Annotated in this window: 49 protein-coding genes, 1 tRNA gene and 3 pseudogenes (2 of these 53 running past the window's edge); 17 read left to right on the forward strand and 36 right to left on the reverse strand. The window is 63.6% G+C overall.

Features of this window, described 5'->3' with window-relative positions; all coding sequences use genetic code 11:
- The 4 genes from IVA98_RS23095 to IVA98_RS23110 all read right to left on the reverse strand — a co-directional run.
- Positions 1–251, reverse strand: partial view of a DUF5131 family protein gene (locus IVA98_RS23095; protein WP_247306364.1) — the 5' portion only. Its footprint begins 574 nt before the window's first position; the window shows 251 of its 825 coding nt (coding positions 1–251); the start codon lies at positions 249–251; its stop codon lies off the left edge, out of view.
- Positions 252–1,284: 1,033 nt separating this feature from the next.
- Positions 1,285–1,785, reverse strand: coding sequence for a hypothetical protein (locus IVA98_RS23100; RefSeq protein WP_247306366.1), 501 nt, complete (start codon positions 1,783–1,785; stop codon positions 1,285–1,287).
- Between the two features lie 486 nt (positions 1,786–2,271).
- Positions 2,272–3,078, reverse strand: a complete 807-nt coding sequence (locus tag IVA98_RS23105; RefSeq protein WP_247306368.1) for a hypothetical protein — start codon at positions 3,076–3,078, stop codon at positions 2,272–2,274.
- 107 nt (positions 3,079–3,185) lie between these two features.
- Positions 3,186–3,884 (reverse strand): hypothetical protein, encoded by a 699-nt coding sequence (locus IVA98_RS23110; RefSeq protein WP_247355605.1) that lies wholly within the window; start codon positions 3,882–3,884, stop codon positions 3,186–3,188.
- Between the two features lie 491 nt (positions 3,885–4,375).
- Between IVA98_RS23110 and IVA98_RS23115 the strand changes: the two genes are divergently transcribed.
- Positions 4,376–4,609: a hypothetical protein gene (locus IVA98_RS23115; protein WP_210321724.1), complete on the forward strand. Its 234-nt coding sequence runs from the start codon at positions 4,376–4,378 to the stop codon at positions 4,607–4,609.
- A gap of 547 nt (positions 4,610–5,156) precedes the next feature.
- Positions 5,157–6,179, forward strand: a complete 1,023-nt coding sequence (locus tag IVA98_RS23120) for a tyrosine-type recombinase/integrase (protein WP_247306374.1) — start codon at positions 5,157–5,159, stop codon at positions 6,177–6,179.
- Between the two features lie 62 nt (positions 6,180–6,241).
- Here the strand turns inward: IVA98_RS23120 and IVA98_RS23125 are convergent.
- The 5 genes from IVA98_RS23125 to IVA98_RS23145 all read right to left on the reverse strand — a co-directional run bounded on the left by IVA98_RS23125 (position 6,242) and on the right by IVA98_RS23145 (position 10,790).
- Positions 6,242–6,317, reverse strand: a tRNA-Lys gene (locus IVA98_RS23125).
- Positions 6,318–6,484: 167 nt separating this feature from the next.
- The gene (locus IVA98_RS23130; RefSeq protein WP_247306376.1) at positions 6,485–7,081 is read right to left on the reverse strand and encodes a Spy/CpxP family protein refolding chaperone; all 597 of its coding nucleotides are present in this window, start codon (positions 7,079–7,081) and stop codon (positions 6,485–6,487) included.
- Between the two features lie 193 nt (positions 7,082–7,274).
- On the reverse strand, positions 7,275–8,276 hold the full coding sequence (locus tag IVA98_RS23135) for a TRAP transporter substrate-binding protein (protein WP_247278589.1): 1,002 nt from the start codon (positions 8,274–8,276) through the stop codon (positions 7,275–7,277).
- A gap of 216 nt (positions 8,277–8,492) precedes the next feature.
- Positions 8,493–10,055 carry a 2-isopropylmalate synthase gene (locus IVA98_RS23140; RefSeq protein ID WP_247306379.1) on the reverse strand — a complete coding sequence of 521 codons (1,563 nt, stop codon included), beginning with the start codon at positions 10,053–10,055 and terminating at the stop codon, positions 8,493–8,495.
- A 468-nt stretch (positions 10,056–10,523) separates the two neighbouring features.
- Positions 10,524–10,790, reverse strand: a complete 267-nt coding sequence (locus IVA98_RS23145; protein ID WP_247306807.1) for a hypothetical protein — start codon at positions 10,788–10,790, stop codon at positions 10,524–10,526.
- A 178-nt stretch (positions 10,791–10,968) separates the two neighbouring features.
- Here IVA98_RS23145 and IVA98_RS23150 point away from each other — a divergent pair.
- The 7 genes and pseudogenes from IVA98_RS23150 to IVA98_RS23180 all read left to right on the forward strand — a co-directional run bounded on the left by IVA98_RS23150 (position 10,969) and on the right by IVA98_RS23180 (position 19,899).
- Positions 10,969–12,219 (forward strand): annotated as a pseudogene (locus tag IVA98_RS23150) (SMP-30/gluconolactonase/LRE family protein).
- A gap of 91 nt (positions 12,220–12,310) precedes the next feature.
- A complete protein-coding gene (locus tag IVA98_RS23155) occupies positions 12,311–13,411 on the forward strand; it encodes an NAD(P)/FAD-dependent oxidoreductase (protein ID WP_247306382.1) in 1,101 nt (366 codons plus the stop codon).
- Positions 13,412–13,845: 434 nt separating this feature from the next.
- Complete coding sequence (locus tag IVA98_RS23160) at positions 13,846–14,721, forward strand: branched-chain amino acid ABC transporter permease (protein WP_247306385.1); 876 nt, start codon at positions 13,846–13,848, stop codon at positions 14,719–14,721.
- Between the two features lies 1 nt (position 14,722).
- The gene (locus IVA98_RS23165; protein ID WP_247278584.1) at positions 14,723–15,649 is read left to right on the forward strand and encodes a branched-chain amino acid ABC transporter permease; all 927 of its coding nucleotides are present in this window, start codon (positions 14,723–14,725) and stop codon (positions 15,647–15,649) included.
- A complete protein-coding gene (locus IVA98_RS23170) occupies positions 15,649–17,130 on the forward strand; it encodes an ATP-binding cassette domain-containing protein (RefSeq protein WP_247306388.1) in 1,482 nt (493 codons plus the stop codon). Before IVA98_RS23165 ends, IVA98_RS23170 begins: the two co-directional genes overlap by 1 nt.
- A gap of 40 nt (positions 17,131–17,170) precedes the next feature.
- Positions 17,171–18,406: an ABC transporter substrate-binding protein gene (locus tag IVA98_RS23175; RefSeq protein WP_247335363.1), complete on the forward strand. Its 1,236-nt coding sequence runs from the start codon at positions 17,171–17,173 to the stop codon at positions 18,404–18,406.
- A 182-nt stretch (positions 18,407–18,588) separates the two neighbouring features.
- The gene (locus tag IVA98_RS23180) at positions 18,589–19,899 is read left to right on the forward strand and encodes an ABC transporter substrate-binding protein (protein ID WP_247306393.1); all 1,311 of its coding nucleotides are present in this window, start codon (positions 18,589–18,591) and stop codon (positions 19,897–19,899) included.
- Positions 19,900–20,173: 274 nt separating this feature from the next.
- On the opposite strand, the gene IVA98_RS23185 is transcribed toward IVA98_RS23180, so the two are convergent.
- The 8 genes and pseudogenes from IVA98_RS23185 to IVA98_RS23220 form a co-directional block, all read right to left on the reverse strand.
- Complete coding sequence (locus tag IVA98_RS23185; protein ID WP_247306397.1) at positions 20,174–21,343, reverse strand: Gfo/Idh/MocA family protein; 1,170 nt, start codon at positions 21,341–21,343, stop codon at positions 20,174–20,176.
- 48 nt (positions 21,344–21,391) lie between these two features.
- Positions 21,392–21,705 (reverse strand): annotated as a pseudogene (locus IVA98_RS23190) (septal ring lytic transglycosylase RlpA family protein).
- 102 nt (positions 21,706–21,807) lie between these two features.
- A complete protein-coding gene (locus tag IVA98_RS23195) occupies positions 21,808–22,653 on the reverse strand; it encodes a CmcJ/NvfI family oxidoreductase (RefSeq protein WP_247306401.1) in 846 nt (281 codons plus the stop codon).
- Between the two features lie 260 nt (positions 22,654–22,913).
- On the reverse strand, positions 22,914–24,014 hold the full coding sequence (locus tag IVA98_RS23200; protein ID WP_247355607.1) for an LLM class flavin-dependent oxidoreductase: 1,101 nt from the start codon (positions 24,012–24,014) through the stop codon (positions 22,914–22,916).
- 27 nt (positions 24,015–24,041) lie between these two features.
- On the reverse strand, positions 24,042–25,214 hold the full coding sequence (locus IVA98_RS23205) for an acyl-CoA dehydrogenase family protein (protein WP_247355608.1): 1,173 nt from the start codon (positions 25,212–25,214) through the stop codon (positions 24,042–24,044).
- Complete coding sequence (locus IVA98_RS23210; protein WP_247306407.1) at positions 25,208–25,999, reverse strand: ABC transporter ATP-binding protein; 792 nt, start codon at positions 25,997–25,999, stop codon at positions 25,208–25,210. Before IVA98_RS23210 ends, IVA98_RS23205 begins: the two co-directional genes overlap by 7 nt.
- A complete protein-coding gene (locus IVA98_RS23215; protein WP_247355609.1) occupies positions 25,993–27,015 on the reverse strand; it encodes an ABC transporter permease in 1,023 nt (340 codons plus the stop codon). Before IVA98_RS23215 ends, IVA98_RS23210 begins: the two co-directional genes overlap by 7 nt.
- Positions 26,993–28,096 (reverse strand): ABC transporter substrate-binding protein, encoded by a 1,104-nt coding sequence (locus tag IVA98_RS23220; RefSeq protein ID WP_247306410.1) that lies wholly within the window; start codon positions 28,094–28,096, stop codon positions 26,993–26,995. Before IVA98_RS23220 ends, IVA98_RS23215 begins: the two co-directional genes overlap by 23 nt.
- 475 nt (positions 28,097–28,571) lie before the next feature.
- On the opposite strand from IVA98_RS23220, the gene IVA98_RS23225 reads away from it, so the two are divergent.
- Complete coding sequence (locus IVA98_RS23225; RefSeq protein ID WP_247306412.1) at positions 28,572–29,552, forward strand: ABC transporter substrate-binding protein; 981 nt, start codon at positions 28,572–28,574, stop codon at positions 29,550–29,552.
- Positions 29,553–29,677: 125 nt separating this feature from the next.
- Here IVA98_RS23225 and IVA98_RS23230 read toward each other — a convergent pair whose 3' ends face one another.
- Positions 29,678–30,118, reverse strand: coding sequence for a hypothetical protein (locus tag IVA98_RS23230; protein WP_247355610.1), 441 nt, complete (start codon positions 30,116–30,118; stop codon positions 29,678–29,680).
- Between the two features lie 362 nt (positions 30,119–30,480).
- Here IVA98_RS23230 and glgC point away from each other — a divergent pair, with 362 nt between their 5' ends.
- Genes glgC through IVA98_RS23245 form a run of 3 tightly spaced genes read left to right on the forward strand, consistent with a single transcriptional unit; the run spans position 30,481 to position 33,486 of the window.
- Positions 30,481–31,743 (forward strand): glucose-1-phosphate adenylyltransferase, encoded by a 1,263-nt coding sequence (gene glgC / locus IVA98_RS23235; RefSeq protein WP_247306418.1) that lies wholly within the window; start codon positions 30,481–30,483, stop codon positions 31,741–31,743.
- Complete coding sequence (glgA, locus tag IVA98_RS23240; protein WP_247355611.1) at positions 31,740–33,194, forward strand: glycogen synthase GlgA; 1,455 nt, start codon at positions 31,740–31,742, stop codon at positions 33,192–33,194. The genes glgC and glgA overlap by 4 nt, the downstream gene beginning before the upstream one ends.
- Before the next feature lie 31 nt (positions 33,195–33,225).
- Positions 33,226–33,486: a SemiSWEET transporter gene (locus IVA98_RS23245; protein WP_247306424.1), complete on the forward strand. Its 261-nt coding sequence runs from the start codon at positions 33,226–33,228 to the stop codon at positions 33,484–33,486.
- Positions 33,487–33,518: 32 nt separating this feature from the next.
- Here the strand turns inward: IVA98_RS23245 and IVA98_RS23250 are convergent, their stop codons facing one another.
- Positions 33,519–34,316, reverse strand: a complete 798-nt coding sequence (locus tag IVA98_RS23250) for a DODA-type extradiol aromatic ring-opening family dioxygenase (RefSeq protein WP_247355612.1) — start codon at positions 34,314–34,316, stop codon at positions 33,519–33,521.
- A gap of 155 nt (positions 34,317–34,471) precedes the next feature.
- On the opposite strand from IVA98_RS23250, the gene IVA98_RS23255 reads away from it, so the two are divergent.
- Positions 34,472–34,651 (forward strand): hypothetical protein, encoded by a 180-nt coding sequence (locus IVA98_RS23255; RefSeq protein WP_247306430.1) that lies wholly within the window; start codon positions 34,472–34,474, stop codon positions 34,649–34,651.
- 7 nt (positions 34,652–34,658) lie between these two features.
- Here the strand turns inward: IVA98_RS23255 and IVA98_RS23260 are convergent, their stop codons facing one another.
- A complete protein-coding gene (locus IVA98_RS23260) occupies positions 34,659–36,131 on the reverse strand; it encodes a carboxylesterase/lipase family protein (protein WP_247355613.1) in 1,473 nt (490 codons plus the stop codon).
- Between the two features lie 80 nt (positions 36,132–36,211).
- Positions 36,212–36,421 carry a hypothetical protein gene (locus IVA98_RS23265; protein ID WP_247355614.1) on the reverse strand — a complete coding sequence of 70 codons (210 nt, stop codon included), beginning with the start codon at positions 36,419–36,421 and terminating at the stop codon, positions 36,212–36,214.
- Positions 36,422–36,648: 227 nt separating this feature from the next.
- Here IVA98_RS23265 and IVA98_RS23270 point away from each other — a divergent pair, with 227 nt between their 5' ends.
- From IVA98_RS23270 to IVA98_RS23280, 3 genes are all read left to right on the forward strand, one after another.
- Positions 36,649–39,339, forward strand: a complete 2,691-nt coding sequence (locus IVA98_RS23270; protein WP_247355615.1) for a flavin-containing monooxygenase — start codon at positions 36,649–36,651, stop codon at positions 39,337–39,339.
- Positions 39,340–39,474: 135 nt separating this feature from the next.
- Positions 39,475–39,747 (forward strand): hypothetical protein, encoded by a 273-nt coding sequence (locus IVA98_RS23275; RefSeq protein WP_247306439.1) that lies wholly within the window; start codon positions 39,475–39,477, stop codon positions 39,745–39,747.
- 85 nt (positions 39,748–39,832) lie between these two features.
- A complete protein-coding gene (locus IVA98_RS23280) occupies positions 39,833–40,138 on the forward strand; it encodes a hypothetical protein (RefSeq protein WP_247306442.1) in 306 nt (101 codons plus the stop codon).
- 48 nt (positions 40,139–40,186) lie between these two features.
- Here IVA98_RS23280 and IVA98_RS23285 read toward each other — a convergent pair whose 3' ends face one another.
- From IVA98_RS23285 to IVA98_RS23355, 15 genes and pseudogenes are all read right to left on the reverse strand, one after another.
- On the reverse strand, positions 40,187–40,363 hold the full coding sequence (locus IVA98_RS23285) for a hypothetical protein (RefSeq protein ID WP_247306445.1): 177 nt from the start codon (positions 40,361–40,363) through the stop codon (positions 40,187–40,189).
- Between the two features lie 91 nt (positions 40,364–40,454).
- Entirely contained in the window at positions 40,455–40,973 is a 519-nt protein-coding gene (locus tag IVA98_RS23290; RefSeq protein ID WP_247306447.1) for a septal ring lytic transglycosylase RlpA family protein, read from the reverse strand.
- Positions 40,974–41,122: 149 nt separating this feature from the next.
- Positions 41,123–41,290 carry a hypothetical protein gene (locus tag IVA98_RS23295; protein ID WP_247306450.1) on the reverse strand — a complete coding sequence of 56 codons (168 nt, stop codon included), beginning with the start codon at positions 41,288–41,290 and terminating at the stop codon, positions 41,123–41,125.
- Between the two features lie 27 nt (positions 41,291–41,317).
- Entirely contained in the window at positions 41,318–42,568 is a 1,251-nt protein-coding gene (locus IVA98_RS23300; RefSeq protein WP_247306452.1) for a DUF1501 domain-containing protein, read from the reverse strand.
- Positions 42,569–42,570: 2 nt separating this feature from the next.
- Positions 42,571–44,031 (reverse strand): DUF1800 domain-containing protein, encoded by a 1,461-nt coding sequence (locus tag IVA98_RS23305; RefSeq protein WP_247306453.1) that lies wholly within the window; start codon positions 44,029–44,031, stop codon positions 42,571–42,573.
- A gap of 120 nt (positions 44,032–44,151) precedes the next feature.
- Positions 44,152–46,527, reverse strand: a complete 2,376-nt coding sequence (locus tag IVA98_RS23310) for a M56 family metallopeptidase (RefSeq protein WP_247355616.1) — start codon at positions 46,525–46,527, stop codon at positions 44,152–44,154.
- A gap of 121 nt (positions 46,528–46,648) precedes the next feature.
- Positions 46,649–47,056 carry a BlaI/MecI/CopY family transcriptional regulator gene (locus tag IVA98_RS23315; RefSeq protein WP_247306457.1) on the reverse strand — a complete coding sequence of 136 codons (408 nt, stop codon included), beginning with the start codon at positions 47,054–47,056 and terminating at the stop codon, positions 46,649–46,651.
- Positions 47,057–47,275: 219 nt separating this feature from the next.
- Positions 47,276–48,928, reverse strand: a complete 1,653-nt coding sequence (locus IVA98_RS23320; protein WP_346657734.1) for an NAD-dependent malic enzyme — start codon at positions 48,926–48,928, stop codon at positions 47,276–47,278.
- A 148-nt stretch (positions 48,929–49,076) separates the two neighbouring features.
- Entirely contained in the window at positions 49,077–51,407 is a 2,331-nt protein-coding gene (locus IVA98_RS23325; protein WP_247306459.1) for a mechanosensitive ion channel domain-containing protein, read from the reverse strand.
- 1,002 nt (positions 51,408–52,409) lie between these two features.
- The gene (locus tag IVA98_RS23330; RefSeq protein ID WP_247306461.1) at positions 52,410–53,447 is read right to left on the reverse strand and encodes a patatin-like phospholipase family protein; all 1,038 of its coding nucleotides are present in this window, start codon (positions 53,445–53,447) and stop codon (positions 52,410–52,412) included.
- The gene (locus IVA98_RS23335) at positions 53,444–54,373 is read right to left on the reverse strand and encodes a polyphosphate kinase 2 family protein (RefSeq protein WP_247306464.1); all 930 of its coding nucleotides are present in this window, start codon (positions 54,371–54,373) and stop codon (positions 53,444–53,446) included. Before IVA98_RS23335 ends, IVA98_RS23330 begins: the two co-directional genes overlap by 4 nt.
- Positions 54,306–55,353: pseudogene (locus IVA98_RS23340) on the reverse strand (branched-chain amino acid ABC transporter permease). Before IVA98_RS23340 ends, IVA98_RS23335 begins: the two are co-directional and overlap by 68 nt.
- Positions 55,350–56,231, reverse strand: coding sequence for a branched-chain amino acid ABC transporter permease (locus IVA98_RS23345; RefSeq protein WP_247278555.1), 882 nt, complete (start codon positions 56,229–56,231; stop codon positions 55,350–55,352). The pseudogene IVA98_RS23340 and the gene IVA98_RS23345 overlap by 4 nt, the downstream one beginning before the upstream one ends.
- A gap of 6 nt (positions 56,232–56,237) precedes the next feature.
- Positions 56,238–56,942: an ABC transporter ATP-binding protein gene (locus IVA98_RS23350; RefSeq protein ID WP_247355617.1), complete on the reverse strand. Its 705-nt coding sequence runs from the start codon at positions 56,940–56,942 to the stop codon at positions 56,238–56,240.
- Positions 56,942–57,671, reverse strand: partial view of an ABC transporter ATP-binding protein gene (locus IVA98_RS23355; protein ID WP_247306471.1) — the 3' portion only. It continues 41 nt past the right edge of the window; the window shows 730 of its 771 coding nt (coding positions 42–771); its start codon lies off the right edge, out of view; it ends in the stop codon at positions 56,942–56,944. The genes IVA98_RS23350 and IVA98_RS23355 overlap by 1 nt, the downstream gene beginning before the upstream one ends.

Raw genomic sequence — 57,671 nt, forward strand, 5'->3', positions numbered from 1 at the left:
CAAAATACCCGAGGTCGGTGGCCATTTTCCTTTCTAGATGTTCTGGCTTGCGCGTTCCACTGGACAGGCTTTCTCCAATTTTGTTCTGACGTTCGTTTGCGCTCGCCGTGTGCGCCCCATTGCACCTTTTTGTATCGGTGATCCATCATTGCTTCGGCATAGCAATTGTCACAGCCCGGCGACACTTTTTGGCAGCCGATCCACGGATTGAACGTATGGTCGCACCATTCAATTTTAGAGTTTTCACCCATCACGAATCTCCAAAGGGTTCAGAGCATCGCTCTGCCCGAAACAGCGGTTTCGGTGGAATCCTTTACAAGTTCGGTCCAGCGCCGTTGGAGATTCCAAACCTAATCGGACGACGTTTCCTCGGAAGGCCTTCCCCACTCCGAGCCGCTAACTAGCTCCGTAGTGCGGCCAAGCGCTCGGTGCTCGTGGCATCGTGCCAAAAAACGAAAACGGGCCCCACTGAAATGTGGAGCCCGCGCCTTCCCATTCTAGACATTCTTTAGCAACGGCCCAACCGACGAGCCCGGTGCACGCCATATCGTCTCCGCTGCCATATCCTGAACGTGCGCGGTCAGGTTTGAGAGCCCCTTGTCGAATTCAGTGACGAGCCGAAGAACCACCCGCAGGTCTTCTCGCAGGTCCGCCAGCTTTCGGGCGAGGCCGGCGCATTCTCATAGCCTTGCCGTTAACTCGGCTAACCCTTCTGCCGAGCTCGTCCGCAAAATGAATGGCAAGTCGTCCTTTATCTTTCGCGCCTCAAACCTCAAACTCCCACCCTCTGCAATTACATCGAACAATTCCTCGACCTCAGCGGGCAGCAACGGACTTCTCTCGCAAGCTGCGACAGCGTGGGTAAGCTCCTGGAGCAAATGCGGGCTACATTCCGGGGCATTTTCTCGCAGCTCGGTGTCGGCACGCGTGTTTAGTCCGGCGAGGATACCGTCGTAACTCATGATCATTTCTCCGTTGGTTTGCCGCAGCATCGAGGCTGCATTCACAACGGGCATTTACAAGATCGCGAATGCCGTCCAGCGGTGGCGGGTTTCGACCCCCGACACCTCACATCTGTGGGTGCGCGACGCCGGTGCGACTAGGTTGGCTGAACGCACAAGCCTGCTGTGGAGGATACCAGGGAAAAGACTTGGGCACCCCGCGGCAGCCTAGAGAGCGCTTCTGGACCGTCAACCGCACGCACGCCACCGAGGACAATGCCGGTGCGGAGGTTCGAACCTCCGCACCGGCAATGACAAACCGTCGGCCGAACTTAGCCAGCCCCTAGGCCAGATACTTGTCGACAAAGTCCATGGTGTTCCCTGCCTCATCAACCACGTCGATGCGCTTCTCTGACCTATCGAACTGACAGAATCCATCATCTTTCCCGCGGTACTGAAGTAATCCTAGCGCATGCAGCCCGAAGAGACGAAGAACGTAATCGGTCACCTGATTGATCGGCTCATGGTTCGTCTGCAGGAGGTCAGAAAACCCATCGACAAGTGTCGACATGGCTACTGGCGCTTCGATATGCTCTACTTCGTCCGGAATTCCGTGATCCTTCACGCCGAAACTGCTTCCCAGCTGACTCGATGGTCGCCACTTTCGAACCTTGCGCCCACCGTACTTTTCGCCTCTGGCGATACCGCGGGCTGCTAGGCACCTCGTTATGAGGTGCATCCTTTGAGATCTCGGCAAATTCGCGAACTCGGGATCGTGCATTAGTAGGCTGGCATCAAGAGTTCGGGCGATTTCAGCAATTATAGCGTCAAGCCTAACGTCCATTGAATTTCTCCTTGTTGGCCGCAATGCGCGGCTGGACAAGGTTGCTTTACAAGTTCGCCTGATACTTCTGCCGCTGCTCTCCAATCGCCTCCGCAGAAGACTCACCGTACCGACACCGGCGCTCAACACCTAAGAAGTTTCACAAAACTCAGGATGCCGCAGGAACGATCACGGACCCTGTGCTGACGGTTGGCAATTTGCTCGAATAGATCAATGATCCTCGGTTTGCTGCTCACAAGCTTATGACAGTTTACATTATACACTGCAGCTCAACGAAGCCCCGGCCTTCGCTTCTGAGAAAAGTTCAATAGGCGAGACCACCGATTTCAGTCGCGGACAAATCCGTCACTCCCACCTCGTCCGCGACTGGGTATTGCTCGCAACCACGCTCTGGTAGTAGGGCTGGTCGGTGTCCACGACCTGAATTTACTCAGGTCGTAGACCGGTCCGTCAGACCCTCTATGCCGGCTTAGCAGGGGCGCTCTTTCAGCGCACTTTCAGTGCGCGAAAGGCTGAATCGTTGCCGTGGCGGATCATCCGACCGAGGAAGCCTTGTTTATGCAGAAGGATCGCGAGTTCTGCCTGATGGTGCAATGACAACTCGTCGTTTTCCGTATCAGCGTTACCGCGGTCATCCGTAGATGGCCTTCGCTTCTTGAAGCGTGCCTTGATGGTATAGGTAGCGGTTGACACCAAATCTTCGCGAAGTGTCTTCTGAGACTTTACGACCACCGGTCTTTTCACGTCGTCACTCTTTGGGTAGTGACGGCGGAAAGTGCTTTCGATTGGAGCTATCCCTCCTCCGCTGAAAAGTAAGTATAGATGAGGGCACCACCTCGGAGGGCGGCCATCATCAAAGTGCTTGAGGTCGTAGTCGATACCACCCAGAACTATAGGCTCGCTAATTGGAGCCCGCGCAATCTGGTTTCGCAAGCGATCTTTGAGCCGATCCCACCGGAAGCTGTCGAGGTGCCCGACATCGAACAAGTCCGCGGGCACAATGCTCGCCGTAAACCAGAACTCTGGGTCACGGGCCATGTATTCGGCCAGCGTTGAGCCCCACCAGCGACGAAAGGCGCGAAGGCAAACTGGACATCCTGCTGAACGACATCTGAAGAAACCACACCCGTTAAGACGCTCGGCGAGGGCGCGGCCGGGCTCACCAAATTCGGGAAGAGCGCTCATAAGACGGCGGCGCCGATCGTGAGCTTCACTCAGCGTCTCGAACTTTTTCAGATGTTTTGCAGGATCGTAGTCTTCGTTGATATCGGCGGAGCAGAAGTTGAATTTCATGAAGATCTCAGGGGTGTTCAAGAATAAGATCGCTGGAATCGATCCATCCGAGCGGCGCTAAATCGGGCGCAGCCAAGGTTCGCTTAAGCGAACCTTGGCACGAGACCTCAGTCCCCCCAATCGTCTTCGTTCTCCTCCTGCACACTCGAGACGCTCAAGGCGGTGATGTCTTGAAACTCGATGGTCGGTCGCTCTCCAGCTGGGACACGAACGAAGCCGATGATCTTGATCGCGGTGCTATCGGCGAGATCATCCAATTTTGCTCTGAGTTTTGGTGGCAGGGCAATCTGAACCTGCCTGTCGAACACGCGTTTTCTCTCTTTCCGGTGCCTTACGTCAGAATGATCCGCTTCGCCCCGCTCTGCAGTATTGGCTCCGGGAGCGATAGGCGGTGATTTCCTGCGTGGATCGTTGAGAGCCGCCAGCTGAGCAAGTTTCTGGATGCCGCCATGCTTCTGTAGGGCTTCAGGGATATTGTCGACCGAAACTCCAATTCGCTCGACTAGGTACCGAAGCGCGCGGGCCGCTTTTGAGGCCTTCTTGCGAGCCTCCTCCGACTTGGCGTCCGTGATGAAGATCATTGCGGCGTAAACGACGTCCGATTTTTGTCCAACGCTCTTCAGAAACTGATCCTTGCGCTCGCGGTCAGCCTCGATCGCCGTCGCAATGCTCATTGCGTCCGCGAACATCTGGTACAGAGCTAGCCGGTAGCGCTGATCAACGCGCCGGTATTCCTCCTTGATGTGGTCAAGGCGGTCCAGCAGTTCATCGTATGAGTGCGGTGTAGCAACTAGTTCTCGGGACATAGGCTCACGTCTCCTTACTTTGTGTAAGCAAAACGCCAGCCGGCACTTCGTCATTCGCGCAGCTTAGATGCTACTCGATTGATTGAATCCCAGATCGGAATCGCTTTTTGACGCGCCTCGCGCATGACTGCGCTGCCACGAATTCCGCAACAGGCGCATCAAAGGTCTAACATGGAGCCCGGTATTGGACCGGCACACCCTGCTTCGTCCGCTTTCCGACCATTGAGCAATTTCGATGCTGGGACGAGCCCGGCATCGGCTTTTTTGGTTCTACAGGCCTCCTAATATGCTGTCAATCGCATTTTTGTGTGTTATGGTCGGACATGAGAGCCCCCTTAACTCCTCGTCTTCTGACTGCACAGGAATGTGCAATCCTGCTGCTGCGTCTGATTGAGCTTCGAAATCAGGAAGGTACGCCGACTAGCCGCGTACGTCTCTCTGATCTCACGTTGCGCCGTTTATGGGGGCGACATCGTCTGGATAGAGAATTCGTGGAGGAAGTTCAGGAGTGGTTGTTTCGAGGTGGATGGACAATTTTCTTTGCGGGCTCGACGTATGCCGCCATCAAGACATCCGCAGTGCTCAATTGGTCCCGCCTATCGTCGAAGCGATTGTTTGAGGAAGTCGGCACTGACGACTTGAGGTTCATTCAAAATGACGACTTTGATTTCGCCCGGCATGCGCGCTTGCTTGCAAGCGAAGCTGACATTTACGATAGCGACTGAGCGCGTGTGAGCTTCGTGACTGCCGAGCTTTTCATCTATTGATCCACGTTCGAAGCTAGCATATCTTACAAGTACACACGGTTTTATCCGGTGTTACGCTAGTTCTCCTCCACTCAGTCTGCGGACGAGTCACGTGAAACAATCGCCGCTGGTACCGGCGACTGGCACGTCAAAATGGAGTCGAAATCTGCTGGTCGCGCGCACAAAGCGCGGCTTACGGACGAACATTCGTCCGCTTCTGATCGTCGCCTATCTCGTGGAAGTACTAGTGCGACTGTCTGCTTCTCGAACTCAACCACAACCCAGGACGTCGACTCGACGCCCTGCCGACAGCTCACGCCGCGGTTGTTGAGCAGGCGGCAAGCAGCTGCCTACTGCAACCTATCGCCGAGCGCTTTTTCCGCTTGGGTGCGGTCTGGCAAGCTGCCCTCGCCCCTCGCCGGCACAATGCGGTGGGATCTAAAAGCTATCGACCTCGCATTGGACATCATGAGCGGCCTCCAGCCGCAACAGGAAACGTCTGCCTTAGATGAATGGAGAGTTAAACGTGCGCGTCGTTCTGAAAGGAGTTCATAAGGTCAACGCCCGCCTCGCTACGGGCGAAATCAAAACCTACTACTATGCTTGGCGTGGCGGACCGCAAATCAAGGCCAAGCCCGGCACGCCGGAATTTGTTCGCGAATACCACGAGGCGTACGCGAGCATCCGGCAGCCCCGCGCCGGCACGTTCATGACGATCATCGCGCAGTATAAAGCTGCGCCAGAGTTTACGGCGCTCGCTCAATCGACAAAGCGCGCCTATCTCGCCTACATCAAGCTGGTCGAGGATGAATTCGGTGACTTGCCAATCGCCGCCCTCACCGACCGTAGAGTTCGCGGCGAGTTTAAGGGCTGGCGAGACAAGTTCGCCAACACGCCACGCAAAGCCGACTACGCCTGGACGACATTGGCGCGGCTCATGTCGTTCGCAAAAGACCGCGGCATCATTGCTACCAACCCATGCGAGCGAGGCGGCCGCCTCTATGCAGCTGACCGCAAAGATAAGATTTGGTCGGAGCAGGACATCGCTGCGGTCCTGTCGGTCGCCTCGCCGGAGATCCAACTCGCGTTGATACTGGCATTGTGGAGCGGCCAACGGCAGGGCGATCTCTTGCGCCTGCCCTGGTCTGCGTACGAGAGTCCGTACATTCGGCTTCGGCAGTCGAAAGGCGGCCGGCGCGTCGCGATGCCAGCCGGCACGCCGTTGAGAGCCCTGCTTGACGCGACCGACCGTCGGGGGCCGCTCATCCTGACGAACACACTGGGCCGGCCCTGGACGTCCGACGGATTTCGTACCTCGTGGTCAAAGGCCTGCGAGCGCGCCGGCATCAGCGGTCTCACCTTTCATGACCTGCGCGGCACGGCCGTGGTTCGGTTGGCGATTGCTGGCGCCAGCGTGCCGCAGATCGCAGCGGTCACCGGCCACTCGTTGAAGGATGTCGAAGCCATTCTCGACGCGCATTACCTGGGGCGCGATATTCAGCTTGCTGAAGCTGCGGTGCTGAAGCTCGAAGCGAGAACAAAACTGTAAAATGACCTGTAAAATGAGGCCACCTCACCGCGTCACGCCTGCTGCTAAGTGCTTGATTTATATGGTGGGCGCACCAGGGCTCGAACCTGGGACCCGCTGATTAAGAGTCAGCTGCTCTACCAACTGAGCTATGCGCCCGAAAGGCGGTAAGGCCTTGCGAGGCCGGTCGTTTAGCAAAGCGATCCGGGTATGGCAAGCGATCGGGCGCAAGTTTTCCAAGGCTTCGTCCACAAGTCCAACATAGCGAAAAGCCGCTGGATTCCAGCGGCTTCGCCAGGGTTAATCGCGGGACAATCCGGCCGTGCTCAGAGCCGCCCCTCGCGGTCTCCGTCCGGACCGCCGTCGCGGTCGAAACGGTCACGGTGGAGGTGCTCCATGCCGCGCTCCATCATGCGGTCCATGCGGCGTTCCATGAAGTGGCGGGGCGGGCCGTCTTCGCCGCCGCCGAATGGGCCGCGGTGGCGGGTCAGCACCGCGAGGCGGCGCTTCTGGCCCTCGTCCAGCGTCTTGTAGAGCGGATCGGCGGCATCGGCGATCTTCTTCAGGGCCGCGGAGCTGGCGCCCATGTCCTCGGCGCGCTGGCGCAGGCGGGCGATCGGATCCTCCGGCCTGTCGGTATCGCCGGGGCCGGCATTCATCCGCGCATTGGCGCGGTCGATGCGCAGCTTGGCGAAATCGCGCACGGCGGCCTCGACCGGCGGCCACAGCTTCTCCTGATCGGCATTGAGCCTCAGGCCGGCGTGGACGGCGGCGATCCGTGCGTCGATGAAGGCGGCGCGGTCCTCGGGGTTCATGCGCATGTGATGGAAGCGCTCCATCCACGGGCGATGATATTGAGCATAGACCGCGCCCGAGCCGGCGACGCTGAGCACGGCGATGGCAGCGATGGTGAACTTCCTCATACGGACCTCCTCTGGAAGGATGCCCTGAGGATGAGCGCGGCGCCGCCGACGCGCAACTTACAACTTGGACAGGAAGCGGTGTTCTTAGGACCACGTAACGGCTGATTTACCGCCAGCCACGATCGGAAATCATTTGCAACAAAAAGGCTTCCGTGCAGCTCGCACGGAAGCCCCCGTTCATCGTGCATCAAGATCAGTTCGTCGTGCTCTTGGCTTCCTTCTGGAACTCATCGATCAGCGCCTGGCCGACGCGGCCTGCGGCGTCCTTGTAGACCGGCTCCATCGCCTTGCGCATCGCCTCGTCCTGCTCCGGCGTGAGCTTGATGATCTCGCTCTTGCCGCTCTTCTTGATCTCGGCGAGCGCGTCGTCGTTCTCCTTCTGCGACTGCGCGTTGCTGAAGGCAGTCGCTTCCTTCATTGCCTTGGAAAGCTGGTCGCGGATGTCGGCCGGCAAATCGTCCCAGAACTTCTTGTTCACGATCACGACGTAACCGATGTAACCGTGATTGGTCTCGGTGATGTACTTCTGCACCTCGTGCATCTTCTGGGTATAGATGTTCGACCAGGTGTTCTCCTGGCCGTCGACGACCCCGGTCTGGAGTGCCTGGTAGACTTCCGAGAACGCCATCACCTGCGGCAGCGAGCCGAGCGCCTTGAACTGGGCCTGGAGCACGCGCGAGGACTGGATGCGGAATTTCACGCCCTGATAGTCGGCAGGCGAGACCAGCTTCTTGTTGGCGCTCATCTGCTTGAAGCCATTATCCCAGTAGGCAAGTCCGGTGATGCCCTTGGCGTCGAGGAGCTTGAGCAACTTTGCGCCGAGCGGGCCCTCCGTCACCTTCCGCAGCGTCTTCAGATCGGGAAGGATGTAAGGCAGATCGAATACCTCGAATTCACGGATGCCGAGCGGGCCGAATTTCGAGTTGGACGGCGCCAGCATCTGCACGCTGCCGAGCTGGAGCGCCTCGAGCTCTTCCTTGTCCTTGTAGAGCGTCGAGTTCGGATAGACTTCGACCTTGACCTTGCCGCCGGTGTACTTCTCGGCGAGCTCCTTGAATTTCTCCGCCCCCTTGCCCTTCGGCGTGTCGGTCGCGACGACGTGGCTGAATTTGATGATGATCGGGTCGGCGCTAGCGGGGCCGACAAGGCCTAAGGCCAATGCCGCGACGGAGGCCGCGATCGCGAAGGTGCGCATAATCTCTCCCTGATGTCATTTGGGCCGCCCGGCGCGCGGGCGACCGTCCTCATGCCGGCTGCATCAATACAGGGCGGCGCGCCATGCGGCTATTGGCCGTTAGCAGGGCAGGTATTCATGGTGAATGCCACGAGCACCGCTGCGCGCCCTTTCCCGCTTTGCGAGCGGGAGAGGTGAAGCCCACGCGCATCGCCCGCAATGACAAGGCTTCGCTTGTCAGCTCGCCGCTGCCGTCGTCACCGTGTCACGCTGGCGCTTCATGACGATCTTGTTCAGCGCGCCGAGATAGGCCTTTGCGGAGGCGACCAGCGTATCCGGATCCGCCGCGCGCGCCGTCATCGAACGGCCGTCCTGCGACAGCCGCACCGAGACTTCAGCTTGCGCGTCGGTGCCTTCGGTCACCGCGTGAACCTGGTACAGCTCGAGTTTGGCCTCGTGCGGCACCAGGCGCTTGATGCAGTTGAACACTGCGTCGACCGGACCGTTGCCCTCGGCTTCCTCGATCTTGATCTGGCCGTCGACGTCGAGCTTCATGGTGGCGCGCTGCGGACCGTGGGTGCCGGCGATCACGGTCAGCGAGGTCAGCTTGATGCGGTCGTGCGAGGCCGCCATCTCCTCGTCAACCAACGCCTCGATGTCCTCGTCGTAAATGTCCTTCTTGCGGTCGGCCAGCGCTTTCATCCGCGTGAACGCATCTTCCAGCTGATTGGGGCCGAGCTTGTAGCCCATCTCCTCCAGCTTGTGCACGAAGGCGTGGCGGCCGGAATGCTTGCCGAGCACCAGGGAGGACTGCTTGAGGCCGACCATCTCCGGCCGCATGATCTCGTAGGTGGACGCGTCCTTCAGCACGCCGTCCTGATGGATGCCGCTCTCATGCGCGAACGCATTCCGGCCGACGATAGCCTTGTTGTACTGGACGGGAAACGAGGTCGCCGCCGATACCACCTTCGAGGCGCGGGTGAGCTGCGTGGTGTCGATCTTGTTCCAGTACGGGAATTTGTCGTTGCGCACGTTGATCGCCATCACAATCTCTTCCAGCGCGGCGTTGCCGGCGCGCTCGCCGATACCGTTGATGGTGCACTCGACCTGACGCGCGCCGCCGACGATACCGGCCAGCGAGTTGGCGACCGCCATGCCGAGGTCGTTGTGGCAGTGCACGGAGAATACAGCCTTATCTGAATTCGGCACACGCTCGATCAGCGTCTTCATGAAGTGGGTGTATTCCTCCGGCACCGTGTAGCCGACGGTATCTGGGATGTTCACCGTGGTGGCGCCGGCCTTGATCACGGCCTCGACGATGCGGCATAGAAACTCCATCTCACTGCGGGTGCCGTCCTCGGCCGACCATTCGACGTCGTCGATCTGGTTGCGGGCGCGCGCGACCATCGCGACCGAGGTCTCGATCACTTGCTCCGGAGTCTTGTTCAGCTTCACCCGCATGTGCAGCGGCGAGGTCGCGATCACGGTGTGGACGCGGCCGCGCTTGGCAAATTTCACCGCCTCGGCGCAGCGGTCGATGTCGGCCGGATGGGCGCGTGACAGGCCGGCGATCACCGCATTCTTGGAGCGGCGGGCGATCTCGCTGACGGCCTGGAAGTCGCCCTCGGAGGTGATCGGAAAGCCGGCCTCGATGACGTCCACGCCCATATCGTCCAGCAGTTCGGCGACTTCGAGCTTCTCCTCGAAGGTCATGGTGGCGCCGGGACATTGCTCGCCGTCGCGCAGCGTGGTGTCGAAAATGATGACGCGGTCCTTGTCGGACTTGTTCACGGTGGCCATTCTAGATTTCCTTTTGAGCTTTTGCGCCGTTCAGTGGTCTGGGCGCTTGAGGTGTCCGGTGATCTCGTACAACCCCTGAGCGCCCAGGCGCGTGGCGCCCAGCCGGCCCTCAGGGGCAGCTAAGAAGAAGCCCGCCAAGAATGAGGGTGGGCAGCGCGGCCGGGATCGTGGCGGCGGCCACGGCCACCTCCCCCGAAATCCCATCGATTTGGCCGCGAATCAGCATTGCCAGACCCTTTGAGCCCTCAATCCTCGGTCAAAACAGTTGACGGTTGGTTGCCGGGAGGGGCTCCATCCGCCCGTTTCTAAACGAGAAACGCCTGCCACTGCAACGCCTAAAAGATAGTCAGTGGAACTGACCTAAATAGGAGAGATTGCAGCCTGCATGAAGCGAAGCGGAATGCGGGAACACTGTCCCAGATTCGCTTCGCTGCATCCAGGTTACCAGACGAACGCAAGACGCGCCGGCTATCCCGTGCCAGTGCGGCGGGCGCGGGCCCTGTTCTCCCAGCGGTTCAGCATCTGACCGAGTTCGCCGGTGGCGACCACAGCGGTGCCGCCATTCGTGATCTCGTTGGTGTTCGCCGGCGCGTTGGCAGGCAGCCAGTCCGGCTCGGTGTACTCACGCCAGCGGAGCGCCTCCGCCCGTCTTTTGCGGGAGACGTAGTCCCGCGTGAAATAGCCGGCCGCAAATGCAATCGCGAGCAGGATGACCAGGACGACAACTTGCACAATGAACTCCGGCTTTGTCCCCGTAAGCGCCTCCAATCCAAACGCATTCGAAGGTGACGAAATTGCGACCCGCCATCGCGCAGCGGTTTCGATTCCACCCCTCGCAACCGGCAGCGGACCGCACTAACCTCCGCCCGCTCGGCCGGATCAACCGGTCAGCGAACATGATCGGGAGGACGCGATGACACGCCAAGAGGCTCGTGACGAAGGGCAGCGTGACCAGGATGCTGCGCTTTCACGACGAACACTCGTCCAAGGAGTTGTACAAGGGCTTGCGCTCGGCGCCGCCGCCACAATGGCCGGAGCCGGCTCCGCCCTGGCCCAGACCGGCCCCGCCGCACCGCCGACGACGATCACCACCCCGCCACGCGATTTCGGTCCCCAGGGCGCGCCGACCACGTATTTCTGGGATCCCGACATCATCGCCGTCGATCCCTCCTTCAACGATCTCGCGCAGCCCAACACCGCGATCAAGCGTCTCTATACTGGCGTGCTGTGGGCCGAAGGCCCGGCCTGGAGCGCGCAGGGCCGGTATCTCTTGTAGAGCGACATTCCCAACAACCGGCAGATGCGCTGGAGCGAGGATGACGGCCGCGTCACCGTGTTCCGCACGCCCTCAAACAATTCCAACGGCAACTCATTCGACTTTCAGGGCCGCCAGCTCTCCTGCGAGCACCTGACGCGCCGGGTGACGCGTTATGAGCATGACGGCACCGCCACGGTGCTCGCGGACTCCTATCAGGGCAAGAAGCTGAATTCGCCGAACGACATCGTCGCACACCCCGACGGCAGCTATTGGTTCACCGATCCGCCCTATGGCGGCCAGCTCTACGAAGGCGAGCCCGACGTCGCGGGCGGCCCGAGCAATGCCGGCGGCAAGCTCAATCCGCGGATCGGACAGCCCGCCGGCTTCGTGCCGGGCAAGCGCGAGCTCCCGACCAACTGCTATCGCATCGACCCCTCGGGCCGTATCGATCTCGTCGTCACCGAAGACCAGGTGCCAGATCCGAACGGCCTGTGCTTCTCACCGGACTACAAGAAGCTCTACATCGCCTCGACCGGCAAGGGACCGGGCGACACCGGAGCGGGCGGCAAGGGCGAGATCTTCGTGTTCGACGTCGGCAGCGACAACAAGCTCTCCAACCCCAAGAAGTTCAGCGATTGCGTGATCGACGGCGTGAAGTGCGGGCCGGATGGCCTGCGCTGCGATGTCAACGGCAATATCTGGGCCTCCAGCAATGCCGGGCGCGCCGTCGGCTATAGCGGCGTGACGGTGTGGTCGCCGGAGGGCAAGCTGCTCGGCCGCATCCGCCTGCCGGAGGTGTGCGGCAACGTCTGCTTCGTCGGCCCCAAGCGCAACCGGCTGTTCATGGCGGCGAGCCAGTCGCTCTACGCGGTCTACACGGCGACGCAGGGCGCAGGCCCGGGCTGAGCGACACAAGCTCCATTGCGACGCTGCGCCGGCGTTCCTCGCCGGCGCCAATCGTTTTGATAATCCTTCGGCGCGCGAGGAAAAAAAGGCCATGCGTGTTGTGATCTGCGGTGGTGGCGTGATCGGCGCCTGCACCGCCTGGTTTCTTCGTCGCCGCGGCATCGACGTCATTGTGGTGGAACGGACAGAGATCGCGGCCGCAGCCTCCGGCAAGGCCGGCGGTTTCCTCGCACGCGACTGGTGCACCGGCACGCCGCTCGACGCACTGGCGCGGCGCAGCTTCGCACTTCATGCGCAACTGCCCGGGGAGATCGCGGGCGATTGGGGCTACCGCCCCATGACCGCCTATAGCGGCCTCGTTGTCCCCGATGGTGACGCACGGCGGAATCTGCCCTCGGCACTTGGCTGGCTCGCCAACGGCGTCGCCATCGCGCAAACCATCGGCACGACCGCGACGACCGCGATCGTTCACCCTCGCAAATTCACCTCGTTCGTCATGGATGCGGCGCTCACGCAAGGCGTGCAGCTTCGTCGCGGCCGGGTCAGCGGCATCGTGCGCGATGCGGATGGCATCACAGCGAGCGGCGTCCAGGTCGAGGGCAGCGTCATCGAGGCGGACGCCGTCGTCATCGCGATGGGGCCGTGGTCGCTGCTCGCGGCGCAATGGATGAACCTGCCCGCCATCTATGGCCAGCGCAGCCCGAGCATCGTTTATGACACCGGCGCGGATGTGCCAGCCGATGCGCTGTTTCTGGAGCATGAGGACAATGGCGGCGCGGTGTCGATCGAGGTTTTCCCACGTGCCGACGGCAGCACGCATATCACGGCGCTTTCCGACATCGCGCCGTTGCCGCTCGATCCCGCAGCCGTGACACCCGACCAGGACGCGATCGCGCGCCTGCAGGCGATGAGCGAGCGGTTGTCGCCGCTGTTCCGGCCCGAGAAGATCGTCGCGCGCCAGGCCTGCTTCCGCCCGGTGACGCAGGACGGTCTGCCGCTGATCGGCAGGGTGCCGCAGAGCGAGGGCCTCTACGTTGCGACTGGACACAATGTCTGGGGCATCCTCAATGCACCCGCGACCGGCGAGGCGTTGGCGCAGCTGATCGCCGAGGGCACGACGCAGATCGACCTTTCGCCATTCGAGCCCTCGCGCCTCGCCGCGCTCGATCCGTCGCTGCTGCACGCCCGTTGAACAGATGGGAGCATGCTGGCGGCACACGTGCATGGGCGTCGACCGAATCTGCATGCCTGACGTGCCCGAGTCACGCTGCACTCTATTTGCGCAGCAATGGACTTTAACCGGCCTCTCACAATCCTGAATGCAGTTTCACTTGCCGAGAATGCCCTCGCCGGTATAGTCGCGCCCCAATAGCTCACAAGAGGCTGTTCAAGGGAGAAAAACAACATGAAGAAGAGACTCTCTGTTGCGTTGCGAATTCGCTCGACGCCGCCGTGATCGGCGCGCCGGAGGACGCCGTCAGGAGTGACGTCAGTCTCCCGAGCTCCATCAAGTTAACCGCGAACTGATCGGAACGGCATCCGGGCCTTGCCTGGAGAGCCTTTCGCATGCGGTGCACGCAGCACCTTTTCCTCCAATTGGCAGCCAGATTGCCCGGCCAATCATCAATGCGAGCATTTCAGATTTTGATCGATGGCTTTGCCATCAGCGCTCTCTACGCTCTCGGTGCCACCGGCTTCACGCTGATATTCGGCGTCTCCGGCGTGCTCAACCTCTCCCACGGCGCCATCATGGTGGCCGCAGCGGTGGCGGCCTGGGCCGCCGCCAGCATTCTCAGCGTCGGCACCTATGCCGGTGCGCTGATCGGCGTCGGCGTCGCCCTCATCACGGCATTTGCCACCTATTTCGCAGTGGTGAAGCCGATCCAGGATTCGCGCCGCATTCCGAACGAGGAGAAGGAGATCTTCGTCCTCACGGGAACGCTGCTGTGGGGCATCATGATCCAGGAGCTGATCGCCTATTTCTTCACCAACAACGCCAAGACCGTGCTGCCGATCGTCGAGGGCGTGGTCGAGATCCTCGGCGTCCGCACGCCGCGCAATGAGATTTTCACGGCGATCGTCTGCTGCCTGGTCATCGCTCTGTTGTGGCTCCTCGTGAACCGCACCCGCACCGGCAAGGCCGTGCTGGCCGCCTCGATGAACCCGCGCGGCGTCACGCTGCTCGGCCTCGAGCTCACCAACATCTACGTCGTGGTGTGGGCGATCTATGGTATCCTCGCCGGCATCGCCGGCGTGCTGCTGGGCATGTTTCTGGGCGTCAGCTCCTACAGCGTCGGTCCGCTGACCGCGAGCGCGTTCTCCATCGTCGTGCTCGGCGGCCTCGGCAGCGTCTCCGGCTCGCTGATCGCGGCCTTCGTGGTCGGCTATCTCGAGACCCTGACCGCCTATCTGATCTCGCCGGCCTATCGCACCATCCCGGCGCTGCTGCTGCTCGTGTTTGTGATGTACATCCGGCCCCAGGGCCTTCTGGGGAGGCGCTGAGATGGCCACCTTCTTCACCTCTCGCCTCTTCTTCGTCTCGCTCGCGCTCGTCGTCATCGCGGCAACGCTGCCGCTCTACGTCTCTGGCTATGTGCTGGGCCTGCTCACCGTCGCATTCTATTTCGGTGTGTTCGCGATGGCCTGGGACCTCTTGTTCGGCTTTGCCGGCGAGGTCAATTTCGGGCCGACCTTCCTGATCGGCGTCGGCGCCTACACCGCCGGCATCCTCAATGCCCAGTTCGGCTGGTCGGTTTATCTCTGCATCGTCCTCGGCGCATTCGCCTCCGTCATCGCCGGTCTGGTGCTGGCGTTGCCGGCCCTGCGCGTGCGCGGGCCCTATTTCGGCCTGACCACGCTGGTCGCGGTGTTGATGCTGCAGAATTTCGTGGTGGTGTTCGCCGACCTCACCGGCGGCGAGATCGGGCTGACCATTCCCGACGTCATCTCTATCAACGCCGGCGTGAATTACTGGATCGCGCTCGGTTTCATGACGATCTCGGCCGCAATCCTCTACGGCCTGTCGCAATCGCCGATCGGCCTCGTGCTCCAGGCCAGCGGCCAGGACCCGGTGCAGGCCGGCGCTCTGGGCTTCAACATCGTCAAGCACAAACTCGCCGCCTTCATTGTCAGCGCGTTCTTCTCCGGGCTGTCAGGCGCGCTGCTGGTATTCTACTTCGGCACCGCCTCGGTCGGCACCGTCGTCGACGTCGCGGTCGGCGTCAACGTGATCGTCTCCGCCGTGCTCGGCGGCCGGCGCACCGTGCTGGGCGCTGCGCTGGGCGCGATCTTCCTGATCGTCGCCGGCGAGTTCCTGCGGCCGACCGGTGAGCTCGCGACCTTCATCGTCTCGGCGGTCGCGCTCCTCGTCGTGCTGTTCTTCCCTGGCGGCTTCCTCGGAGCGGCCCTCTCGCGCGAGGCGCGCTCGTGATGGATATGAGGCTTCCAAACAGGGCCGTGCTCGAAGTCCGCGGCCTGACTAAACGCTTCGGCGGGTTGACCGCAGTCAAGAACCTCGGCTTCGAGGTCAATGGCGGCGAGATTTTTGGCCTGATCGGGCCGAACGGCTCGGGCAAGTCGACCGCGATGAAGACCGTGATGGGAATCGAGCGCCCGACATCAGGCGAAGTGGTCTTCGAAGGCGAGAACGTCGCCGGCCTGCCCGCGCATAAGATCGCGCGCAAGGGATTTGGCATGGTGTTCCAGCACTCGCGGCCGCTGAACCGGCAAACGGTGCTGGAGAACATCCTGGTCGCGCTGCTGCCGGACAGTCTGTTCATGCTGTTCCCCGACAAGGCGCTGATCGAGCGCGCCAAATGGATCGCCGAGCGCGTTGGGCTCGGCAATGTGATGAACCGCCGCCCGCCGACCCTGCCGTTTGCCGATCTGCGCCGGCTCGAACTCGCCAAGGCCATCGCACGTGACCCAAAGGTCGTGCTGGTCGACGAGCCCTTCGCTGGGCTGACGCGCGCCGAGGTCGAGATGTTCTCCGACCTGATCCGCAGCTTTCGCGACGAAGGCCGCGCGGTGATGCTGGTCGATCACAACGTCAAGAGCGTCGCCGCCCTCGTCGACCGCGTGCTCGCGATGTATCTCGGCGAGGAGATCGTCACCGGCAAAGCCGACGAGGTCATGAGGAACGAGACCGTGCGCCGGGTCTATCTCGGCGGCGCGATCGAGACCCATGCGCGGCCCGAGACCAGCTTCAAGGATAAGGTGCCGCTGCTCCAGGTCGAGAATGTCAGCGTGTTCTACGGCAAGGCGCAGGCGCTGGAGAACGTCTCGATCCATGTCCACGAGGGCGAGTTCGTCTCGATCGTCGGCCTCAACGGCGCCGGCAAGACCACATTGTTCAACACCATCTCCGGCTTCTTGCCCTACAGCGGCGAGATCGTGCGCGGCGGCGAGAAACTCCGCGGCACGAGACCGGCGAAGATCGCACGCAGCGGCCTCGTGCAATGTCCGGAATCACGCGAGCTGTTCGGCGAGATGAGCGTGCGCGAAAATCTCGATCTCGGCGGCCAGCATCTTTCCGACGAGAAGCGCGCCGCACAGCTCACCTGGCTGTTCGAGCTGTTCCCGATCCTGAAGGAACGCCAGAGCCAGATGGCGCAGACGCTCTCCGGCGGCGAGCAGCAGATGCTCGCGATCGGCCGTGCCCTGATGATGCAGCCGCAGATCCTGATCCTGGACGAGCCGACGCTGGGCCTTGCCCCCGTCATCCTCGAGCAACTCTCCAAGGCGCTGACCAAGCTGCGGCAGACCACATCGATCACGGTGTTGCTTGGCGAGCAGAACGTGACCTTCGCGCTGCCACATGCCGACCGCGTCTATGTGCTGGAGCATGCAAGGATCGTGTGGGAAGGCGATCCCGGCCGCTTCGCGAGCGAGGCCGGAGCCGATTTTCTTTAAGTCTGTCAACATCAACAAAAACATAGAAAGGGAAACGACCATGCGACCATCAGTTCTCGGCAGCAGCCTCCTCGCCTCCGCATTGGCCTTGTGCCTTGCCGCTCCCGCCTACGCGCAGTCGAGCGATCCGATCAAGATCGGCGTCATCGCAGAAGTGCAGTCGATCGCTGGCGCGGCGACGCCAGGCGGTGCGCAGATTGCCGCCGACGAGATCAACGCCAAGGGCGGCGTGCTCGGCCGCAAGATCGAGATCGTGACCTACGACAACAAGAGCTCGTCGGCGGATTCCGTTCGCGCTTTCCAGCGCGCCGTCAGCGAGGACAAGGTCTCCGCCGTCATCGCGAGCTATATCAGCGAGGTCGTGCTGGCGCTCGAGCCCTGGGCGGCGCGGCTGAAGATGCCGCTGATCACGCCAGGCGCGGCCTCGAACGAGATCACCAAGGCGATCCACAATGACTACGAGAAGAACAAGTACACCTTCCACGGCTATCTGACCTCGGCCGCGCAGGCCCAGCTCGTCTGCGACGCCGCCAAGGACCTGCTCGTCGACAAGCTCAAGTTCAAGACCGTGGCGATCATGAGCGAGGACGCCGCCTGGACCAAGCCGCTCGACGTCGGCTACGAGGCCTGCCTGCCGAAGGCCGGTCTGAAGGTCGTCGAGCACGTCCGCTTCTCGCCTGATACCACCGACTTCACGCCGATCTTCAACAACATCGAGAGCAAGAAGCCCGACGTGATCGTCACCGGCATCTCCCATGTCGGCGTGCAGCCGACGGTGCAGTGGAAGAACCAGCAGGTGCCGATCCCGATGTTCGGCATCAGCGCGCAGGCGCTGAGCCCGACCTTCTGGAAGGACACCAATGGCGCGGCCGACGGCATACCGTCGCTGGCGGTTGCGACACCCGACGTCGCCGTCACCCCCAAGACGAAGCCGTTCGCGGCTGCCTTCAAGGCCAAGTTCGGCGCACCGCCGGCCTATACCGGCTACACCGCCTATGACGAGGTCTACTTCATCACGGAAGCCATCAAGCGCGCCGGCTCGACCGATCCCGACAAGATGGTCGCCGAGCTCGAGAAGACCGACTACGAGGGCACGATCGGCCGCATCCAGTTCTACGGCAAGAACGACGAGTTCACCCACGGTATCAAGTCAGGCCCCGGCACTGTCACCGGCCTCGTCTTCCAGTGGCAGGATTCCAAGCAGGTCGTGGTCTGGCCCGAGAAGATCGCGGAAGGCAAGATGAAGTTTCCGAGCTTCGTGAAGCTGTCGCAGTAATCGAGCCGCGCCCATGCAAGCCCATCGCTCCCGCGCGGAGCGGTGGGCTTTTCCTTTGTCTTTCGCAGATGCGTTGTGTCGCGGCCGACGCCTATCGACCTTGGGCGATGTTGACTTTCGCCATCCTGCTCCCAATACTTCGAAAAAAATCAAACACAAGACGGTTTTTGAGGGAGGATAGGATGCCGACTTCACGCAGGCAGCTGCTGAAGACATCGGCGGCTGCCGCCGCCGCACTCAGCCTCGATTGGACACGGGCCCAGGCGCAAGCCGAGAATTTGCGCATCGGCTTGATTTACGACCTCACCGGCCCCTTTGCCGCCGGCGGCTCGGTCGCCTCCTCGGTCGGCGCGCAGATCGCCATCGACCTCGTCAACGAGAAGGGCGGCATCGGCGGCAAGACCAAGATCGTGCCGGTCGCCGCCGACTCCCAGAGCAAGGCGGACGTCGCGATCAATGAGGCCGAGCGGCTGATCAGCCAGGAAAAGATCGACATCATCAACGGCGTCTATTCCAGCGCGCACGCGGTGCCGATGGCGGCGAAGGTGGAGCAGCAGAAGAAGATCCTCTGGATCACGACCGCGGTCTCGACCGCCGTGTTCAAGGACAAGAACCTGCAATACGTGTTTCGCGCCCAGATTCATTCCGACCAGTACGGCCAGGCCTTTGCAAGCTTCATCACCGAGCATGCGAAAGCCAAGCTCGGCATCGATCCGAAGGAGGTCAAGGTCGCGTTAATCCACGAGGACGGCCCCTATGGCGTCGGCGTTGCCTCCGCCGACGAGGCCTATGCCAAGGAGGCCGGCATCCAGGTCGTGCTGCGCGAAGGGTATTCGGCCTCCGCGCCCGATCTTTCGGTGCTGGTGACAAAAATCAAGCGTGCCAAGGCCGACGTGATCTCGCATGCCGGCTACAACCCCGACATCACCCTGTTCCTGCGCCAGGCCCGCGAGAGCGGTTTGCGCTTTAAGATGCTGTTCGGGGCCGGCGCCGGCTACAGCCAGCTCGACAAGCTGCGCGCGACTTTCGGTGCCGACATCGACAATTTCTGCAACATCGATCCGGTGCCGGCGCAGTTGCTCGATCCCGCCAAGCTCGCGCCGGGCATGGGCGACCTGATCAAGACCATGGTTTCGCGCTACCAGGCCAAGACCGGCGCGACCGACGTGCCGCCGCACTGCTCGATGGGTTTCAACCAGACCTGGGTGCTGCTCAACAACGTGCTGCCCGTCGCCAAGGAGAAGTACGGCAGCTTCGACCCCGAAGCCATCCGCAAGGCAGCGCTCGACGTCGACATCCCCGCCGGCGGCACCATCCAGGGCTATGGCGTGAAATTCTTCCGGCCGGGCACGCCGCTCTCCGGCCAGAACGAGCGCTCGACCCCGGTCGTGATGCAGAACGCCGGCGAGCACATCTCGGTGGTGTGGCCGACGAACATCCGCACGCGGGAGCCGGTCTTCCCGCTACCGAAGGGCTCGACCTACGGGGCGTGAGGCGGCTGCGCTCTCGTGCCGCCCTCCCCTGGACGGGCTATCGCATATGAATTTTTGGAGCGGCCTGAGCAAACGCCTCGTCCTTCGAGACGCCCGCTGCGCGGGCTCTCAGGACGAGGCTAATTGGCATAGGGCCCGTTGAAACTGCTGCCGCACACTCCGCCCTCATCCTGAGGAGCCCGCCAAAGCGGGCGTCTCGAAGGATGCGCCGCATGGAAGCCGCTTCCCATATGCGATTGCCCTCCCTCGAGAGGAGAGTAAGAGAGCTATGCCCTTACAACACCACCCTTCTCCCCTCCTCCGCCGCCCAATAGCCCGCGTAGTTCACCTTGATGGTCTCGTACGCCAGCGCGAGGTCCGACAGCGGCTGCCGTCCGGTCGCGGCGCATTCCATGAAGTCCTGGATCTCCTGCAAGTAGCCGCGCGTCCATTCCTCCTCGAGGCAGACATATTGCCAGCCGGTTTTCCGGTCGACCTTTTCGGTGATGTAGACGCTGGCGAGCTTCTCCTCGCTGGTCTGGTAGCTCATTAAATGCGTGTTCGGGGTGATGTTGGCGAACAGTGAGCCGCCACTCGTGTGGGTCTCGATCAGGTTGCGCACACCGCCCATGATCATGTCGCCGGAGAACACCGTCGCCTTGGTGCCGTCGGAGAAAGTCGCCGTCAGCGTGCCCCAATCCTCGACATCGACCGGATTGGCCTTGATATAGGTGCGTTCTTCGGGCCTGAGGCCAGCGGTGACGTTGCCGACGTCGCAAGTAACGCTGGCGACGCGAATGGTCTCGCTGCGCGCTTTCGCCTCGACCTGCTTGAGGTAAAGCACGGCCGAGAGCGGATGACAGCCCATGCGGATCAGCGAGCCGCCGCCGGTCATCGCCCATTGCGCGGCATGTGCAGCGTGTGAGCCGGAATGGCTCTCTTCGCCCTTCATGAACAGGATCTTGTCGCCGGTAGCCCTAATGATCTCCGCGGTTTTGGTCACCGCGGGCGCGTAGATCCAGTCCTCGGCATACATGAACAATTTGCCGCTACGCTCGATCGCGGCCCGCGTCGCGTCCATCTCCCCGAGCACGCGCTCGTACATCAGCGCCTTCGGCACGCGCTTGCCGATCGGCTGTTGGTCGCCGTCGTGGCCGAAATAGCCGGCGAAGGGCTTTTCGCAGATGACGTGCTTGCCCGCCTGCATGGCGGCGACGATCATCTCGGCATGGAGATTGGGCGGGGTGCAGATGTCGATGACATCGAGCTCACGGTCCGCAATCACTTCCGCGAAGCTGCGATAGACCCGCGGGATATGGTGGCGGGTCGCAAACTCGACCACTTGATCGCCGCGCGCGGCCACCGCCGCGACCTCGACGTCGACGCCATAGACGCGCTGGAACGCATACATGTGCAGCTCCGACACGAAGCCGCAGCCGACGAGTCCGACTCTGATTCTGGCCATAGCGCCCCTCACCCTTGCTTTGGGAGGCACTATAGCCCGCTGGCCGGCCTAATCCACCGAGACCCGCACCACGCCGGCGCTCATCATGCCGAGCGCCCGCGCGGCCGGCACTGAAAGATCGACGATGCGGCCGCGGATGAACGGGCCACGATCGTTGACGCGGCACTGGATCGTTCGACCGCTATAGGACACTCTCAGCATGGTGCCGAAAGGACGCGTCCGGTGCGCGCATGTCAGTTCGCCACCTCTGCCAGCCTTGGCGTATCCGTAGTACGAAGCAAGCCCGCTTTCGGCGTGGGCAGCAGAAAAGGCAAAAAGCAAAAGCTGGCAAGAAATACCAATAGCGTCGTCTGCGCTTGCACGGCACCCTCCCGGTTGCCCAGCCCGGCGCTGCAAACGTCGCTTTGTTCCCCAAAGTTCCGGAAACAGTGCCGGGCAATGCCCGGCAGTACCATCACACTTTGTTACTGTTTGTGGAACACCAGGGTGCGCACCTCGATGCTCTCGCGCGGCGCGGCATCTGGCGGCGTGGTCGGATCGACGAAGGCGGTGTGCGGCCCGAACCGCGTGCGGCCATCGGTTGCGGAATCATAGCACTTGAGCAGTAGCGCCTCGTCTGAGGTCATCTCGGGGAAATAGAACCAGCGGTGGTTCGGATTGTACCTTACCGAATAGGTCTCGCCGCGACGGTTGGGATAGATCAAATCGGAAGCGATGAGATCGTCGGGCGCAACCGTCGTGCCGTCAGCCATCGCCAGCGGTGAATCGCGCAAGGGGCCGCGGATCGGCCGCCACAGATTGATCACCTGGACGCGACCCTTCAGCAACTCTTCGGCTTCGTCAGGCAGATGCTCGCGCACGCGGTTGGCGCCGGAGACGGCGGTCTGGTCGACATGCACGCGCGTCGCCGGTTGGCGCGGGCCACCGCCACGGATGTCGGCGGCGCCCTCGATGCGCTTGCGCACGGTGTGGTCGAAGATGAAGACACGATCGGCCTTCAGCGTCGCGCGCAGGAACGCCTCCACGGCGGGATAATAGACGGCCCTGACCTCCTCCTCGTTGTAGAAATCCTTCACGCGGGTCGGATGACGCACCAGCGCGAAGCCTTCGCGATCGAGCGAGAAATTCTGCGCAATCAGCCGCGCATCAAAGATCGGGACCTGATGCGGCTCTGCAAGCGCCGTGCTCTTCGGCTCGCCCGGCGGCGGATCGAAGGCGTAGGTACGCGGCTTGCCTAAGACCGGCGCGAGATAATTGAATTCGGCAGTGACAAAGGGAAGCGATTCGATTTTTGTTTCTTGTAGGCCCATGGCCGGTCTCCCGATGTGGTCGTCTAAAGCATCTCGGCGGGAAGTGGCGTAGCGCAAGGGAGCGGGCGCAAATAGCAATGGGGATGTTGTCGGGGACGCGAAATGCAGAAGGAACGTTTCGAGAGCGGCTTTCGCGTAGAAGGGCGCATTCTCATCTCACGGACGCTTGAGCAATGCGTGAGATCTCGTGCCTCGGACGCGGCCGTGTCCGGAACAAGAGTGTATCCTACTCTAGCAGCGCACCGGACACGTGAGACGGATCATTCCGCGGCCGCGCCGCGGACAGCCTGATGCTTCGCAATCAGTTCACGCGTCAGCGGGATCAGCTCGCGGCCATATTCGATGGCATCAATCAGCGGATCGAAGCCGCGTATCAGGAAATGGCTGATACCGAGGTCGTAATAGTCGCCAAAGGCTTCCGCGACCTGCTCGGGCGTACCGACCAGCGCGGTGGTGTTGCTGTTGGCGCCGGTGAGCTTCGCGATCTCGGTCCAGAGCCGCTTGTCGATGCGGCTGCCCTGGTCGGCGAGCGCGAGCAGGCGCCGCGCGCCGGCCGTGGCGTGGCCGTCGGCGGGCTTGCGGTAGCCGGTCTTGTCCTGAAGCGCGGTCGCGCGCGCCAGAATGTTCTCCGCCTTCTCCCAGGCCTGCTTCTCCGTCGGCGCGATGATCGGCCGCACTGACAGGCTGAAACGCGGGGTCGGCCGCCCGTGCCGGACCGCCGCGTTGTGGACGCGAGAAGTGACGTCGCGTACCTGCGCATAGGATTCACCCCACAGCGCGAATGTGTCGGCGTGCTTGCCGGCAACGTCGATCGCCGCATCGGAAGCACCGCCGAAATAGACGCGGATGCCTTCCGGGCGATACGGCTTAACTTGCGAAAAGGCGTTCTCGACCTGGTAGTACTTGCCCCCGTAGGTGAACGGCCTGTCGCTGGTCCATTCCAGCTTGAGGACGTCGAGGAATTCGGAAGTGCGAGCGTAGCGCTCGTCCTTGTCGTCGAGCGTGTTGCCGTCCTGCCGGAGCTCGCTGGCATTGCCCCCGGTGATGACGTGGATCGCGACGCGGCCGCGCGAGAATTGGTCGAGCGCCGCGAACTGCCGCGCCAGCAGCGTCGGGGCGGTGAAGCCGGGCCGCTGCGCGATCAAGACGTTCAGGCGATCGGTGATGCCGAGGACGTGCTGCGCGACCTGGAGCGCATCGGGCGAGGTCGAATGAAACGCCAGCAGCGCACGATCGAAGCCGGCATTCTCATGCGCTTTCGCCACCGTCTCGATGTGGGTCGGATTGAGCACCGGCCCTTCGCGGACGATGGTCTCGGACGAATGGTTGTTGCTGATGAAGCCGATGAATTCGATCGACATGACCGTCTCCCTGATTTTTTCTGAAAGCTAGAGGCCCAATGCGGCGCGGCCGAGACCGCTGCGCGTGGAATCGTCCTGCGGTGTGTGCACGCGCCCGCACAGCACGTCGCGATAGTGGCGCTCCAGCGGATTGGTGCAACTGAGGCCGTGATTGCCGGAGAGCGACAGCGCATCCTCGACCGCCGCGACGGCATTGTTGGTGACGGTGAGCTTGATGACGTTGGACTCGCTCGCCGAGAGCTGGACGCCATCATCGAAATCACGCGCAAATGATTCGATCAGCCGTGCATTGACCGCGAGCCGCGCCTCGATGGCACCGACAATCTCCTGCGCCCGCGGCAAGCTCGCCAGCGGCGCGCCGAGGCCGGCGGGAACGCGCTGCTTCAGGAACGTGATCAGCCAGTCGCGCGCGGCGCGGGCGACGCCGTCATAGATCGCGGCAACGAATACCGTATGGATGGTCGCCTGCGTCACGTCGGGCGTGCGCCAATCCGCCGGCTTGCGGACATCGACCTCGGCGTCGAGCGGGATCATGACGTCATCGAAGATGACGTCATGGCTGCCGCTGGCACGAAGGCCGTGGTGGTCCCAGGTCTCGACGATGCGCGTGCCCGGCAGGCCCGCCGGCACCAGGAATTGCCCGACCCGCGGCTCCGCCTCGTCGGTCCGGGCCCAGACCAGGTACCATTTCAGGATCGGCGATCCCGTCGCATAGATCTTGTGACCGGACAGGCGCCAACCGGTTTCGGTGCGCCGCGCGATCGTCGCCGGCAGACCGCCGCGCGCGGGCGAGCCGAGCTCCGGCTCGACGCGCAGCGCGTTGATCAGCGCCAGGCCCTCGACGCTTTCGCGCGCAAGGTTGCGTGACAGCCGCGCCGGCCAGGTCGGGCTCCGCGACATGACGAGATGATTGATGTAATGCATTGACAGCACCAGCGCCGTCGACGGATCGGCCTTGCCGATGATGCCGATCACGCGCGCGGCGTATCGTGCGCCGGCGCCGGCCCCACCATGAGCCGCAGGAACCGTGAGCGACAACAGGCCCGCTTCGGAGAGCTCGCGAAAATTCTGGAAAGGGAAGCTGCCATTGCGGTCATGCTCGGCCGCGCGTGCGGCAAAACCTGCTGCCAGGTCTTCAGCACGCGCGATGTAATCGGGCTGGGTGGGGGCTGTGCGCCCTTTGGCTGCGGGAGTCACCATGTCGCATCCAACCCCAGCAGACCGAGAATCTGGCGGCGCAGATCGGCCAGATAGGGATCGCCGCGGTGGCGCGGATAGCGCCGGTCGACACGGATGTCGGCCTTGACCCGTGCCGGGCGGTCACTGAAGACGATGACGCGGTTGGCGAGCACCAAGGCTTCCTCCGCATCGTGCGTCACCAGCAGCGTGGTAAAGCCCTTGCGCTGCCACAGCGAGACAAGCTCGGCCTGCATGGTGATGCGGGTCAGAGAGTCGAGTTTTCCCAATGGCTCGTCGAGAACCAAGATCTTGGGATCGTTGACTAGCGCTCGCGCCAACGCGACGCGCTGCGCCATGCCGCCGGAGAGCTGGTGCGGATAAGCGTTGCGGAAAGACGACAGCCCGACGAGGTCGAGAGCATCGTCGACGCGGTGGCGCTGGCTCTTCAAAATGCCCTGGGCCTCGAGGCCCAGGGCGACGTTGTCCCAGACCGACCGCCAGGGAAACAGGGTCGGATCCTGGAACACGACCACGCGTGAGGGATGTGGACTGATGATGCGGCTCTCGTCCTCGCGCAGCGTTCCGGACCTCGGCTTATCGAGGCCGGCGACGAGCCGCAGCAAGGTCGACTTGCCGCAACCGGAGGGACCGAGCAGCGCGACAAACTCGCCGGGCTCGACGGAGATACTGACGTCGCTGAGGACGGGCAGCTCGGCGCCGTCGATGTCGAAGGCATGGCTGACCTGCTCGATATCGAGCGCGGCGCCGGCAGCCGGACGCGCGATCGCTTGAGCCAGAGCTACCATTTTACAGTCCCCTTCTGCCAGACCAGCAGGCGGTCGCGGATCGAAAACAGCAGCGTGATCGCGCCAGAGCAGAGCAGCGACATCACGATCAGTGCCGCATACATGTTGGCATAGGCGGCCCAGCCCTGCGCCCATTGCAGGTACCAGCCGAGCCCCGCCTTCACACCGATCATCTCGGCAACGACGAGCACCGCGAAGGACGAGCCGAGCCCCATGAAGAGCCCGACGAACACGTGCGGCAGTGCCGCCGGAATCGCGACCTTCAGCACCAGGAAGGACGGCCTGGCCCCAAAGGTCCGCGCGACGTCGTAATAGGCGTTGCTGACGCTGGCGACGCCGGACCAGGTCAAGACGGTGACCGGAAAGCCGGTCGCCAGCGCGATCAGGAAGGTCGAGGCGCTCCAGCTCGACGGGAACGTGAAGAAGGCAATCGGCAGCCACGCGGTCGCCGGCAACGGACCGATGAAGCGCAGCACCGGATGCACCCAATAACCGACTGCGCGCGACCAGCCGATCGAGACGCCGGTCAGAAAGCCGATCGTGGCGCCGACCAGATAACCGCCGAGCTGGAGTTTTACGGAGGCAAAGACACTGTCGAGCAGCTTTGGCAGATCATCGGTATAGACCTCGACGATCGATTGCGGCGGCGGAAAGAACGGCAGCGGCAGCCAAGCGAATTTTGCCGTCGCGACCTCCCACAAGGTCAGGAACGCGCCGAGCGCCACCAGCCAGGGCGCGCGCTTGCGCAAGCCGCGGCCTGCCGAGCCGAGATAATCGGCACCCACCGTTCCGAACAGGGCGACCGCAGCGACGATGAAGGCTGCAATGCCGATCGAATGCGTGCGCGACCAGTCGCCGACATCCTGCCACCACAGGCAGGACAGGCCAAAGCCGATCCAGGCGATGCTTGCGAGCACGCCGACGCCGGTCTCCCGGACCCAATTCGCAAGCAGTGGCGCGCGAGAGAGGCGTGGCGCGCCGGAGGCGAGGCCGTCAGACAGCGAATACGTCGACATAGATGCGCTCCGCGAATTTGGCCGTGTCGGTGCTCGGCTTGAAGACCTGCACGCTCTTCAGATCATCGGCGTAGGCCTTGAGCTCGCGCTTGAGCACGTCACCGACCGGATGATGGTGGTGGGTGTGGTAGCGCACCATGCCCTCGATGTCGGCGAGCGTGGCCGCCTTCGGTGCGTAGGGCCGCAACGATTGTGCGGCAATCGTCGCATGCTGCGCGGTAAACATCGCAGCATCGAGCAGCGCTTGCGTGATGGCCCGGGCGATCTGCGGCTCCTCGCGCACCAGGCTGCCGCGCAAGCCGAGAATGCAGCAGCTCTTTTCGCGATACTCGCCATCGAGATTGGAAGCGACTTCCTTGTACTGTGTATCCTTGAGCCAGAGATAGGCGAGCGGATCGGAGGACAGGAAGGCCTGCACCTCGCCCTTCTCCACGGCGACGTTGAGCAAATTGCCGGGATAGGCGCGCCAATCGACGTCTTTGATCGGATCGATGCCGAGCTTGGCGAGCTGGATCGAGAAGAAATTCTTGTCGGGGCCGGCGAGGTCGCCGACCGCGACGATCTTGCCCTTGAGATCGGCGAGCTTCGCGACGCCGGAATCGCTGCGCGACAGCACCCGCATGCAGCCGCCGTGGGTGCCGGCGGCGATCTTGACGTCAAACCCCTGCTCCAGCGGCTTCAGCCAGCGCAGCGCCATGCCGAGGCCGGCGTCGCTCTTTCCGGTCGCGATCGCCTCGAGCAACTGATCGGTCGAGCCGGAATAGTTGACGAGCTCGACGTCGAGATTGTGCTTCTGGAAGAAGCCGTGCTCGATGGCGACCGGCACGGGCGCGAGGCAGACCGCGCCGGCATTCCACGACAGTTTCAGCTTGCGCGGAGCGCCAGTGAGCGCAGGTGCATTCGATGCCGTCTGGCACAATGGAAATTCCGAGAAGTCGACGCCGGGCGCGAACCCGCGCGGCGCAAACGCGTGTGCCGCACCAAGGGCGCCGAACGGCGCAGCGAAGGCTGCCGCAAGCCCCGCCTGGAGCAGATGGCGCCGGTCCAGCCTCGATCCACCGCGCTTGTCGTCGTTGCTCATCGGTCCCACTCCTGCGCTGGCACGGCTCCGCTACATGCGCAACGGCTCGCGTTGCGCATGTTCCGTACGGAGCTGCGTTTGAGAGAAAATCTTTTCGCCGGCGCTTCACGCGCCGCGTTGATGCGATGCGCAAATGATGCGGCGCAGTCGCCGCATCGTCAATGAAATGGAATTTCGAATGTTTGGCGAAGCGAAGTCATTCTCTCCATCGCCACCCTCGCGAACGATGAAAGGATTTTCACCGCTGCATCGTTTGGCAGAGCGCCGGGCTTCCCGCTCCCTGCTTCTTTCCTACGCAATTTCGGCCGCGCACACCGCACTTTCTCGAAAGCATCACTTTGCTAAAACGTCCTTGCCTGCCGCCTCTGCAATACGGATAGCCATTTCATTGACTGCGCAGCGCGCGGTCATAGACTTCATCATCTTGCTGCATCGCTCGCTCACGCGTCGTGAGCAAACCAACAAGACAGGCCACATGCGCATCAACTCCCATCATCATCCCATCACCCGCCGTCTCGCGGCATCGCTGCTTGCCGCCGCCCTCACCTTGTCGACAGCCGCCGCATCGTTCGCGGCCGACACCGTCGTGCTGCGCGTCGGCGACCAGAAAGGCGGCAACCGGTCGCTGCTCGAAATCTCCGGTTACACGAAAGACCTGCCCTACAGAATCGAGTGGTCGGAGTTCCCCGCGGCCGCGCCGATCCTGGAAGCGCTCAACGCCGGTGCGCTCGACGTTGGCTATACCGGCGATCTCTCGTTCCTGTCGGTCTATGCGGCCGGCGCGCCGATCAAAGCGATCGGCGGGACGAGGTCAGACCCGAAGACGCAGGCCATCCTGGTGCGCCAGGATTCGCCGATCAAGTCGGCCGCCGACCTCAGGGGCAAACGGCTCGCCGGCACGCGCGGCGGCTGGGGCCAGTTTCTGATCGGCGCGACGCTGGAGAAGGCGCAGATCAAGCTGGAGGATGCGACCTTCGCGCCGCTCGGACCGGTCGACGCCAAGATCGCGCTGCTCGCCGGCTCGATCGATGCATGGGCGGTGTGGGAACCCTACGTCTCGTTCGCGACGCTGAAGGACAAAGCCCGCGTGATCGCCGACGGAGAAGGCCTGACGCCAACCATCACCTTCATCGTCGCTTCCGACAACGCCATCGCCATCAAGCGCGCGGCGGTGCAGGATCTTGTGCAGCGGCTGAACAAGGCGCGGCTATGGTCGCTTGATCACCTTTCCGACTATGCCAAGAACACGGCCGAGCTAACCAAGCTGCCGGAAGACGTGCTGCTCTCGGCCTACACCGCGCAGCGCACCAGCCCGATCGTGATCGACGAGAACGTCGTGAAGGAGGTGCAGGAAGCCTCCGATCGCTCGACGCGCTATGGCATCCTGCCGAAAAAGCTCGACGTCGGCAAAGCCGTCGACCGCAGCTTCACGGCTGCGGCCGCAGGATCGAACTAATTGGACCCGGCGGGATGCGCAGGCTTCGCCTCGAGGCCGGCCCGCTGCATCTCGCCGCGATCGTGCTCATGCAATTGGCCAGCATGAGCATGATCGTGTGGCTCGCGCTCTAGCCGCGCAAAACGTTACCAATATCCACGATAGTAAGGCCGGTGAAAGACCCGATACGGCCGGTAGTAGCCGTAACGATAGCCGTAGTACGGACGATACGTCCGATAGTATCGCGGATAAGCGTAGGCGGGCCCATAGCCGTAATAAGCCGGGGCATAACCATAGCCGTACCCCGGGTAGCCATAGCCGCCGTAGTACGGGCCGCCATAGTAGCCATAGGCGTAAGGCGCGGTGCTGGCGGCGATGGCGCCGCCGATGATCGCACCGGCCGCGAGGCCGCCGAGACCCCATCCCCAGCCGCCGCCGCGCCAATGCACCTGCGTGACATCATCGCCGACGGCAGCCTTCATGGTCGCGACGTTGGTCGGCATCGGACCCGCCGCGGCCTGCTCGATTTGGCCGGCCATGACCACGCCGGCCAGCGAACAGGCAATTGCCGTTTTCCAGATCCTCATCGTCTTACTCCCTGTCTGACGTTTCGCTTGGAAATGGATCGCATCGCCATGATCGAACATCCTTGCGCCTAGTCAAAGCCTCGAATTTGCGTGCGGCGCACAAGTGCCCTTCACGTCTCGCTGCGAGACGGCCGCTGGCGGGCCAGCGCGCCTGCTCGGTCGCCATGTGACACCGGCGCGACGCCGGAGTTCGGTGGCCAAGAACGGCATCAGGGCAAAGCATTAAGCTTCCCGCGCTCGCAACTAACAACCTACTTCCCGATTTACTATTCGTACCGTTACTATCGGTTCCAATGGGCGCGGGACCGCGGGGCTTCTCGCGACAAAAGGCCTCGGCAAGCGCCAGAGCGCGGGAGGATGACATGAGTGCCGTCGGTAGTGAACCGCTTGCCCGCCAGGCGCTGGCGTTCGTCCTCGCTGGCGGACGCGGCAGCCGGCTTTTGGAGCTGACCGACCGGCGCGCCAAGCCGGCGGTCTATTTTGGCGGCAAGTCCCGCATCATCGACTTCGCGCTGTCGAACGCGGTGAACTCCGGCATCCGCCGCATCGCGGTCGCCACCCAATACAAGGCGCACAGCCTGATCCGGCACCTTCAGATGGGCTGGAACTTCTTCCGCCCCGAGCGCAATGAGAGTTTTGACATTCTCCCGGCGAGCCAGCGCGTCTCCGAGAACATGTGGTATGTCGGCACGGCGGACGCGGTCTACCAGAACATCGACATCATCGAATCTCACGCCTGCCGCTTCATCGTCGTGCTGGCCGGCGACCACATCTACAAGATGGACTACGAGGTGATGCTGCGCGAGCATGTCGAGAGCGGCGCCGATGTCACGGTAGGCTGCCTCGAGATGCCGCGCACGGAATCATCGGGCTTCGGCATCATGCATATCGACGAGAAGGGCTGGATCCAGTCCTTCCTGGAGAAGCCGAAAGACCCGCCGCCGATGCCCGGCAAGCCGGACGTCTCGCTGGCCAGCATGGGCATCTACGTGTTCAATGCGAAATTCCTGTTTGATCAGCTCAGGCGCGACGCCGAGGACCCGGACTCGAACCACGATTTCGGCAAGGACATCATTCCATACCTCGTCAAGAACGGCCGCGCGTTCGCGCACCAATTCTCGACCTCCTGCGTGCGCTCCAGCAGCCACAACGGCGCCTATTGGCGTGACGTGGGCACCGTCGACGCCTATTGGTCCGCCAATATCGATCTCACCGATGTCGTACCGGAGCTCGACCTGTTCGACCGCGCCTGGCCGATCTGGTCCTATGCCGAGATCACACCGCCGGCCAAATTCGTCCACGACGAGGAGAGCCGGCGCGGCCAGGCCGTGAGCTCGCTCGTCTCGGGCGGCTGCATCATCTCCGGCGCCTCGCTGCGCCGCTCGCTGCTGTTCACCGGTGTCCGCATCAACTCCTATGCCAATGTCGAGAATGCCGTGATCATGCCCTACGTGAATGTTGGGCGCGGGGCTCGCTTGAAGAACGTCGTGATCGACCGCGGCGTCGAAATCCCCGAGGGCCTCGTCGTCGGCGAGGATACCGAGTTTGACGCCAAGCGCTTCCGCACCACCGAGCAGGGCATCTCGCTGATCACCCAGCCGATGATCGATGGGCTCAATAAATGACGCCTGTTCGCGTCCTCGCGGTCGCTTCTGAAGTCTACCCCATCGTCAAGACCGGCGGCCTCGCCGATGTCGCCGGCGCGCTGCCGGTTGCGCTGAAGGCGCATGGCGTCGAGATGCGCACCCTGATGCCCGGCTATCCCGACGTGACGCGGCTGCTCGCCGGAGCGGAGGAAATCCGGCGCTGGCCGGATTATTTCGGCGGGCCTGGACGCCTGCTCGCAGCCTCGCACGACGGCCTCGATCTGTTCGTGCTCGACGTGCCGCATCTCTATGCGCGGCCGGGAAATCCCTACGTGACCAGCGAAGGCGTCGACTGGCCGGACAACGGCGTGCGCTTCGCCGCGCTCTCGCGCGTCGCCGCCGATATCGGCCACGGCCTGGTTCCGGCTTTCGTGCCCGACATCATGCACGCCCATGACTGGCAGGCGGGGCTTGTGCCGGCCTATCTGCATTATGACAACCGACCGCGGCCCGGCACCGTGATGACCATTCACAACATGGCCTATCAGGGCAAGTTTGCTCCCGAGCTGATTGGCGCGATCGGCCTGCCCTGGCACTCCTTGAACGTCAACGAAATCGAATATTTCGGCGGCATCAGCTTTTTGAAGGCGGGCCTGCAATTTGCCGATCGCATCACCACGGTGTCGCCGACCTACGCGCGGGAGATCCAGAGCGACGAAGGCGGCATGGGATTCGGCGGTCTGCTTCGCGCACGCGCGAGCGTGCTCAGCGGCATTCTCAACGGCATCGACATCTCGGTGTGGAATCCGCAAACCGATCCGCACATCGCCTACCGCTTCGGCGCGGAAGACCTGACGTTCCGGGCCGCGAACAAGGCGGCGCTTCAGCAGCAGTTCAATCTCGATTCCTCCGACGAGGCGCCGTTGCTCGGCGTCATCAGCCGCCTGTCCTGGCAGAAGGGACTCGATCTCCTGCTCGAGGCCATTCCAACCATACTGGGTGAAGGCATGCAGCTCGCGCTGCTCGGCAGCGGCGATCGCGATCTGCAGGACGGCTACCAGGCCGCCGCACGCGCCAATCCCGGCCAGATCGGAGTCGTGATCGGCTATGACGAGATCCTGGCGCATCTGATCCAGGCCGGCTCGGACGCGCTGATCGTGCCGTCGCGCTTCGAGCCGTGCGGCTTGACCCAACTCTGCGCGCTGCGCTATGGCGCCGTCCCGATCGTGTCGCGCGTCGGCGGGCTCGAGGATACCATCGTCGACATCAGCGAGGCCGACGCATCCGGCCACGATGCCACCGGTTTCAAGTTCAGCCCCGTGACGGCGGACGCCCTCGCCGGCACGCTGCGCAAGGCCAACACCGTCTTCCACGACAAGCTGACCTGGCGCCGGCTGCAATTGAGCGGCCTTGCGACCGACGTCTCCTGGCGCAACCGCGCCGGCGACTATGCCGCGCTCTACCGCGACCTCATGGCGGCCCGCGCGTGAGGCATGGCCGAATCCATGCTATAGAGCCGGGATGGACCCCTTCGCGATCAAGCTGCTCGGCTTTGCCGCCGCCACCTGCACCACCGTCGCCTATGCGCCGCAGTTCATCAAGGTCTGGAAGACGCGCTCGGCGCGCGACATCTCGCTCGGCATGTTCCTGGTCATGGTGCTGGGCCTTGTGCTCTGGCTCCTCTACGGCCTGCTCTCCGGCGACGGCCCACTGGTCGCCGCTAACGCCATCACCATGGTGCTCGCCGGCGGCATCCTGTTCATGAAGCTGAAATACGGGTGAGGATGACTCTCTCCCTTATCGGAGAAGGAAGATCACCCACCAAACACATAAGACGCCATTGCCACGCCCGCGACCTCGTCGACGAAGACGCGGCGGCCAATGTCGCTGCCGGCGGCGCCGGCGGCGACCATCAGCGGCAACAGATGGTCCTCGCGCGGATGCGCGAGGCGCGCGCTGGGCGCGTTCTCCCAGTCGACGAGCATGGCGTTGCGCCGTGTCGCATCCGGATTGCTGATGGCCTCGTTCAAATAGGCCTCGAAGTCGTACGAGACCGGCTTGGACTCCGGTCGATTGAAGCCGCGCATGTTGTGATAGGTCAGCCCGCTGCCGACGATCAGGACGCCGTCGTCGCGCAGCGATGAGATCGCCTGCCCGAGCCTGATATGCTCGGCCGGATCGTAGCTCGACTTCAGCGACAGCAGCACGATAGGCATGTCGGCGTTCGGATACATCAGGCCGAGCGGCACGAAAGTGCCGTGGTCAAAGCCCTGATCGGGATCCTCGCGGCAATCGAGCCCGGCGCGCGTCACCAGCGCCTTCACTTCGGCTGCGAGCTCGGGCTGGCCCGGCGCCGGATATTTAAGGTGATAGGTATGCTCGGGGAAACCGTAATAGTCGTACACCATCGGCGGATGCGCCGAGGTCGACACGGTGAAGGCGTCGGCCTCCCAATGGCCAGTGATGACAAGCACAGCCTTCGGCCTTTTCGGCAATACTTGCGGTAATCGGCCGAACTCCCCGGCGGTCTTCGCATATTGCACCCGTCCGTCCTCCATGAACGGCCAGGGGCCACCACCATGCGACAGGAACAGGGTTGGAAATCGCGTCATCAGGCTCGTCTCGCTGGCAACAGGCGCGTGCGAGCTGCCCGCGCAGTTCGCGCCGAGCATAGGCAAACCGGGATGGTTAGCAAGCCGTTAACGATTTGCCTTCCAAAATCCCGCCGTGGCCGAAGCAGTCGGCCTGAAGACAAGTGAGACGTGAGATGAGGAAGTTTGCGCTGGGGGACGTCGTCAACAGTGACAAGGGTCGCCGCGGCGTCGTCCGCGCCGCCTACAAGTCGCGGGACGGCCAGCAGTTCTATGCCATCGAGAAGGACGGCGCGATGGACTATCTGGAGGAAGACCGACTGAGCCCGGCGCCGCGCGTCGAGCTCGCGGCATAAATCCCACTCATTTCCTGCCCTCACCTGCGATCCGATCGAGACGCTCCGCGAAGGGGTCGTCTCCGCTCGCGATACGATCGTCCGCGATCAGCAGCAGCCGATCACGGTCTGCGGCCGCGTCCCAATGGGGCAAACCGGAGCCATTGGGATCGCCGCTTTTCGCAAAATTGATCCAATAGCCGCGGATGCGGCTCGCGACCTCGCGATCTGCTCGCGAGAAGATTCCTGCACCGGGCACGCCTTCGACACCGAAGATGAACTGCAACTCGCGTCCATGCCCATGATCAGGATTTGCGCGCTGCGCTTCAGGCACATAGCCAAAGCGATAGCGGAAGGTCAGCGCGCCGCTTGCGGCATGCAGGCGCGCAAGCAGCCTCACCGGCTCGGAGAAGTCCTTGTCGGTGAAGAATCTTGCGGCGCGATCCGATGACCTCGCAAGATCCGGATAAAGGCTGCGCAGGTCATCGCTTGTGACGCCTGCTGACGCCAGCTCCTCCTCCACACTGAGTTCGCTGTCGAAACCCGTCTCGTCGTCGTTCGAGCCGATGATCAGGGGAATGCGGCTTTGGTGTCCCGCTGCAAAGCCCGCGGCGACGTCCTCAGTCACCAGGCTTCTATCCAGCATCGGCGCAAAGCTGCGCGGCGATTTGTCCAGCAGCTGTTTTGCGACGGCAAGCAAGCGGCTCGGCCCAACTGCGCGCAAGTCCGTCCGCTCTCCTAGCGCGGCGACGAACTGGCGACCGACAGCCTCCGCCTCTTGCGCCGAGCGAAGGCGCGCACGACCGGGGATCGATTGCAGAATGGCTTTGTGGAATAACCCGCGCGTCTGCCGGCACAGCATCAGCAGCGCGATCGACGTCGCGCCTGCGCCGTTGCCGAACAGGGTGACGTTGTCTGGATCGCCGCCGAACGCCGCGATATTGTCGTGCACCCAATGCAACGCCGCGATCTGGTCCATCAGACCGTAATTGCCGGAGCCGCTTTCCGACAGCGCGGGATGCGTAAGCCAGCCGAGCACACCGAGGCGATAATTCACGGTGACGACGATGAGGCCGGCCTGCGCCAGCCTGGCGCCGTCGAACAGCGGATCGTTCGCGGTCCCCGTGACGAAGGCGCCGCCATGGATGAACATCATCACCGGTAGCGGACCATCGACTCCGAAGGGACGAAACACGTTCAGCGTGAGGCAATCCTCGCTCGCGCCAGGCAGCGACGGTTGAAGACAAGGCGCGCCGTAGTCGTAGGCGGTGCGCATGTCCGAGCTCTCGGCCGTCGGCTGCGGTGGGCGCCAGCGCAGCGGACCGACCGGCGGCGCCGCGTAGGCAAGCCCCTTGAAGGAGGCCACCTCACCTTCGACGGCGCCAAGCATCTGTCCTTCGCGCGTCAGCGCGAACGGAAACTGTCCGACCGGCTGGGCCAGGGCCAGGCCGGCGCAGCCCAGAACCGCGGAAGTCGCAACAAGCGCGAGCAAGGACCGCATCTTCTAGATATCTCGATGCGAGAAAGGGTTCCCGGCAGGTTATGTCCCTGACCGTCAGCGAGGCAAGTCTCTCGCCGCGTCTAACTCCCCTTGGCCAGGAGCTCCGCCAGCGCGCGGCGGGCGACGATGCCGAGCTCGCCAAGCGTGGAATGTCCCGACTGCGCCGCCTCGATCAGGCGCTCGGCGATGAACCTGCGGCTGTCGTGATCGCCGCCATGCGGCAGTTGGCGGCACGTCTCCTCCAGGACGACGTCCATGTTCGCTTTGGTTCGCTCACTCAACTCTGTCATGACGCCCTGGGTACGCGTGGCTAGTAAGCGCAAGCATACACAGAAGGATGTAGTCTGATTAGCCCGGACAATCCCGGCGATTGTGCATCGCGATGCGTGTATCGTCACAAGCTTCGCGTGGCCACGATGACGCCGCAAACGACTACCGAAGATTGCACTTGTCCTGATGACAAGCCGAACCTGCAGCGATAGCCTGCCGGCAAAACAAAATACACGGGAGAAATGCCATGCCTGACGCAATGGTCGCCGCACGCGAATCGAGGGCGGCGAGTGGAGCAGCCCAACAGGTCGACGTCGCCGTGGTCGGCGCCGGGTTTGCTGGCCTCTATCTCCTCCATCGCCTGCGCAAGGCCGGCTTCAAGGCGATCGCCCTTGATGAGGCCGGCGACGTCGGCGGCACCTGGTACTGGAACCGCTACCCGGGCGCCCGCTGCGATATCCAAACCATCGATTACAGCTACACCTTCGATCCGGAGCTCGAGGCGGCCTGGACCTGGTCCGAGAAATACGCGACCCAGCCCGAGATCCTGCGCTATCTCGGCTTCGTCGCCGACCGCTATGACCTTAGGCGCGACATTCGCTTCAACACCAAGGTCAGCGCAGCCACATGGGACGAAGCGACGGGGCACTGGCAGCTCACCACTGACAACGGCGCGCCGGTCTCCTGCCGCCACTACATCATGGCGACCGGCTGCCTTTCGGCGCCAAAGCCGCCCGAGATCGACGGCGTCAAGGATTTTGAGGGCGAAGTCTATTTCACCGGACGCTGGCCGCATGACGGGGTCGATCTCGCCGGCAAGCGCGTTGCCGTGATCGGCACGGGCTCGTCCGCCATCCAGTCGATCCCGCTGATCGCCGAACAGGCCGCGCATCTGACCGTGTTCCAGCGCACGCCAAATTTCGCGCTGCCCGCGCATAACGGCCCGGCGCCCTGGGACCGCATGAGCCTGCTGCAAAGCGACCGCGCGGCCTATCGCGCGCAGGCACGCCAATCGATGGCCGGTGTGCCCTATCCTCAGCAGACCGCGGTGAGCTGGCAGCTCAGCGACGCCGAGCGTCGCGCGCGCTTTGAAGAGGCATGGGGCAAGGGCGACCTCGTCTATATCCTGACCCAGCTCTGGGCCGACCAGGCCGTCGACGTCGACGGCAACAAGATCGTGCAGGACCTGATCCGTGAAAAGATCAGCGCCGCGGTCAAGGATCCCGAGACCGCAGCGGCCCTGATGCCGCACGATCATCCGTTCGGCGCCAAGCGTCCCTGCCTCGATACCAATTACTACGCGACCTTCAACCGGCCGAACGTCACGCTGATCAATCTGCGCCAGGAACCGATCAAGGCGATCACCGCAACCGGCATCACGACTGCCAAGCGCAGCGTCGACCTCGACGTCATCGTGTTCGCGACCGGTTTCGACGCCATGACCGGAGCGATCCGTGCCGTGCATCCGATCACGGGACGGGGCGGCCGATCGCTCTCGGATGTCTGGGCGCAGGGACCGCAGACCTATCTCGGCCTCACGGTCGAGGGCTTCCCGAACTTCTTCATGATCACCGGCCCCGGCAGCCCGTCGGTGCTGTCGAACATGGCGGTGTCGATCGAGCAGCATGTCGACTGGGTCGTCGATCGCCTTGCGGAGCTGCGCGATGCCGGCTTCACCACGATCGAGCCGACCGAAACGGCGCAGGCCGCCTGGGGCCGGCACATGGCCGATTGTTCGATGCTGACGCTGCATCGCCTCGCCAACACCTGGTACACGGGCGCCAACGTGCCCGGCAAGGTCCAGGGCCTGATGCCCTATACCGGCGGCGTCGGCCCCTATCGCAGCATCTGCGACGAGGTGGTCAGCCGCGGCATGCTCGGGTTCAGGCTGACCGGCCCCAACGTCGCGACGCAGTGCAATGACGGCGAGGTGGTGCGCCTGCAGCCGGACGTGCGGCTGGTGCTGAACCTGCTGACGTCGCTGAACCTGCCGCCGATCGAGTCGATGGGCGCGCTCGGCGCCCGCGCCTTCGTCAACGAGTTCAACAAGGGCCGGCCTGCGGGGCGGCCGATCGGCGACATCGTCGACGGCACCCTGCCAGGTACCGACGGCACGCTGCCTTACCGTGTCTACAAGCCGGCAACGCCGGGCCCGCATCCGCTCGTGGTCTATTTCCACGGCGGCGGCTGGGTGCTCGGCGACGAGCAGTCGGACGAGCCGTTCTGCCGCGACATGGTGCGGCGGACCGGCATGATCTTCGTCAGCGTCGGCTATCGCCATGCGCCGGAGCACCGCTTCCCCACCGCCGCCGAGGACGGCTATGCGGCAACGCGCTGGATCGCCGAGCATGCCGCCGAGCTCGGCGGCATGCCGGGGCCGGTGCTGGTTGCAGGCTGGAGCGCCGGCGGCAACATCGCCGCTGTCACCTGTCAGCTCGCACGCGACCGCGGCGGTCCCGAGATCGCCGGCCAGCTCCTGGTCTGCCCGGTCACCGACTGCACCTTCGATCGGCCCTCTTACAACGACAATGCGACCGGCTACTTCCTGACGCGCTCGCTGATGTACTGGTTCTGGGACCTCTATTGCTCGCCGGCCGACCGCACCGACCCGCGCGTCTCGCCGCTCCGCGGCAAGCTTGAAGGATTACCGCCGGCCTTCGTCGTCACCTGCGAGTTCGATCCGTTGCGCGACGAGGGCGTCGCCTATGCCGAGGCGATGGCCGCCGCGGGCGTTCCGGTCGAGCACCTTCGGGCGCGCGGCCATTTCCACTCGTCGTTCGCGATGGTCGATGTGGTGATCACCGGCGTGCCCGGCCGGGTGCAAATGGCCGGAGCCTTGCGGCGCTTCGCGGGACTTCCGCCGGAGGTCAGCCGCGGCGACGAGAGCAGCCGGGGCAATGACAGTCCGGGGCACAGAATCGCGGCCGCCGCGAGCTGAATAGGGACAGGGCCGCCGGGAACCTTTTCCCGGTTGCCGCGTTGAATGTTCGTGGCATTGAGATGCAGCGACAAGTGTGTAGGCCCCGGCACGCGACCCCGTGTGCTGGGGTCGTCTTTTGCGTGAGGCAGGACGATGGGGGACGTGGTCGGGGAGTCAAAGGTCAATTTCGGCGCGCTTGCGGTGCTGTATAAATGGCCCTCGCTTGCAAACCAGCGAAGGCTGGACAGAGATCCCTACCAGGTGAGTGAAGGCACGCTCGACGAGTGCATCTCGGTCTTCATGCAGAAGCCCGCGACGACTCGGCACCTCTATGAGATTCGCACCGTGGCGCAACCACCGCTCGTCACGGAAATCCTTTCGCCCGAGCATGTCATCGAGCTCTCGCGCTTAAGGGAATTTCTCTGACGGCCTTCACAAGCACGCGAGCAGGAACCTTCTTCCGGTTTTTCCCGTTGTCAGGGATCGGAAGCAAAGACGTGAGCGCCTCAAGATGCTTGACGCCGGCGTGTCATCTCCCGTCGTGCCCTACGGCGCAGACCAGACCCTGTTCGTGGTGATCGATCGCCGCGACGAGGCGACCGAAATCCGCATCGAGCGCAGCGATCTCGAAACCACCATCGGCGAGCTTGTCGCCGGATGCTTCAACGACCCGATCAAGGTGATTTCATTCAACACGCTCGAGCATTGGATGAAGGACATTTCGACCGATGTCGCCGGCGAGATCCGTGCGCGCTGCGACATCGACGGTGTAGAGCTGCCTGATTATCTCAGCGACTTCGTCGAAAGCCACCGCTGAGCGGGCGTTGTTTCAATTGCGCAGATAGGGAAGCAAGCGCGGATGCGCTTAGCTCGTGGTTCGCCGGAGCTGGGCGCGCCGGTGCTTGCCGCCGATCACCTCGATCTCGCGGCGGCGCTCGCCCGCGAAGGTCAGCAGCTTTTCGATTGTCAGCGCATCCGTGATCCGTTTGGCAAGCCGCTCAGCGCGCGCGGCCTGATCTTCGAGATACTGGATCGTGTTCAAGCGCCGCCTCCCCAAAGCCCCGGATTTGCTGGACAGGTATGGTGCGACAGAGCAACTAACAGCCGGTTAAGCGCTGCGATGGGCTTGAGGCTCATTGCACGACATCGAGGCGGACATTGGTGATGCCTTTGTCGACCATGCCGAGCGCCTCGGCCGCGGAAGGGGAGATATCGACCACGCGTCCGCGAACATAGGGCCCGCGATCGTTGACCCTGACGGTCACGAAGCGGCCGGAGGAGGTATCGGTCACCCGCAGCTTGGTGCCGAACGGCAGGCTCGGATGCGCCGCGGTCAATTCGTTCTTGTCGAACTTCTCGCCGCTTGCGGTCTCCGTATCCGAATAGAAGCTGGCAACGCCATGCGAGGCGGTCTGCTTTGCGTCACCGTCGGAGCCGCGCGACCTTATGATCGGCCTTGGATGCAGCGCCGCCACCCTGTGCGGGCGCTCCACCGCGGCCTGCCGGCTGGTGCCGGCGAGATCGGCCTTCTGGCGGCTGACCGGCGATTGCGCGCAGGCGGCGAGCGAGGCGGCGCTGCCGATCGCGAGCAGCAGACGGCACGAGGTTGCGAAGGAAATCCGGGCAGTTTCGGCACGTGCAATGCGAGACATGGTACGCCCTCCGAACGGACCCGATTTTCGGTGGGCAATGAGGGCAGAACCTTGTCGGAACAAAAGCAGGGCTGAGGCCGCCGCCGTTTCGCGCCAGCTGTGACGATTCCACCACACTGGCCTTGTCCTGAATCGGAACAGGCGCGGGTTCAGCCCGAGACGACGCGCCAGCCGATCGGACGGGCCTCTGGTTGAACCTCGCCAGCTTCGCTGTCTCCCTTCAGGAGCCGCATCAGCTCACGCCGATAGAGCCGCCGCCAGCCTGTCTTCAGGCTGACGAGAAAGTCGAGCTCCAATTGTGTCGGCGTGAACATCATGAACCTGATCCAGTTGCGCGGGCGTCGTCAGCCGACGAGGCCGCCCATCGGCTTGACGTCGGCGCTGCCGGGGAAGACCGTCTCGGCGAGAACCTTCTCCTCGACGCGCAGGTGATCCCTCAGAAGGCCCTTCAGCACGGCACGCAGATCCGTGGTCGGCTTGAGGTCGCGATCCTCATAGAGCTGCGCCGGCTTCAGCCCCGGCCAGTCCGCGATCACGCGGCCACCCGCAAGTCCGCCACCGATCAGGAAAGCGACCGTGCCGGTACCGTGATCGGTGCCTTGCGTGCCGTTGATGCGCGCGGTGCGCCCGAACTCGGTGACGACGGCGACGACTGTCTCCTGCCACGCCGTGCCCATATTGCTCTCGATTGCCGCAAACGCGCCGTCGAGCGCGCCGAGCAGGTTGTAAAGCTGACCGGAGGCCGCGCCTTCGGCAATGTGCGTGTCCCAGCCGACGAAGCCCATGGCGCCGACGCGCGGTCCGTCAGGCTTGGCGAGATAGCGCGCGGCAGTGCCGGCAGCCTCGGCGAAGTAGGCACGCACGCGCGCCATGCCCGGAGGCGCCAACGTCGGATCGTCCGACATCGGATCGCCGATGCCAGCTGCGCCGCCGAGTGAAGCGAGCTTCATGCGCCCCTGCAGCACGGTCGCGAGCTTCGGATCGGTGTGCTGATAGAGATCGAGCAGACGGTTCTGCGTATCCTCGCTTGCCGGCAGCAGCTTCTGCGGCACCCATGTCATCACTGGAGCGGCGCCACGTACCACCAGCGGCGTCACCGAACCAATGCCAAGCGCGCGGCTGCCGCGCGGATCGACGCGGCCGCCCGATTCCAGTGCGAGCAGCGCGCGGTTGAGCCATCCCGAGCTGGTCATGCCGGGCTTGACAAGCCCGCTCTCCAGCACGTCCTGGCCGTCGAAATGCGAGCGCTCGCGATAGGGCGTCGCCGTGGCGTGAACGATGGCGGCCTTGCCGCTCTTGTAGAGCCTGTGCAGGTTCGGCATCGCCGGGTTGAGGGCGAAGAAAGAATCCAGCGGCAGAGCCGCCGGCTTGCCATCCAGCACCAGGGCGCGGTCGCCGCGCAAGGGGGTCCAATCGGGATCGCCGACCGGCGCCACAGCACCTAGACCATCGAGCGCGCCGCGCAGGACGATGACGAGCAGGCGCGGGTCGCGTCCTTCGGCGTGCGCGATCCGCGGCATCTGGCTCCATGCGAACAGTGCACCGGAGCCGACCAGAAGCTCGCGCCGCGTGGGCAGGTGATTGACGAATCCCATGCTCACCTCCTCTGAAAATCCGCCGACATGAACAACAGCGCCAGCGCCTGCTGCCGACTCTCGGCACGGCTGACCGCTTGCTTCGCCTCGGGCGCGATCTGCGAAGCGAAGACGTCGTCGATAATGGCTTGCGGATCGGCCATGCCGGCGACGCGCTCGGCAAAGCTGCTCGCGACGTCGAGCCGCCGGCCGACGCCGTCGATCCAGCTGGCCTCGTCGTCCGGATAGCCCTTGGGCGCGGGGGGACGCCACAGCGGCTCGCCGAGCAGCTGCTGGCCGCCGGTGTAGAGGACGGGATCGACCTGCGTGATACCGGTTGCGCGCACCATCCCGACGCCCCATTCGCCTGGACGCTTGAGCTTTGACGGCGGCGCCCGCCAGGCCTCGTCCGACGACACCATCGCGATGGCGACCTGCTTGAGATCGCCATCGGTATCGCGAAACGTCTTGGCCATCTGCTCGACCAGGGGCGGCGGCGGCTCGTCGGCGACGAAATGGCGCGCGAGCTTGGTCGCGACATGGGTCGCCGTTGCCGGATGAGCGGCGAGATCGCGCAGCACGGCGCGGCCCTGCTCGACATCCTCCTGCTCATAGCGCTTGCCGAGCACGGTCTGTCCGCCGGGCTCGTGCAGCCGCGGATTGAAGGTAAACTCGCCGCCATGCTGCGGATCGGCGCCCGGCGGCACCAGCGTCCAGCCGGTCATGACGTTGGCGAAGCCGATGACGTCGTCCTGGGTGTAGCCGGTGCGCACGCCGAGCGTATGCAACTCCATGATCTCGCGCGCGATGTTCTCGTTGAGGCCGCGGTTGCGGTTGATGCCGGCGATCGAGTTCGCTCCCATTGAGTCGAGATTGTCGAGATAGAACAGCATGGCCGGATGGCCTTCGACGGCCTGCAGCAAGTCGACGAAGCGGCCGAGCGCATGGGCGCGAACCGCTTCGCGCTCATAGGCGCCGGACATGCTCTGGATCTTGTTGGCCGAGATGCAGAAATGGTTGGACCAGAACCAGACCAGCCGCTCGGCAAAGCCGATGTCGGCGGCGAGCGCGGCCTCTGTGCGCAGCTTGGCCTCCTGCAAATACGTGGGACGTCCGGGATCCGGAATGGCCTCGGCGGCCTGCTTCGCCGCCGTCTCTGCAGCATCTTTCTCCTGCGCATAGCCCAGCGCCTGCCCATCGGGCTGCGCCTGAGCCTGATCACCCGAAACCATCTGCTGCTTCTTGGCCTGTTGCTGCGCCTGCTTGGCGCGTGCCGCTCGCCGGGCATTGGCATCGGCGACGGTGCGATAGGCCTTCGCGCTGGAGGGCAGACCGCTCGCCGCGGCGAGCGCGAGGGGGCGGTCGAGCTCGGCGATCAGCGCGCCGCGCGCGTCGCTCCCGACGGAGGCAATCGATCCTGGCCGCGGCCCCATTCCGAAGCGGTGCAGCGCCAGCACGGCTTCGGCCTTTGCGGAATTGCTCATGGCGAATGCCCGATTCTTCGCTACGGTCTGTAATGCTACGCATAGTAGCATTTACGAGGGCGCACGCACAAGCGGACATTGTAGCAGCCCCCCTCAAGTCATCCGGTACCGACGCTGTGCCTAGAAATTCGGCCCGAGCGCGATCTTCGTGATCGTGCCGTTCTTGACACCGATGCGCCATTCCGCCGAGCCGTTGGCGAACTGGGCGATATAGATGTCGCTGTCGAGCGCGGTAACGCCGCGGAAGGAGACCGCGCGCAACGCGCCGAGCCGCGCCAGGATCGCCTGATCGAAAGGAAGCTGCTGACGCGTTATGTCGGCGACTTCCGACGTCATGTGCTCGTAGTCCGGCTGCCCCTTGCCGAGATTTTCGATGTAACGGCGCAGCATCTCCTCGCCATTGGCGATCGGAACGGCGCGGCGCGCGGCGCGCCCTGGGCGCGCGCCAACGTTTGAGGCTTCGACATTGTGGAAGCGTGTCTGCCGGCCCGGCACCAGGATCTCCAGACACCGTCCCGACTTGTCGGCGATCATCCAGGGATTGTTCACGGTGGTGGTGGTGAACCAGGTCATATTGGACCTGACGATCTGCGCCTTGCGATTGCCGTCCGCATCGAGATTGGAGACCTGGATGTCGTCGCCCAGCTCGTTAAAGATCATGACCCTGATCGGCGACGTGCCGGCGCGACCGCGAACGTTCGCCTCCTCCGCGCAAGGCACGATGCCGCCGAGCTCGTCATTGCCGTCGGCGCGGAAGATCACATCGCCCGCCTTGCCGTCCGGCTCGATCAGCAGGCGGATTTCCGCGCTACCGTTCTCGAACTTCGCGCCATAGATGTCGTATCCGCCGGGGCCGACGCCGCGGAAGAAAATCGACTCCACCGCGCCGAGCGCTTGGAACGTCGTGCGCATTTCATCGAGCAGCCGGTGGGCCTTGGCCGCGAGCGGCGCGCTCATGCGATCATAGTCCGGCGTGCCGCGGCGCAGGTCTTCAATGCCGCGCAGGATCATCTCCTTGCCGCCGGCCGCCGGCACCTGCTCCCTGAATCTGTCGGAGACCTTCGCGAGGCGGCGCGCGAAATCCGCCTCGACCGCCTGAGCCACCGCCGCATCGACGCGGGTGGCGAGGCGGGCACCGAAAACTGCGCTCTGCAACAGCACGCGCGAAACCTTCGAATGCTCGTCGCGCAAAAAGATCACGAGATGGTCGCCGCCGAAAGAAAAGGCGTCGGCGCCCTCGACGAGCATTTGCGTGGCACCCTGCCCGGTCTCCTGCAACCAGAGACGGTCGCCGTCGCGGCGCACGGTGAGCACGCGGTTCGGCGCCAACCGGTACCAGCCGACATACTGATCGAGTAGCGCGAGCTCCGCGGCCGCGGCCGGCAGCTCGGCGACGCGAACCGCGCGAATATCGCGGCCGTTCATGCGCAGTGTCAGCTCGGAGGAGCGGCGTTCCGCATCGAGCGCGAAAGTGATCTCGCCCGAGGAGGCCGCGTAGGACGCCGTGCCGTTCTTTCCGACCGTCAGAGGCAATCGACGTTGGCCCGTGAGCTGGCCATAAAGCTCGCCGCCCTCGCGGAAGATCGCGAACACCGATGTCGGCCCCATGGCATAGAAATTGACGAAGGGGCGGTAATGTGGAGCCGGGACATCGGCGAGATCGGCGGTGACGGGCGCGAGATCCGGTGTGCGATAGGCGATCATGCCGGCGGACACGATCACGGCGGGGACGATCGCGGCCGCGATCGACAACCGTTTGCGCCAGCCGACCGCGACCGGCATCGCCGCGGCTGCGATGATGCGCTCGATGCGGCCGCGCACGGTCGAGGCCCGCGCCATCGCGAGCTCGAGCGGCCGCGGCTTCATGCTGGCGGCAACATCGAGCAGGATCTCCGCATAGGACAGCCGGTCGTCGATCACCTCGACGGCCCGGGCATCGCTGATGATCTCGGCGAGCTCGGCAAGTCGCGTAAGCTGCCACCACGAGAACGGGCTGAACCAGAACACCGCGCGATTGAGCGCGGCAAGCAGCAGGACGTAGAAATCGCGATTGGCAACATGCGCACTCTCGTGCGCGAGCACGGCGAGGCGCTTCTTCGCATCCCAGCCGGCAAATTGCGGCGGCACCAAAATGGTCGAGCCGAAGGTGACGGGACCGCCGACGTCACGACTGATGCGGACGTCGGCAGCGATAAGCTGCGCACCCTTCATCGGCGCCGCCGCCCGTGCCATGCGCCAGGTTAAACAGAGGCCGATCAGCAGCCGCAGCAGCAGGCAAGTGGTGACGCCGGCATAGATGACCGTAGCGATCAGCCACCAATCGATCGGGAGCCCGCTTCCGGCCGGTGAAACAATCGTCGCGCCCGATGCGACCGGCAGCGACGGCTGCGGCATCTCCAACATCGAGATGTCAGTCGGCAGAAAATCGCCCGGCGCGGGCACCGGCAAAGGCGGCCGGGCGATCGTCAGCGTCGGCCAATGCATTATGAAGGGCATCGCCAGCGACGCCAGCAGCACGACTATCTATGCCGTCATGTGAACGTGCGGATTGCGCACGCGAAACAGGATGAGACCGGACCAGACGACGCCTCCCAGCGCGAAGGAGCGCAGCGCCGCCTCAGCCAGAGTTGCGATCATCTTTCTTCACTCCCCTCGCCTTCTTGGCCTTGGCCACCTGGTCGGCCAGCGTGCGCAGCTGCTGCTGGTCGAGCATCGCATTGTCCACCATGCCGACGAGGACCTCCTCGACCGAGCCATTGCAGAACCAGTCGACGATGCGCTGCACCGCCTTTGCGGCTACGCGCGCGCGTGGTTCGGCGGCATGGTAGACGTAAGTGCGACCGTCGACGGTGTGGTTTGCATAGCCCTTTTCTTCCAGCCGGCGCAGCACCGTGCGGACCGTCGATTCCTTCAGTCGCCGCGACAGACGCTCACGCACGGTCTCGGCGGTGACGGGACCATGGGCCCAAACCAATTGCATGACCTCACGCTCGAGGTCGCCCAGTTCGGGCAAACGATCGTCCATGGCACCTGACCTTGCTTGAAATCCTGTAGCGCTACAGATCGTCGCATAAGCGGACGCAACGCGCAACGGCGATTCTACCTGAAATGGTATCGCCGTGCTGACCTAAGTGCGGCCGGACAGTCCCAAGCGCATGCGCTTTGGTCGATCCGATACGAGCCGAGAGCTCTTCACCTCTCCCGTGGGAAGAGGTGAAGCCCGGCTATGGCGACGTGGACACGGTCAGTAATGCGGCTCGTACATCTGCGACTGGACCAGGGCCTTCACGTCGTTGGGTGCAGGTCCGTCGGCGAGGCCGCGCTGATAGGCGACGTCTGCGACGGCGGCGGCGATACGGACCGAGACCTCGCGGATGCGCGGCAGCGCCGGATAAAGGCTGCCTTGCGCGAGGTCCTCCTTGCCGACGCAATCGGCGAGCGTGTGGGCGGCTGCCATGAACATCTCGTCGGTGACGAGGCGCGAGCGGCTGGCGACGACACCGAGGCCGACGCCGGGGAAGATGTAGGAATTGTTGCCCTGTCGCGGCACGAAGGTGCGGCCGTTGAGCGTCACCGGATCATACGGGCTGCCGCAGGCGAACAGCGCGCGGCCCTCGGTGTAGCGGTAGGCATCCTCCGCCGAGCACTCGGCCTTCGAGGTCGGATTGGAGAGCGCGAACACGATCGGCTGCTCGTTGAGCTCCGCCATCGCCTTGAGCACCTCGGGGGTGAAGGCGCCGCCGACAGCGGCGACACCGATGATTGCCGTCGGCTTCAGCGTCTTGATCGCAGTCACGAAATCGGCGATCGGCGCCTGGCCGGCGTTGGCATAGCGCAGCTTGTGGCCGGACAGGCCATCGCGGCCGCTGACGACGAGGCCGCGGGAATCCACCAGCCAGTTGCGCCGGAGCGCTTCGGCCTCCGCCAGCCCGTCCGCCATCATGGCGGAAACCACGAGGTCGGCGATGCCGGTCGCCGCCTCGCCAGCGCCGAGGAACAGGATCCGCTGATCCCTGAGCTTGCCGGCGGAGACGCGCAGAGCCGAGAACAGGCCGGCGAGCGCCACCGCCGCGGTGCCCTGGATGTCGTCGTTGAAGACGCAGGCCTCATCCCGGTATTTGTGCAGCAGCTTGAACGCCGAATGGTTGGCGAAATCCTCGAACTGGATCAGCACGCCCGGGAACGTCTTGCGCGCGGCCTGCATGAATTCGTCGACGAAGCTGTCATAGGCCTCGCCCGTCAGCCGCCGCTCGCGCAGGCCGAGATAATAGGGATCGTTCAAGAGCTCTTCGTTGTTGGTGCCGACGTCGAGCACGATCGGCAGGCACAGCTCGGGATGCACGCCGGCGCAGGCCGAATAGAGCGAGAGCTTGCCGACCGGAATCCCCATGCCGTTGGCGCCGAGATCGCCGAGGCCCAGGATGCGCTCGCCGTCGGTGACGACGATCAGCCTGGCCGGATAGGGCCAGTTCTTCAGGATCTCGGCGATCTGGCCGCGATCGCGCGAGGAGATGAACATCCCGCGCGGCCGCTGGAAGATCAGGCCGTATTTCTGGCAGGCGAGCCCGACGGTCGGGGTGTAGATGATCGGCTGGATCTCGTCGATGTTGTCGACGACGACGCGGAAGAACAGCGCCTCGTTGCGGTCATGCAGCGCGTTCAGAGCGACGTATTTCTCCAGATCGGTCGGGAGCGTGCGCAGATTGGTCAGGACGCGCTGAGCTTGCGTCTCCATTGTCAGCACGCAAGGCGGCAGCAGGCCCCGCAGGCCCAGCGCCTCGCGCTCGGATTCGGTGAAGGCGGTGCCCTTGTTGAGCAGCGGATCGCGCAGCAGCGTCATGCCGTGTGATTGATCGGACGATGTCAGTTGGGCAGCGACCCGGGCAGGTCTCTTCACGAATTCCCCCAAGGAGTTTCTTATTGAACGCGGACATTGTCGGCCAGCGCTCCCCCGAGATCAAGGACGTTGGGACTGAGGCATCTATTGTGATCTCGCACCGCAGCGAGATTGTCGCGCGAGGCATGCGGTTTAACGAAGCAAAAGGTTAACCGGCCGCCCGTCTTGGCGTCAGATGGGCGGCGTTGTCGGCCGGCGGCGCGATCTGCATCAAGATGGTCTGGGTCGCCGAGGCGACCTCGATGCCGCTCTGCTGGAAGCGCAGCTTCATGCGGCGGTTGAATTCGCGCTGGACCGGCCAGCGGCCGGCCTCGGTGCAGCGGATCTGGCCGACGATCGACACCATTGCGCCATCGACCTTGTCGATGCCCCAGAGCTCGAGATCGCCGCGGATCAGCGCACGGAACTCCGGCTCGCGCCGCATCTCGTCCACGATGTCCTTGAGAATCTGGCCGGCGCGATCGGTGTCTTCCTTGTAGGCGACGTTGACGCTGACGGAAGCGTTGCCGGCGCCACGGCTGGCATTGGTGATGGTCGTGACCGCACTGAACGGCACGATGTGCACGGCGCCATCGCCGGCGCGCAGGCGGATGGTGCGGATCGAGACGTTCTCCACCACGCCTGACAGCCCCGACACGCTGACATTGTCGCCGACCTGCACCGTGTTCTCCAGGAGCAGGAACAGGCCTGTGATGAGGTCCTGCACCAGCTTCTGCGATCCGAAGCCGATGGCAATGCCGACGATGCCGGCGCCCGCGAGCAACGGGGCGACATTGACGCCGATCTCGCTCAGCGTGGTGAGGCCGACGACGGTGGCAATCAGGCAGAGCAGCGCCGTCCGCAGCATCGGCTGGAAGGTGCGTAACCGCGCGGCGCGGGCATAATGGCCGTCCCGGGACAGCGTATTGATCTGCCGGTCCAGCAGCGCGTTGCTGGCTTCCCAGATCGCGGCCGCGATGAACGCTGCGACGCCGATCGTCACCACGGCCGAGATCAGCCGGCTGCCGATCTGGCCGCCGTAGAACCAGACGATCGCGTCCACGCCCCAGACTTCGAGCACCGCCACGAAGCCGATGAAGGCGATCACGCCAGATACGATCTTGCGCAGCAGCGGTAGATAGCGGTTGGCACGGATCTCGAGGCCGGGAAAGCGCTGAAGGATCTCCGGCCTGATCCGGAAGCCGCGGTCGATCAGGCTCAGCGTCAGCATGATGGCGACGCGAGTCATCAGCGCCACCACGACCGTCCCGACGAAATACTGCAAGAGCAGCGAATAGCCGTTGCGGATGTTGAGCGCCCACACGGCCCAAAGCGCAAGATCGAGCCCGATGGCAAGATAGTGCCAGCTGCCGGCGATGCGATTGCGCAGACGAGCCGCGATCCCTTGCCGGTCGGCCGGCGCACGGATGGCTTCGGCGACCTGGCGGCGGCATTGCAGGATGATGACGACGACGAAGAGGTGCACGACCAGCATCACCATGCGCAGCAGCGCGGCGTAGCCGGCACGATGCAGGCCGAGCAGCAGGGCCACATTGGCAAAGGCGATGCCGGATACGCCGACGCCGACGATGCGGCGCGCCCAGATCTCGATGTAAGCTGCGGTTTCGGCCCGAACCGGGAACAGGCCGAACGGTCCCGCCAGCGCCCGGATCACGCAGATGAGGCCGCGGGAGAACGCATAGGCATTGACGACCGCGAGGATCACGAGGCGAACAGTCGTAGGCTCGCCGATCTCGGTCCCGAGCAGCGCGGTGGCGATGCCCACGAAGACGACCACCGGCAGCAGTTCGAGCACGAGGCGTCCCAGCACGAAGGGCAGCCGCAGCAGGATCTGCCAGACCCGCGCCAGACTGTGGCGGCGCCTGTGCAGTTCGGGCGCGGGGGTGACATCGACCACCGATGACGGCGGATCGGCAATCGGCAGCGCCTGTGCTGGCAGGCGCGCGGTCTGCGGCACGCGTCCTTCCAGGAACGCAACCGGACGCCGGATCAGGCGGAACATCACCCATTCGGCCGCAAGGGCGCAGCCGAGCACCAACGCCAGCTTCCAGGCGGTCTCGATCAGGAGATTGTAGGCGGCGGGATCGTTCGCGGTCCGCATGATCCAGTAATAGAACGCCGGAAAATGCGTGAGCGTCCGCGCCATGCTGGCGATCTCGCTCGATATCGAACCGATCTCCTCCGACACGGTGAGCAGGAGCTGTGCACCGAGGCCGTCGGCCGAGAGCGGGATCGGCGATTTCTGCTCGGGCGCGGCCGGTGCAGCCTGCTGACCAGATGCATTCGCGATTGCGCGCAGCGTGTCGATCATCTGCGCACGCTTCTTGTCGTCCTGCAGTGTCTCAAGGGCACGCTTGGCTTCCTCAGGCGACAGCGCGGCCGTACTGCTCGCAGCCGGCGTCTCGGCGCGGGCGCCGCAGAGAGATGAGATCGCGAGGAAGAGAGCAGCGAGGAGCGCCGGGGCGAACTTATGCGACACGAAGATTCCTTGGATAAAACAGATGCGCCGGCGGAGTCGGTATCGTCACCACCGAAGCACATGCGTCATGTCGGATGACCGTTATTCGCCCCGGACCTGTGTCGGAAGTTGGCCTTCGAGACGACATTCTCTTGGCATTTGCCGCAATGCAGGATCGAAGATGGCACAGGCTCAGCGCAGCGAGACGTCATGAGAACACTGCGCGCAAGGGCTCTCCCGCCATTCCGCAGGGCTATCGCATCTGGGAAGCGGAATCCCTGCGGCCGATCCTTCGAGACGCCCGCTTTGGCGGGCTCCTCAGGATGAGGGCGGAGTGTGCGGCAGCAGTTGCAACGGACTCGAGGCCAATTAGCCTCATCCTGAGGAGACCGCGGCGCGGTCGTCTCGAAGGACGAGGCGCTTGCTCAGGCCGGTCCAAGAGACCATATGCGACTGCCCCGCGCCATTCCGGGAATTAGCCCGGAATGGCGACAAGGAGGGAGGAGGGACAAGGCAGGACCTAAATACGTACGCCGCGGCGGCCTCGGCGCGGCCAGCCAATGATCGACGTGATGCAAAATACAGCGCCGGGAAGGTAGGGGCTTTGCCTCACTGATGCAGCCCGCTAAACCTTGACCCGGCGTGCCGTTCGCGGTTTTTGCCGCTATGCGATAGTCCGAACGAGCTCCATCGCACTTAGCGGCTGGATTTGCGGAGGTGGTGTCATAGACCTCCCCTTGCTCATGAGGTGGACGTTGCGCGTCGCTTGTTTGCGACCGCTGTGATGCTCCTCCCGAGACACAAAACTGTCAAGCGGGATCCATGATCTGAAGGATCACATTTGAAGGCGGCGAGTTCCCTGAACGGGGCATGGTGACATCATGCTCCTGTTTTGCCCGACGTGTCAAACGGACTTCGTAAAATCCGCAAGCGCTGCGACGTGACCGGCAAGCCATTGATTCCGCTATCTGCGGCTACTGTGCATGGGGTTGTTTTCGCAGTTTTGATCCATGGCCGGCTCGCCTAGAGAAACATATCTGCCAGATCGACCGACGAGGACTTGCCGACCCGGTCGAAGTTTTGCGCCAGCCAGCTTTGCGCCGCCGCGCGGCCCTCGTCGCGCAGGCGGCACAACAGGCCCCATTCCGGGTGGAATTGCGTGGCCGTGCCGAGCTGCGACATCAGCTGGTCGTTGCCGATCCAGTGCATGTACATGCGGCTATGCCTGTTGCTGTCGAGCTCGCCGTCGTCGATCAGCCGCGTGGCGAAGGCGATCGCGCGCATTTCTCGCATCAACGACGAATTGAAGCTGATCTCGTTGATGCGGTGGAGGACGTCAGCCGCACTGGTCGGCAGCGCGTCGCGCCGGATCGCCGTGACCTGCACGATGATGACGTCGTGGCTGCCCTTGCGGTAGATGAGCGGATAGATCGCGGGATTGCCGAGATAGCCGCCATCCCAATAATGCTCGCCATCGATCTCGACGGCCTGAAAATAGGGCGGCAGGCAGGCCGAGGCGAGCACGGTTTCCGCGGTGAGAAACGGGCTCTGGAATACCTTGATCTTGCCGGTGCGGACGTTGGTGGCGTTGAGAAACAGCTGCGGCGCCTCGGGCGCGGAATTGAGCCTGTCGAAATCGACCACGCGCTGCAGCAGCGAGCGGAGCGGATTGAAGTGGAAGGGATTGAGCAGGTTCGGCGGCAGCGTATGCGTCAGCGTGTGGATGAAGGCGTGGACCGGATGATATTCCGGCGGCAGCTTCAGGGCCTGGATCCACTGGTTGAGCGGCGAGAGCAAATCGTACGCCCGGTCCATGCGCGAGACTTCGTACCAGAATGCGTGCAGGCTCTGCCGCGCCGCCTCCGCGCCGCCGTTTGCCATGCCGGAGGCCAGCGCCACCGCATTCATCGCGCCGGCGCTGGTGGCGCTGATCGCCTCGATTGCGAGCTTGCCGTCCTCGAGCACCTGGTCGAGCACGCCCCAGACGAAGGCGCCGTGCGCGCCGCCGCCCTGGAGCGCGAAGTTGACGTTCTTGCGATCCGCGGTGCCGGTGGCTGTCACTTTGCCCGCTTCTTGCCTCCCTTTCCTTCTTTCTCCAGCGCCTTGCGCACCTCGTCGAACTCCTGCAGCGAGGCCTTGTCGACACGAGGAACTTTCAGGTCCAATTTTTCGAGCGCAGCATTGATCACGGAGCCGATCACGACGCGCGCGAACCATTTGTGGTCGGCTGGCACCACGTACCACGGCGCATGAGGTGTCGACGTGTGCCGCACAATGTCCTGATAGACGGCCTGGTAGCGCGGCCACAGCGCGCGCTCCTTGATATCGTCCATCGAGAACTTCCACTGCTTGGCCGGCTCTTCCAGCCGGTCGAGGAAGCGCTCGCGCTGCTCGTCCTTGGAGACGTTGAGGAAGAACTTCAGCACCACGGTGCCGTTGCGGCAGAGATAGCGCTCGAAGGCGGAGATGTCCTCGAACCGCTCCTTCCAGATGTTCTTGGTGACGAGCTTTGCCGGCAGCTTCTCCTTGTCGAGGATCTCCGGATGCACGCGCGTCACCAGACATTCCTCGTAATGGGAGCGGTTGAAGATGCCGATACGGCCGCGCTCCGGCAGCGCGACCACGTGGCGCCACAGGAAGTCGTGATCGAGCTCCTTGGTGCTCGGCGCCTTGAAAGAATGGACCTCGCAGCCCTGCGGATTGATGCCGTCGAAGATCGCCTTGATCGCACTGTCCTTGCCGCCGGCGTCCATGGCCTGGAATACGATCAGGAGCGACCAGCGGTCCTGGGCGTAGAGCGTCTCCTGAAACGTGATCAGCCGCTTCTTGTTGGCCTCCAGGATCTCCTGCGCCTTCTCCTTGTCGAGATCGCCCTTCTCGTCGGTCTTGTGGTCCTTGAGGCGAAACTTGCCGGATCCATCATAACGGAACGGCGTAATGTAACGGTCGAGCTCCTGGGCGATCGATTTGGACGGCTTCTTGCTCATGAGTTCGGGGACACCTTACGTTGCGGCTTCAGTCGGTCGAGCACGCTACCAAGAATGCCCTTGGGAAGGAATATGATGAAAAGCACGAGCAGCACGCCATAGACGAGATTGTCCCAGCCGACCGCCTTGGTGCCGAAGCCGATGCGCAAGGTCTCCGCAAGCAGGATGGTGATGATGGCGCCGACAGTCGGGCCGAGCGAGACGAACAAGCCGCCGACGATGGCCGCGAACACCATCTGGAGCGACACGGCGATGCCGCTGACGGTATCGGGCGTGATGAACATCTGGTACTGGCAATAGATCGCGCCGGCGAGCGCCGTCATCAGCGCGCTGAGCAGCGTGATCTTCAATTTCTCCGCGGTGACGTCGACGCCGGCCGCGGCGGCGGCATCCTCATCCTCTGAGATCGCCTCCAGCGCATGGCGAGCCATGCTGCGGTCGACCCAGTGCCAGACCACGATGCCAAAAAGCCAGATCGCGAGCGCGATCAGATACCAGGTGGTCTTGTCGTCGAATTGCAGCGCCAGCAGCCTGTTGCCCGCCGCCCGGTTCGGCGTGTAGCCGAGCGAGCCGCCGGTATAATCGCGCGTCGCGGTGATCACCTGGAGCACGATGCCTGATAGCGCCAGCGTCACCAGCACGAAATAATGCCCGGTGATGCGGAAGCGGAAGCAGGGATAGCCGACGATCAGCGCCAGCGCACCGGCCGCGGCCATGCTGACGGGAATGCCGATCCATGGCGAAAGGCCGAGGTGATTCCACAACAGCGCGGTGACATAGGCGCCGATCCCCATGAAGCCGCCGTGCCCGAGCGAGACGAGGCCGAACCGCCCCATCATCGACCAGGACGTGTAGGCGAACGACCAGATCAGGATCAGCACGAGAATGTGCAGGTGATAGGGATCGCGATAGACGAAAGGGAGCGCGACCAGCGCCGCCAGACCGATCCCCCAGGCTGCAAGTCGTCCCTGCCCCATCATCGGCGCCTCGCCAGGAGGCCTGCGGGCCGGATGAACATCATGACGATGAAGAAGGCGAAGGCGAGCACGTAGCCCCATTCGAGATCGGAGAACAGGCCGCCGAGCGAGATGATCTCGGCGAACACGAAGGAGGCGATGAAGCCGCCGATGAAATTGCCTAAGCCTCCGAGCACGCAGATCAGGAACGTGATCGGCCCGAAGGAGAGGCCGACGAAGGGATGCACGTCATATTGCAGCACCAGAAGGCAGGCAGCGAGCCCGGCCAGCGCACCTCCAAGAGCCGAGGTGATGAGATAGATCCGCTTGGTGTCGACGCCCATCAGCGCCATGATCTGCCGGTCCTGCGAGATGGCGCGGATCGCGGTGCCGGTGAAGGTGCGCGTCATGAACAGGTAGACCGCAACCATGCCGACCAGTGCCGCCACGAAGGACAGCAGCCGTGCGTAGCTGAAATTCATGTCGCCGAAGGCGAGCACCGGCAGGCGGATGCCGAGATTGCGGAAGTCGATGCCGAACGCGACGGTGGCAAAGCTCTGGAGCACGAACAGCACGCCGCCGGTCGCGAGCAGTTGATTGATCGGCGGCGCCGTGAGCAGCGGCGCGATCACGAGGTAGTGGAGCGCCGCGCCGAGGAGCGCAACCAGCAGGATAGTGAAGGGCGCAGCGATGAAATAGCTGACGCCGTAATACTGCACCATGAAGTACATAGCGTACATGCCGATCATCACGAGTTCGGCATAGCAGATCCAGGTCACGTCGATGACGCCGAAGATCAGGTTGAGGCCGAGCGCGAGCAGCGCCAGCACGCCGCCGAGCAGGATGCCGTTGATCACGGCCTCCAGCAGATAAATGTCGAAGACGTCCAGAAATGCCTGCATGCCCCCTCACACCCCGAGATACGCTTCCTTGACCGTGTCGCTCGCCAGCATCTCGGCCGAGGTGCCGGAGGCGCGGATCGTGCCCGCCTCGATCAGATAGGCGCGATCGACCACTTTCAGCACCTGCTGCACGTTCTGCTCGACGATCAGCACGGTCAGGCCGCTGGCACGGATCCGCTTCACCAGTTCGAACACCTGCTGCACCACGAGCGGCGCGAGGCCCGCCGACGGCTCGTCGAGCAGCAGAAGCTTCGGATTGGACATCATGGCGCGGCCGATCGCGCACATCTGCTGCTCGCCGCCGGACATGGTGCCGGCCATCTGGTGGCGGCGCTCCTTCAGGCGCGGAAACAGCTCGAACACGACGTCGAGCCGCTGGGCATAGTGCCCGCGCGCCTCTCTCATGAAGGCGCCCATCTTGAGATTGTCGTCCACCGTGAGCTGCGGAAACAGCCGCCGGTTCTCCGGCACATGCGCAATGCCGAGGCCGACGATCTTGTGCGACGGCGTCGCCACGAGATCAACACCTTCCATCTTGATCGAGCCGCGCGAGGGCCGGATCAAGCCGGAGATGACGCGCATCAAGGTGGTCTTGCCGGCGCCGTTGGGGCCGATGACGCCGACGGCTTCGCCGGCCTTGACGTCGAGATTGACGTCGAACAGCGCCTGGAACGTGCCATAGCCGGCATTGACGCCGCGGAGCTCCAGCATCATTGCCCTCCCGCGCGGCGGCGCGCTTCGGCGGCCGCGGCCTGCGTCGTCTCGGCATCAGTCCCGAGATAGACCTCGATCACCCGCGGATCGCCCGCAACCGCGCTCGGCAAGCCTTCCGAGATCTTCTCGCCGTGATCGAGTACCATGACGCGATCGACGACGCGCATCAAGACGCCCATGATGTGCTCGACCCAGATGATGGTGATGCCGAGTTCGTCGCGGATGTTGCGCAGCATGTCGGCGGCCTGATCCATCTCGGTCTCGTCGAGGCCGCCGAGGCTTTCGTCCGCCAGCAACAGCTTTGGCGCGGTGGCGAGCGCCTTCGCAAGCTCGAGCTTCTTCAGGCCGGCTGCGCCAAGGCCATCGACACTGGCATGGCGATCAATCGGCAGGCCGACCATCGCCAGCGACCGCTCGGCCGCTTCCTCGGCCTTGACGCGACTGTGGCGGCCCTGGCCGTAGAAGCCGGCGAGCGCGACATTCTCGAAGATGGTCAGGCGACGGAAGGGCCGCGGAATCTGGAAGGTGCGGCCGATGCCGCGGTTGATGATCCGGTGCGGCGGAAGGCCTGCGATCTCATGTCCGGCGAACAGGATCGAACCGGAGGTCGGCGCCAGCGTGCCCGAGAGCATGTTGAAGATCGTGCTCTTGCCCGAGCCGTTGGGTCCGATCAGGCCGAGGATCTCGCCCTGTTCGACCCTGAACGAGACGCTGTTGACGGCTGTG

Source organism: Bradyrhizobium sp. 160 (assembly GCF_023073735.1).
Taxonomy (GTDB): Bacteria; Pseudomonadota; Alphaproteobacteria; order Rhizobiales; family Xanthobacteraceae; genus Bradyrhizobium.

Excerpts from the sequence above, each read along its gene's own strand:
- IVA98_RS23230 (WP_247355610.1), bottom strand. The coding sequence starts at position 30,118 with ATGAGGATCTGGAAAACGGCAATTGCCTGTTCGCTGGCCGGCGTGGTC.
- IVA98_RS23110 (WP_247355605.1), bottom strand. The coding sequence starts at position 3,884 with ATGTCCCGAGAACTAGTTGCTACACCGCACTCATACGATGAACTGCTG.
- IVA98_RS23300 (WP_247306452.1), bottom strand. The coding sequence starts at position 42,568 with ATGGGATTCGTCAATCACCTGCCCACGCGGCGCGAGCTTCTGGTCGGC.
- IVA98_RS23275 (WP_247306439.1), top strand. The coding sequence starts at position 39,475 with ATGGGGGACGTGGTCGGGGAGTCAAAGGTCAATTTCGGCGCGCTTGCG.
- IVA98_RS23250 (WP_247355612.1), bottom strand. The coding sequence starts at position 34,316 with ATGACGCGATTTCCAACCCTGTTCCTGTCGCATGGTGGTGGCCCCTGG.
- IVA98_RS23335 (WP_247306464.1), bottom strand. The coding sequence starts at position 54,373 with ATGAGCAAGAAGCCGTCCAAATCGATCGCCCAGGAGCTCGACCGTTAC.
- glgA (WP_247355611.1), top strand. The coding sequence starts at position 31,740 with ATGACGCCTGTTCGCGTCCTCGCGGTCGCTTCTGAAGTCTACCCCATC.
- IVA98_RS23105 (WP_247306368.1), bottom strand. The coding sequence starts at position 3,078 with ATGAAATTCAACTTCTGCTCCGCCGATATCAACGAAGACTACGATCCT.
- IVA98_RS23260 (WP_247355613.1), bottom strand. The coding sequence starts at position 36,131 with ATGCGGTCCTTGCTCGCGCTTGTTGCGACTTCCGCGGTTCTGGGCTGC.
- IVA98_RS23245 (WP_247306424.1), top strand. The coding sequence starts at position 33,226 with ATGGACCCCTTCGCGATCAAGCTGCTCGGCTTTGCCGCCGCCACCTGC.
- IVA98_RS23215 (WP_247355609.1), bottom strand. The coding sequence starts at position 27,015 with ATGTCGACGTATTCGCTGTCTGACGGCCTCGCCTCCGGCGCGCCACGC.
- IVA98_RS23165 (WP_247278584.1), top strand. The coding sequence starts at position 14,723 with ATGGCCACCTTCTTCACCTCTCGCCTCTTCTTCGTCTCGCTCGCGCTC.
- IVA98_RS23160 (WP_247306385.1), top strand. The coding sequence starts at position 13,846 with ATGCGAGCATTTCAGATTTTGATCGATGGCTTTGCCATCAGCGCTCTC.
- IVA98_RS23205 (WP_247355608.1), bottom strand. The coding sequence starts at position 25,214 with ATGGTGACTCCCGCAGCCAAAGGGCGCACAGCCCCCACCCAGCCCGAT.
- IVA98_RS23135 (WP_247278589.1), bottom strand. The coding sequence starts at position 8,276 with ATGCGCACCTTCGCGATCGCGGCCTCCGTCGCGGCATTGGCCTTAGGC.
- IVA98_RS23350 (WP_247355617.1), bottom strand. The coding sequence starts at position 56,942 with ATGCTGGAGCTCCGCGGCGTCAATGCCGGCTATGGCACGTTCCAGGCG.
- IVA98_RS23210 (WP_247306407.1), bottom strand. The coding sequence starts at position 25,999 with ATGGTAGCTCTGGCTCAAGCGATCGCGCGTCCGGCTGCCGGCGCCGCG.
- IVA98_RS23255 (WP_247306430.1), top strand. The coding sequence starts at position 34,472 with ATGAGGAAGTTTGCGCTGGGGGACGTCGTCAACAGTGACAAGGGTCGC.
- IVA98_RS23305 (WP_247306453.1), bottom strand. The coding sequence starts at position 44,031 with ATGAGCAATTCCGCAAAGGCCGAAGCCGTGCTGGCGCTGCACCGCTTC.
- IVA98_RS23290 (WP_247306447.1), bottom strand. The coding sequence starts at position 40,973 with ATGTCTCGCATTGCACGTGCCGAAACTGCCCGGATTTCCTTCGCAACC.
- IVA98_RS23270 (WP_247355615.1), top strand. The coding sequence starts at position 36,649 with ATGCCTGACGCAATGGTCGCCGCACGCGAATCGAGGGCGGCGAGTGGA.
- IVA98_RS23220 (WP_247306410.1), bottom strand. The coding sequence starts at position 28,096 with ATGAGCAACGACGACAAGCGCGGTGGATCGAGGCTGGACCGGCGCCAT.
- IVA98_RS23225 (WP_247306412.1), top strand. The coding sequence starts at position 28,572 with ATGCGCATCAACTCCCATCATCATCCCATCACCCGCCGTCTCGCGGCA.
- IVA98_RS23200 (WP_247355607.1), bottom strand. The coding sequence starts at position 24,014 with ATGTCGATCGAATTCATCGGCTTCATCAGCAACAACCATTCGTCCGAG.
- IVA98_RS23295 (WP_247306450.1), bottom strand. The coding sequence starts at position 41,290 with ATGATGTTCACGCCGACACAATTGGAGCTCGACTTTCTCGTCAGCCTG.
- glgC (WP_247306418.1), top strand. The coding sequence starts at position 30,481 with ATGAGTGCCGTCGGTAGTGAACCGCTTGCCCGCCAGGCGCTGGCGTTC.
- IVA98_RS23170 (WP_247306388.1), top strand. The coding sequence starts at position 15,649 with ATGGATATGAGGCTTCCAAACAGGGCCGTGCTCGAAGTCCGCGGCCTG.
- IVA98_RS23185 (WP_247306397.1), bottom strand. The coding sequence starts at position 21,343 with ATGGCCAGAATCAGAGTCGGACTCGTCGGCTGCGGCTTCGTGTCGGAG.
- IVA98_RS23280 (WP_247306442.1), top strand. The coding sequence starts at position 39,833 with ATGCTTGACGCCGGCGTGTCATCTCCCGTCGTGCCCTACGGCGCAGAC.
- IVA98_RS23315 (WP_247306457.1), bottom strand. The coding sequence starts at position 47,056 with ATGGACGATCGTTTGCCCGAACTGGGCGACCTCGAGCGTGAGGTCATG.
- IVA98_RS23195 (WP_247306401.1), bottom strand. The coding sequence starts at position 22,653 with ATGGGCCTACAAGAAACAAAAATCGAATCGCTTCCCTTTGTCACTGCC.
- IVA98_RS23140 (WP_247306379.1), bottom strand. The coding sequence starts at position 10,055 with ATGGCCACCGTGAACAAGTCCGACAAGGACCGCGTCATCATTTTCGAC.
- IVA98_RS23180 (WP_247306393.1), top strand. The coding sequence starts at position 18,589 with ATGCCGACTTCACGCAGGCAGCTGCTGAAGACATCGGCGGCTGCCGCC.
- IVA98_RS23130 (WP_247306376.1), bottom strand. The coding sequence starts at position 7,081 with ATGAGGAAGTTCACCATCGCTGCCATCGCCGTGCTCAGCGTCGCCGGC.
- IVA98_RS23310 (WP_247355616.1), bottom strand. The coding sequence starts at position 46,527 with ATGCCCTTCATAATGCATTGGCCGACGCTGACGATCGCCCGGCCGCCT.
- IVA98_RS23265 (WP_247355614.1), bottom strand. The coding sequence starts at position 36,421 with ATGACAGAGTTGAGTGAGCGAACCAAAGCGAACATGGACGTCGTCCTG.
- IVA98_RS23155 (WP_247306382.1), top strand. The coding sequence starts at position 12,311 with ATGCGTGTTGTGATCTGCGGTGGTGGCGTGATCGGCGCCTGCACCGCC.
- IVA98_RS23175 (WP_247335363.1), top strand. The coding sequence starts at position 17,171 with ATGCGACCATCAGTTCTCGGCAGCAGCCTCCTCGCCTCCGCATTGGCC.
- IVA98_RS23345 (WP_247278555.1), bottom strand. The coding sequence starts at position 56,231 with ATGCAGGCATTTCTGGACGTCTTCGACATTTATCTGCTGGAGGCCGTG.
- IVA98_RS23100 (WP_247306366.1), bottom strand. The coding sequence starts at position 1,785 with ATGGACGTTAGGCTTGACGCTATAATTGCTGAAATCGCCCGAACTCTT.